The sequence below is a fragment of the Xylophilus ampelinus genome (assembly GCF_003217575.1).
GTDB classification, from domain to species: Bacteria; Pseudomonadota; Gammaproteobacteria; order Burkholderiales; family Burkholderiaceae_C; genus Xylophilus; species Xylophilus ampelinus.
Window position 1 is genome coordinate 85,715 of the sequence record NZ_QJTC01000002.1, and the last position, 55,639, is coordinate 141,353.

A 55,639-nucleotide genomic window follows, 5' to 3' on the forward strand; every position below is an offset into this window, starting at 1 on the left:
CCTCCCGGCGCACGAAGCCTTCCCCCACCTTCAGGTGCAGGCGGTGGCCGCGCGTGGTGCAGGCCAGCAGCTGGCGCTGCAACTCGGCCAGCTGGGTGGCGCTGGGGACCGCGCCGTGCGCGGTGCGCAGCCAGTGGCGCAGCACCAGAGCGCGCCGGCCGGCCGTCAGGCCCTGCAGCAGCGCGATCGCCGGCGGATCGCCGACGGCCGCCAGGTCGGCCGCCGCCACCTCGGCCAGCACCGACTGCGCCTCGGCCGCATGGGCCGCGCTCCGGGCGAACGTGTCGCGGAACTGCGGAAAGGCGGCGTCGAGCGCCGGCAGCAGCCGGGCACGGATGCGGTTGCGGGTGAAGTGCTCGTCGGCATTGGTCGGGTCTTCCACCCAGGCGAGCCCCCGGGCCGCCGCCCAGGCGCGCACCGCGGCCCCGGGCACGGTCAGCAGCGGCCGGTGGTAGTCGATGCCGTCGCGCCGCCAATGCTGCGGCATGCAGGCCAGGCCCGGCAGCCCGGCACCGCGGGAGAGGGCCAGCAGCAGTGTCTCGGCCTGGTCGTCGGCGTGCTGGGCGATTGCTACGCTTTTTATAGCTAGAAGTCGGCCATCCGCGCCGGCTTCGAGCCTGAAAGCCTCGTAACGGGCCTTTCGGGCGGCATTCTCGGGGCTGTCGCCCGGCGCGGCCCGCGCGTCGACCCGGCGGACCGACAGCGGCACGCCCAATTGTTCGCAGGTGCTGCGGCATTGCGCCTCGAAGCCGTCCGCCGCCGACTGCAGGCCGTGGTGCACGTGCAGGGCACGCACCTCACCCGGCCAGCGGTCTGCGCAGGCCGCCAGCAAGGCGGTGGAATCGGCCCCGCCACTGAACGCCACCAGCAGCGGCAGCGCCGGGCGAAACCGCTGCATCGCGGCGTCGAAGGCGGGACTGGCGGCGGCTGGGGGCATGGGGATGCGGTCCGGAAAAAAGCACACCCGCGGGCCGGTACGGCGCGCGGGTGCGGAGGGTCGCGAAAAAAGCATCGGCCAGCGCGCAGCGCCTGCCGGCAGCCCTTACTTGCTCTCGGCCTTCACGTCGTTGTAGCGGCCGTAGCTCTGCAGGCGTTCGTAGCGGCGGTCGAGCAGCTCCGAGGTCTTCAGGTCGTGCACCTGGCGGAAGGCGTCGTTGAGTGCGCGCTTCAAGAAAGCGGCCATCTGTTTCGGGTCGCGGTGGGCGCCGCCCACAGGCTCGTTGACGATCTTGTCGATCAGGCCCAGCGCCTTCAGGCGGTGGGCGGTGATGCCAAGCGCATCGGCGGCTTCCTGGGCCTTGTCGCTGGTCTTCCAGAGGATGGAGGCGCAGCCCTCGGGGCTGATGACCGAGTAGACCGAATACTGCAGCATCAGCACCTGGTCGCCTACCGAGATCGCCAGCGCACCGCCCGAGCCGCCCTCGCCGATGATGGTGGCGATGATCGGCACCTCCAGCTGGGCCATCTCGAAGATGTTGCGGCCGATGGCTTCGGACTGGCCACGCTCCTCGGCGTCGATGCCCGGGTAGGCGCCCGGCGTGTCGACGAATGTGAACACCGGCAGCTTGAACTTCTCGGCCGTCTTCATCAGGCGCAGCGCCTTGCGGTAGCCCTCGGGCTTGCTCATGCCGAAGTTGCGCAGGCCGCGCTCCTTGGTGTCGCGGCCCTTCTGGTGGCCCAGCACCATGCAGGCGTGGCCGTTGAAGCGGGCCAGGCCGCCGACGATGGAGAGATCGTCCGAAAAATGGCGGTCCCCGTGCAGCTCGATGAAATCGGTGAACACCTCGCGCACATAGTCGAGGGTGTAAGGACGCTCGGCATGGCGGGCGATCTTGGTGATCTGCCAGGGCGAGAGGTCGCTGTAGATGTCCTTGGTGAGCTGCAGGCTTTTCTTGCCGAGCTGGTCGATCTCTTCGGAAATATCGACGGCGGATTCGGTCTGCACGTAGCGCAGCTCTTCGATCTTGCTTTCGAGCTCCGCGATCGGCTGCTCGAAATCGAGGAAAGTTTTCTTGGCCAAGGCCTTGCTCCTAATGGGGGCCGGCGCCGCACGGGCGCCGGTGTGCCGACCGCGGCTCAGTATTCGACGGGGAGCGGGTCGAGCGACCGCCAAATATACCAAGTCGCCACGCTGCAGTAAGGCGCCCAGGCGGCGGCGACCTCCCGGGCGTCGCTGCGGCTGACCGGATCGCCGGAAAAGTAGTTCTCGCTGATGCCCTTGATCAGGCCCAGGTCGTCGAGCGGCAGCACGTTGGGTCGCATCAGGTAGAAGATCAGGAACATCTCGGCCGTCCACCGGCCGATGCCGCGGATGGCGACCAGCTCGGCGATGATGGCTTCGTCGTCCATCGACTCCCACGACTTGACGTGCACCGCGCCGCCGTCGAAGTGCAGCGCCAGGTCGCAGAGGTACTCCACCTTGCGCGCCGACAGGCCGGCCGCCCGCATGTCGTCCACCTTGAGCTTGAGCACGTGGGCGGGCGTCATCTTGCGCGGCAACTGCGCGAAACGGTCCCAGACGGCCTGGGCGGCCTTGACCGAGATCTGCTGGCCCACGATGCTGCGCGCCAGCGTGGTGAAGGCGTCGCCGCGGGTCTGCAGGCAGGCATCGCCGAACTGCGGGATCAGCCGCTTCATCACCCGGTCCTTGGCCACCAGATGGGCGCAGGCTTCCTGCCAATAGTCGGGCGTGAATACTTTTAGCGCCGGGGCGACCTTGGCCGCGCGGGCGCGCACCGCCTTGGCCGCGGCCGGTACGGCGCAGGCCCCGGCTTCGACGGCTGCGGCGGCCCGTGTGTCAGCGGACTTGGGCATGGTCGCCCTCGCGAGAAGGGGTGCGGCGGCTCATGCGCCCACCTCCCAGGTCGTGCCGGCAGCCGTGTCCTTCAGGACGATGCCCCGGGCCAGCAGGGCCTGGCGGATGCGGTCGGCTTCGGGGAAGTCGCGGGCCTGCTTGGCCTGCACGCGCAGCGCGATCTGCGCCTCGACGGCCGCCGCATCGACCGCGGCACCGGCGCGCAGGAACGCCCGCGGAGCGTCCTGCAGCAGGCCCAGCGTACCGCCGAGCGCCACCAGCAGGCCGGCCAGCGCGGGCGACCGGGTGCGGTTGACCTCGCTCGCCAGGTCGAACAGCGCGGCCATCGCCTCGGGCGTGCCGAAGTCCTCGTCCATCGCGGCCTTGAAGCGGGCGGCATGCGGCTCGGTCCAGTCGATCGCAGACGGTGTCTCGGGCATGACCCGGTCGAGCGCGGTGTAGAGGCGCTTCAGGCCGGTGCGTGCGTCGTCCAGGTGGGCGTCGCTGTAGTTCAACGGGCTGCGGTAGTGGGCGCGCAGGATGAAGTAGCGCACCGTCTCGGCGTCGTACTTCGCGAGCACCTCGCGGATGGTGAAGAAGTTGCCCAGGCTCTTGGACATCTTCTCGTTGTCGAGCCGCACGAAGCCGTTGTGCATCCAGAAGCGTGCCAGCGGCTGGCCGGTGGCGCCTTCGCTCTGGGCGATCTCGTTCTCGTGGTGCGGGAACTGCAGGTCGGCTCCGCCGCCGTGGATGTCGAAGCTCTCGCCCAGCAAGGCGCAGCCCATGGCCGAGCATTCGATGTGCCAGCCGGGCCGGCCGGTGCCGTAGCCGCTGGGCCACTTGGCGTCGTCGGGCTCGCTGTCCTTGGCGGATTTCCACAACACGAAGTCGAGCGGGTCTGCCTTGCCGCCCTGCACCGCGACGCGCTCCCCGGCGCGCAGCTCGTCCGGCGACTTGCCCGACAGCTTGCCGTAGCCCGGGAACCGGCGCACCGCGAAGTTCACGTCGCCGTCGGCGCTGCGGTAGGCCAGGCCCTTTTGCTCCAGCACGCCGATCAGGTCGAGCATCCGCGAAACGAAGTCCGTCGCGCGGGGCTCGTGCGTGGGGCGCTCGATGCCGAGCGCGTCGGCGTCCTGGTGCAGCGCGTCGACCATGCGGTCGGTGAGCGCGCGGATCGTCTCGCCGTTCTCGAGCGCGCGGCGGATGATCTTGTCGTCGATGTCGGTGACGTTGCGCACGTAGGTCACCCGCAGGCCCGAGGCGCGCAGCCAGCGCTGCACCACGTCGAAGGCGACCATCGACCGGGCATGGCCCAGGTGGCACAGGTCGTAGACGGTCATGCCGCAGACGTACATGCGGACATGGCCCGGCTCGATCGGGGAAAACTCCTCCAAGGCACGCGACAGCGTGTTGTAGATGCGCAGGCTCATGACATTAGGAAACCGGACGGCCGGCAGCATGCCGGTCGCATGCGCCTTCTTGCGGGAAATGGGGGGATCGGCACGGGCCTGGACGTCGCGGATACGCAGGCTGCTCCCGGCTACAATCCGCCGCAGTATAAGCTCCCGCGGCCCCGTCCGGCGGGCCGTGACGTCCCGCATTCCGACCCCCGAGGCTCTATGAAAAAAGGCGCCGCCGCCCTCCCGTTTTCTCTGCGTTCCCTGGCGCTGTGCGTTGCTCTCGTCTGCGGCGGCCTGTCGGTGTCCGCACCGGCCCTGGCCGACGACTACACCGATGTCAACCAGTTGATCCGCACCGGCAAGTTCGCCGATGCGCAACTCAAAGCCGACCGCTATCTGGCCAACAACCCCCGCGATCCGCAAATGCGCTTTCTGAAGGGCGTGATCCAGACAGAATCCGGCAAGCAGAACGACGCGATCGCGACCTTCACCGCGCTGACCCAGGAGTTTCCCGAACTGCCCGAGCCGTACAACAACCTGGCCGTGCTCTACGCCAACCAGAAGCAGTACGACAAGGCCCGCGCCGCGCTCGACATGGCGATCCGCACCAACCCGAGCTACGCCACCGCCCACGAGAACATGGGCGACGTGTACGCCAAGCTCGCCAGCCAGGCCTACAGCCGTGCGCTGCAGCTCGATGCCGCCAACCCGAACGTGCCGCCCAAGCTGGCCCTGATCCGCGACCTCTTCTCGCCCGCCGCCACCCGCTCCACCAAGGCCGCCGCCACGGCGCCGACGGTGGTGGCCGCGGCGCCCGCCGCACCGGCCAGGACACCTGCCGCCGCACCGTCACCGGCCGCGCCGCCGACGCCCGCACCCGTGCCGGCCGCGCCCGGCCCGGCGCCTGCCCCGGCACCCACCGCACCGGTGCCCGCGCCTGCTTCCTCACCTGCGCCGTCCGCTCCCGCCGTATCGGCACCCGCGGCACCTGCTGCGCCGGCCGCCTCCGACGTCGCCAAGGAGCGCGAAGAGGTCGAATCCGCCGTGCGTGCCTGGGCCGCCGCCTGGGCCGCGCAGGACATGAAGGGCTACCTGGCCGCCTACCACAAGTCGTTCCGCACCCCCGGCAAGCAGTCGCGTGCCGCCTGGGAAGCGGAGCGCAGGGCCCGCATCGTCGGCAAGTCGAGCATCAAGCTCAATCTGTCGAACCTGGTGGTGACGGTGCAGCCTGGCGGCGGCAAGGCCACTGCCCGGTTCCGCCAGGACTACAGCGCCGACGCGCTCAACGTCACCAGCCGCAAGACGCTCGAGATGGTGAAGTCGGGCAACACGTGGCAGATCGTGCAGGAATCCACCGGCTGATTCCCGCAGCCGTCCGGGGCCGCGGGTCCCGCCGTCTGGATATGCGCGCAGCGGCCATGACCGGCCGGGTGTGCACAGCGACATTGCGTCTCCTCTTGCCCTCTTCCGTTTCCCGTACCCGAAGCGCCCTGGCGCGGACCCTGCCGACCACCGTGGCCTGCCTGCTGCTGGCCGGCCTGCCGCCGCTGTCGCCGGCCTGGGCCGCCCGCGAGGACGCGCCGCGCCGCGGGCCGTCCGCCCGGGCCGCCGCGACGGCCGCGCCCGCCCCGGCCGCCGTCCGGGCGGCACCGCGCCCTCCGATCGTCGACGGCGACGCAGAGGCGCGCCTGATCGCCATCTACCGGCTGATCGGCGACGGCGAGAGCGCCCGTGCGCTGGCCGATGCCGAGAAGCTCACCGCCGACTATCCCAACTTCCAGCTGGGCCAGCTGGTCTACGGAGACCTGCTGGCGCAGCGGATCCGCATGGTCCGCGCGCTGGGCGACCTGCCCGACCACGACGCCGCGCAGGCCGCCACGCTGGCCGCCTTGCGCCACGAGTCCGACCTGCGGCTCAAGGCATTGCGCGAGCGGCCGCCGGCCGGCACGGTGCCGGCGCAGTTCGTGCAGCTCTCGGCCAGCAGCCGCCATGCGATCGCGATCGACACCTCGCGCGCCCGGCTCTATCTGTTCGAGAACACCGACAGCGGCCTGAAATTGCTGGCCGACTACTACATCTCGGTCGGCAAGTCGGGCGTCGAGAAGTCGGCCGAGGGCGACATGCGCACGCCGCTCGGCGTCTACTACATCACCAGCAAGCTCGACCCGCGCACGCTCAAACCTTTCTACGGCGCCGGCGCGCTGCCGATCAACTACCCCAATCCGTACGACATGCGCCAGGGCAAGACCGGCGGCGGCATCTGGCTGCACGGCACGCCGGCCGACCAGTTCTCGCGGGCGCCCCTGGCGACCGACGGCTGCGTGGTGATCGCCAACCCCGACCTGCGCCGCATCCTGGGCATGGTGGCCGTACGCTCCACGCCGGTGGTGATCGCCGAGCGGCTGCTCTGGGTGCCGCCGCAGGCCGCGCGGGCCGCCGGCAAGTCGTTCGAGGACGCTTTCGAGGGCTGGCGCGCGGCGAAATCGGCCGGCGACATGGCCGCGCTGATGCCGTTCTACGCACCCGATTTCAACAGTTACGGCAAGTCGCTGGAGGCCTGGCGCCCGGTGGTACAACAGGACATCGTCCGAGCACAGGGCCGCCCGGTGCGCGCCAAGGACCTGAGCATGCTGCGCTGGCAGCACGAGGCCACCGAGACGATGGTGGTCACCTTCGGCGAAGTGCCCGAAGGCATCCGAACCGGCCCGGTGCGCCGCCAGTATTGGATGCGCACCTCGCACGGCCCCTGGCAAATTTTTTTCGAAGGAACGATCGGCTGATGAACACTCCGCACACCTCCCCATTCGCCCGCCTGCTGAGCCGCCGCGCCGCCGGCATCGCCGCCACCGCGCTGCTGCTGGCCGGCACCGCCACGCAGGCGCTCGCCGCCGACCCGCGGGTCAAGCTCGCCACCACCGCCGGCGACATCGTGATCGAGCTCGATGCCGCCAAGGCGCCGAAGACGACCGAGAACTTCCTGCAGTACGTGCGCGAGAAGCACTACGACGGCACCGTGTTCCACCGGGTGATCGACGGCTTCATGATCCAGGGCGGCGGCTTCAACGCCGAGATGCAGCAAAAGCCCACCCGCGCGCCGCTGGCCTTCGAATCGACCGGCCTGAAGAACGACAAGTACACGGTGGCGATGGCCCGCACCAGCAACCCCAACTCGGCCACGTCGCAGTTCTTCATCAACGTGAAGGACAACGCGATGCTGAACCCGCCCGGCACCGACGGCTACGGCTACGCCGTCTTCGGCAAGGTCGTCGCGGGCACCGACGTGGTCGACAAGATCCGCGCCGTGGCCACCGGCAACAAGGGCCCTTACCAGAACGTGCCCACCACCCCCATCACCATCACTGCCGCAACGGTCGTGAACTGATCCCCTCTCTCTACAAAGGAAACCTTGCCATGAGCAATCCGCAAGTCGAACTGCATATCCAGAACCACGGTGTCATCACGATCGAACTCGATCCCGCCAAGGCACCCAAGACGGTCGAGAACTTCCTCGACTACGTCGCCAAGGGCCACTACGACAACACCATCTTCCACCGCGTGATCCCCGGCTTCATGGTCCAGGGCGGCGGCATGGGCCCCGGCATGAACGAGAAGGCCTCGGGCGCGCCGATCCAGAACGAGGCCAACAACGGCCTGAAGAACGACAACTACACCGTCGCCATGGCGCGCACCAACGCCCCGCACTCGGCCACCGCCCAGTTCTTCATCAACGTGGCCGACAACGGCTTCCTGAACCACAGCGCGCCGTCGGCCCAGGGCTGGGGCTACGCCGTCTTCGGCAAGGTCGTCTCGGGCACCGAGGTGGTCGACAAGATCAAGACCGTCAAGACCGGCCGCAAGGGCTTCCACGACGACGTGCCGCAGGAAGACGTCATCATCACCAAGGCCGTGGCACTCTAAAAGCCTCGCCTTGCCGGTCCCCGATCGCCGCTGCGCTGCCCGGACAATGCCGCCCGTGCCACCGCGCTGACACGACCATGGCCGCCCACCCGTCGACCGTGCCGCCGGTGGCGGAGCTGACCGCCCCGCCCACTTGGCGCACGGTGGATGTCGCATCCGATCTGCACCTGCACGCGGACGATACCGACACCTTCGACGCGTTCGCCCGCTACCTGCGCGCCACGCCGGCCGATGCGCTGCTGCTGCTGGGCGACGTGTTCGAGGTCTGGATCGGCGACGATGCCGCCACACCCGGCAGCTTCGAGGCCCGCTGCGCAGATCTTCTGCGCGCGGCTTCCGACCGGTACGCCGTCTACCTGCAGCACGGCAACCGCGATTTCCTGGTCGGCCCCGCGTTCCTGGCGCGCTGCGGTGCGACCGCGCTGGCCGACCCCACCGCGCTCGACCTGTTCGGCCGCCGCTGGCTGCTCTCGCACGGCGACGCGCTGTGCCTGGACGATACCGACTACCTGCGCTTCCGGTCCGAGGTGCGCGCCCCCGCCTGGCAGCAGGCTTTCCTGGCGCGTCCGCTGGCCGAGCGGCGGGCACTCGCGCGCGGCATGCGCAGCGAGAGCGAATCGCGCAAGCGCTCCGGCGCAGACTACCCCGATGCGGATGCCGGCGCGGTCGCCCGCTGGCTGACCGCCTCGGGCGCCGACACCCTGGTCCACGGCCACACCCACCGCCCCGCCGACCATGCCGTCGCCGGCGGCCGCCGCCGCACGGTGCTGTCCGACTGGGACCTGCGGGCGACCCCGCCCCGGGCCGAGGTGCTGCGCATCGCCGGCGGCGGCGCGGCCCGCGTCGTGCTGGTCTAGGTCGGCGCCCCACCCTTTCGCAACCGTACGACCCCCTCCCATGTGGCGCGCATTCCGGTCGTTCTTCGGCAAGCAGCCCGTCGGCGTGGAAATTCCCGATCCGCTGTGGGACGCCACCCTGGCGCACTTGCCGTTTCTCGCGGGTCTGTCGACCCATGAGCGTGCGGGGCTGCGCACGCTCTGCGGCCTGTTCCTGAGCCGCAAGGAATTCCACGGCGCCCACGGCATGGTCGTGACCGACGCGATGGCGCTCTCCATCGCCGCGCAGGCCTGCCTGCCGCTGCTGCACCTGGGGCCGCCCGCGCAGGTGCTGGGCTGGTACGACGACTTCGTGACCGTGGTGGTGCATGCCGCGGGCGTGGTGGCACCGCGCGAGGTGACCGACGAGGCCGGCATCGTGCACCGCTACGACGAGCCGCTGATCGGCGAGGCGATGGACCGCGGTCCGGTCACCCTCAGCTGGCAGGACGTGGCGGCGGCCGGCGACACCGCGGCCGAGGGCACCAATGTCGTGATCCACGAGTTCATCCATAAGATCGATATGCGCGGCGGCGGGCCTGACGGCTGCCCGCCCCTGCCGCCGGGCTTCCTCGGCGCGCGCGGCGCCCGGGCCGCGCGCGCGGCGTGGCTGGCGGTGCTGGAGCCGGCCTACCACGCGTTCCGCGAACAGGTGATCGTGGCCGAGCGCTTCGGCGGCGCCGAGCCGTGGCTCGACCCGTACGGCGCCGAGGCGCTGTCGGAGTTCTTCCCGGTGGCCTGCGAGGCCTACTTCGTCGCCCGGGTCCGGTTCGCGGACGAGTTTCCGGCGCTGGCGCCGCTCTTCGACGCCTTCTTTCGCCGGCAGTAGATTTGCTATTATATTGATAGCTATATGTCGCCATCGTACGCCGGCTACAGGCTTGTTCGGCTTAGAAAAAGCATGGCTCCGGACACAAGCCGACACGGTGCCCGCACCCGGCATTCGCCACACTGGCACGCTGCGGACGCCCTCTAAAGCCCGCACCGTCCCCTCTCCATCAAGGAAGCCCGCCATGCTCGAAAAGCTGCCCGACGCCCTGGGCCACGCACTGCGCAACCAACGCGCCGGACTCGACGAGATCGCCTTCAACCGGATCGACCTGCGCACCGGCACCGCAGCGATCACCGTATCCAGCCTCGCCTTCGCCGACCACGCGCCGATCCCGGCGCTCTACACCGCCGACGGCGAAGGTCGATCGCCCCCGCTGCAGTGGAGCGGCGTGCCGGCCGGTGCCGCGTCGGTGGTGCTGCTGGTCGAGGATGCCGATGCGCCGACGCCGCGTCCGCTGGTGCATGCGATCGTGGTCGACCTGCCCGCCGGCCCCGAAGGCACTCTGCCCGAATCGGCCCTGGCGAGCCCCGCGCAGGACGACAGCACCCTGCCCGCCGCCGGCCGCGTCGGGCGCAACTCCTACCTGCAGGCCGCGTGGCTGCCGCCCGATCCGCCCCCGGGGCACGGAGTGCATCGCTACGCGTTCCAGGTGTTCGCGCTGGCCGCCGCCGATCCGGAAGACGACACGGCGCTGCTCGACGAGACGCCCGGCCGCGAGGCGGTGCTCGACGCGATCGACGCCCGGGCGGTCGCCAGCGGCCTGCTGATCGGCACCTACACCCGTCCGGACGGCAGCATCCGGGCCGACCAGGAAGCGCCCGCGGTCGTGACGCGGACACCCGGATTGCTGGCGACCTGAGGCCGCGTCGGACGGGCGTAACGATGCGAATTCGAAAGAAGAATAGCCGGAGCCGGCGTAGCTCGCCGGCTATCAGCTATCAAATTTGTAGCAACGGCCTGATCGCTGCCGTGTCGGCCATGCGGGATTCGAAGCCCACCCCGGCGGGTCGGCCCGCGGCTCTGCGCCATCTGCGCGGGCAGGGTCAGGCGCCTTCCGGCTTTTCGGGCAGCAGGCCCTTCTCGCGCAGGATGGCGGTGAAGACGCCGAAGGCGTGGTTGGCGACCGGCACGCCGCAATAGATCGCGGCCTGCAGGATCACCTCCTTGATCTCGTCGGGCGCCAGCCGGGAATCGGGCGCGCCGTCGAGCGCGGCCCGGACATGCATCGCGAACTCGTCGTAGGCATGGATGCCCAGCATCATCGAGAGCACCATGAAGCGCCGTGTGCGATCGCCCAGCGCCGGACGGCCCCAGATGTCGTTCCAGGCATGGCGGGTGATCAGGTGCTGGAACTCGGCGTTGTAGGCGTGGACATTGGCGGCGGCCTTGTCGACCCAGGCGTCGCCGAGGACGCGGCGGCGGTTCAGTATGCCGCTGTCGTATTCCTGCTGCTGCGGATCGGGCGTGGTGGACGCGGGCATCGGAGGCTTTCGGAAAAAGGAGGGATGCGGGGGACGCGGCGGGTCAGCCGGCGAGCAGCGCCCGCAACCGGCCGGCCTGCTCGCGCGCCAGGCCGGCCGCATGGTCGGCCAGCGTGGGGGCGAACCATTCTTCGGCGGCCGCGGCCGGCAGCTCGGCCCGAAGGCGGTCGAGGTTGGCGCGCATCCGGTCGCCATGCACCCGCAGGCCGGGCACCGCCTGTGCCAGGGCACGCACCGCGCCGTGGGCCGACTGCAGCAGCACCGGCCATTCGGCCAGCTCGGCCTGCCAGGCGCCCAGGGCGCGCTCGTGCTCCTGCGGCATCGCGGCCAGCAGAGCGGCCACGCACTGCGGCGCGCGATGCGCCGCCGCCAGCGCCACCATCGAGGCGACCGGGTTGCGCTTGTGCGGCATCGCCGACGAGCCGCCCCGGCCGGGTTCGGACGGCTCGGCCACCTCGCCCACTTCGTACTGGCCCATCAGCGCCAAGTCGCGCGCCAGTTTGCCGACGCCGCCGACCAGCACGCCGAGCGCGCATCCCAGCGCCACCCACCGGTCGCGCTGCGTGTGCCACGGCGCATCGGGCGCGGCCAGTCCCAGGTCGACGGCCATCAGCGCCACCACCGCCGGCCCCCTGCCGGCCATCTGCGCCTGGGTACCGACCGCCCCGCCCAGCTGCACCGCCAGCGCTTCGGCAGCCGCCGCCCGCACCTGCCGCAGGCTGCGGGCGATCGGCGCGGCCCACTGGGCGCACTTCCATCCGAAACTGGTGACCGAGCCCGGCTGGCCCAGGGTGCGGGCCAGGACCGGCATGGCGGCATAGCGCTCGGCCAGGTCGATTAGCGCCGCGACCAGCTGCCGGCCGTCGGCGTCGATCCGGTCCAGCACCGGGCGGGTGACCAAGGCGGCCGCGGTATCGATCACGTCCTGGCTGGTGCTGCCGAAATGGGTGAAGGCGGTGGCAGCGGCATCGACCGCGCCCACCCGCTCCTTCAGCGCCTCGAGCAGCGCAATCGCGACACTGCCGGCCCGGCCGCTGTCGCGCACGAGCCGCGCGACGTCGAAGGATTCGACATGGCATTGGCCGGCGATCGCCTCGGCCGCAGCCGCCGGCACCAGGCCGACCCGGGCCTGCGCACGGGCCAGCGACGCCTCGAAGCGCAGCATCGCGCCGACGAAACACGGCGGGCTGAAGGCCCCCAGGGCTTCGTCGGTCGAGAGGAAAACGTCGAACAGACTGCTCATGGGATCGGTGTCGGTGGAAAGCGCAGCCTCAGGAGAAGCGCCGGCTGCGCAAAGCGCGATTTTGCCCGACCGACGAACGACATCCGCGACCGGAACGGCAACCGCATACCCGCCGGGAAAACGAAAAAGCCGTATCCCTCGCCAGAAGGGACACGGCTTGGACACCCTGCGGACCATCGCCGGCAAGGCGACGGCCCGGTGTACATCGCTCAGCGGCGCCAGTCACCGTAACCGCCGCCCCGCCAGTACGGCGGCGGGCCGTAGTAACCACGGTGAGGACCGTAGTACCCACTCGGCGGGGCGTAGTAGATCGGCTGCGGTGTCACGTAGACCGGTGGCGGGTTGTAGTACACCGGACGGGGCGGGATATAGACCGGCGGCGGGGCGACGTACACCGGCGGTGGGGGCACGTACACCGGCGGCGGGTTGTAATAGGTCGGGGCCGCCACACCGAACCCGAGGTCCGGTGTGCTGATGCCGAGCGACCACGACACACCACCGTGGGCGTGCGCGACGCCTGCGGTAGCCAATGCGCCGACAGCAACGGCGGCGCCGAGAGCCAAACGACGGTAGATGCTTGCGATCATGGAGGATCTCCTTGGAAGGGCGCTCCGGCAAATCCGGCGCCTCGTAATCAGTAACGCATGAAAGTCTGCGCCGGATGGCAGGGGAAGGTGAATTGTGGTTTCCATGGGTAACGCCGCCAGATCGCCAGCGCCGTACCGATCGCCGCGGTTCGACCGCGGATGAAAGGATGGACCGCCGACCGGGCACCCTGCCTCCGCGGCCGGGCCGTGCCATCGCGCCACCTAGAATCGGCGGATGACCTCCTCTTCCACCGGCACGCGGCCGAACCCCGCGGTGCCGACCGCTCCCGAGACGGCCCGCGACGCGGCGCGCCCCAGCAATTTCCTCCGCCAGATCATCGAGAACGATCTCGACAACGGCACCTATGCCGGGCGCCACTGGGGCGGTGGCCCCGGCGACGCGGCCCACCAGGCGGCCGGCCCTGCCGACCCTCAACGGGTGCGGATGCGCTTCCCGCCCGAGCCCAACGGCTACCTGCACATCGGCCACGCCAAGAGCATCTGCCTGAACTTCGGCCTGGCCCGGGAGTACGGCGGCGTCTGCCACCTGCGCTTCGACGACACCAATCCCGAGAAGGAAGAGCAGGAATACGTCGATGCGATCGTCGACGCGGTGCGCTGGCTGGGCTTCGACTGGCAGTCGAACGGCACCAGCCACCTCTACTACGCCAGCAACTACTTCGACTTCATGTACCGCGCGGCCGAGTATCTGATCGAAGCCGGCCATGCCTACGTGGACGAGCAGACGCCCGAGCAGATGCGCGCCAACCGCGGCGACTTCACCACGCCCGGCACCGACAGCCCGTTTCGCGGCCGCTCCCCGGCCGAGCACCTGGCCCGGTTCCGCGCGATGCGCGACGGCCAGCTGCCCGACGGCACCGCGGTGCTGCGCGCCAGGATCGACATGGCGTCGCCCAACATCAACCTGCGCGACCCGTCGCTCTACCGGATCCGCCGCGCCACGCACCACAACACCGGCGACACCTGGTGCATCTACCCGATGTACACCTTCGCGCACCCGATCGAGGACGCGCTGGAGAACATCACCCACAGCATCTGCACGCTGGAGTTCGAAGACCAGCGGCCTTTCTACGACTGGCTGCTCGAGCGGCTGATCGAGGGCGGCCTGCTGGCCGCGCCGGCGCCGCGCCAGTACGAGTTCGCCCGGCTCAACCTGACCTACGTGGTGACCAGCAAGCGCAAGCTGCGGCAGCTGGTCGACGAAGGCCGGGTCAGCGGCTGGGACGATCCGCGCATGCCCACCATCGCCGGCCTGCGCCGCCGCGGCTACACGCCCGAGGCGATCCGCCTCTTCTGCGAGCGCAGCGGCGCCAGCAAGTCCGGCGGCTGGATCGACTACAGCTCGCTCGAGATCGCACTGCGCGAAGACCTGGACGAGAAGGCCCCGCGCGCGATGGCGGTGCTGGACCCGGTGAAGCTGGTCATCACCAACTGGGACGAACTGATGGGGGCCGGCACGCTCGACGCCTGCAGCGCGCCGGTGCATCCGCACCACCCCGAGATGGGCCAGCGCAGCCTGCGCTTCGGCCGCGACCTGTGGATCGAACGCAGCGATTTCGAGGCGGTGCCGCCCAAGGGCTTCTTCCGTTTCTATCCGCCGCACACCGCGGCCGACGGCACGGCCAAGCCCGGCAACAAGGTGCGGATGAAGTACGGCCACGTCGTCGAATGCACCGGCGCCACGGTCGATGCCGACGGCCGGCTGCTGGAGGTGCAGGCCGTCCTGCTGCCCGACACCAAGAGCGGCACGCCCGGCGCGGATGCGGTCAAGGTCAAGGGCGTCATCACCTGGGTGGGCGACAGCGACGGCATCGAAGCGCCGGTGCACCTCTACGACCGGCTCTTCACCGACGCGCATCCCGACGCGGGCGACCGCGATTTCCTGAGCGTGCTCAACCCCGACAGCCTGAAGACCGTGACCGCCCGGCTGGAGCCGAGCCTGGCGAACGCCGCACCCGGCAGCCGCTGGCAGTTCGAACGGCACGGCTACTTCGCGGTGGACAACGGCGGCGACACGCCGGGCCCGGCCTTCAACCGCATCACCGGCCTGAAGGACAGCTGGGGGCGCTGAGGCGACCGCCAGCCGCTCCCCGCACTCCATGGCCCAGCCGCCCACCCCTTCGGGCCTGCCACCGGCGGCGGCCGGCGTCGCGCATCCCCACGCCCGAAGCGGCCCTGCGCCACCGCCGCGCGCTGCTGCGCTTCCTTCTGCCCTACCGCGGCCGCATCCTGCTGGCGCTGGTGCTGCTGGTCGGTGCCGCGGCCACCACGCTGGCCTTCCCGGTGGCGCTGCGCAGCCTGGTCGACGGCGGCCTGGCCGCGCAAGACCCGGGCGCGCGGCTGACGACGCTGCGCACCCACTTCGCCGCGCTGTTCGGCGTGGTGGTGACGCTGGGAACCTTCTCGGCCGGACGCTTCTACATGGTGAGCTGGCTGGGCGAGCGGATCACGGTCGACATCCGCAACGCGGTCTACGCCCATGTGCTGCGGCAGAGCCCCGAGTTCTTCGAGACCACCCAGACCGGCGAGGTGCTGTCGCGGCTGACCGCCGACACCACCCTGGTCCAGACCGTCGTCGGTTCCTCGCTCAGCATGGGGCTGCGCAACGCGGTGATGGGCCTGGGCGCCCTCGGCGTGCTGCTCTGGACGCACCCGACGCTGATGCTGGCGGTGCTGGCCGCGGTGGTGCTGGTGGTGGTGCCGAGCGCCTGGTTCGGCCGCCGGGTGCGTACCCTCTCGCGCGCCAGCCAGGACCGCATCGCCGATGCCAGCGCCATCGCGGCCGAGGTTCTGAACGCGGTGCCGCTGGTGCAGATCTACACCGCCGAGGCGCGCGAGTCGGCCCGCTTCGCCACGTCGAACGAGCAGGCCTTCGACACCGCCGTGCGCCGCAGCCGTGCCCGCTCGGTGCTGGTGGCCTTCGTGATCATCGCCACCAGCGCCGCCCTGCTCTGGGGGCTGTACGCAGGCACCCGGGCGGTACTCGACGGCACCATGAGCGCCGGCCAGCTGGGGCAGACCGTCGTCTACGTGCTGATCCTGGCCAGCGCCTCCGCCGTGCTGGGCGAGGTCTACGGCGACCTGCTGCGCGCAGCAGGCGCGGCCGAGCGGCTGATAGAGCTGCTGCACACCCGCTCGCCGATCCAGTCGCCCGCGGCGCCGCAGCAGCCTGCCCGTTGGTCGAAAGTGCCTGCAGCCGTCGAACAGCGCCGAGGTCTAGCTATCGATTTCATAGCAGTCGATTTCCGCTATCCGTCGCGGCCGGCGCACCTCACCCTGCGCGCCCTGACGCTGCAGTTCGCTCCGGGCGAGACCGTCGCCCTGGTCGGGCCCAGCGGCGCGGGCAAGACCACCGTGTTCCAGTTGCTACAGCGTTTCTACGACCCCGACCCGGGTGCCGGCCGCATCCTGATCGAAGGGCTGGATATCCGGCACTTCGACCTGTCCGCCCTCCGCGGCCGGATCGGCATCGTGCCGCAGGATGCGACGGTGTTCTCGGCCACCGCCCGCGAGAACATCCGCTACGGCCGGCCCCACGCGACCGACGCCGAGGTGGAGGCCGCCGCCCGGGCCGCCTTCGCCCACGATTTCCTGCAGGCGCTGCCGCAGGGCTACGACACCTTCCTGGGCGAACGCGGCGTGCGCATTTCGGGCGGCCAGCGGCAGCGCATCGCCATCGCCCGGGCCTTGCTGAAAGACCCGCCGCTGCTGCTGCTCGACGAAGCTACCAGCGCGCTGGATGCCGAGAGCGAACGCATGGTGCAGGCCGCCCTCGACGCCGCCCTGCAGCGCGGTGCCGGCCGCCGCACGACGCTCGTCATCGCCCACCGGCTGGCCACGGTGCAGAACGCCGACCGGATCGTGGTGCTGGAGCACGGACGGATCGTCGAGCAAGGCACGCACACCACGCTGATGGCGGCGGGCGGCACCTATGCGCGGCTGGCGTCGCTGCAGTTCGATGTGTGAGCCGGGGGGGGTGGCAGGAACAACGCCACGAGGCCGGCTGAAAGCCCGTTTTATGAGCCGAATGGGCCTCTGGCCGGTAAACAGCCACGGCTTTCAGCTACAAAATCGTGAGCGGACTCACGGGCGGCGCATCTGGCGACCCCTCACCCCGCCGCGCATCAACGCGCCGTGCACCCCGGGCGCTTGCGGTCCTCGGCGCGTCGCACCTGCCGGCTGGCGGCCGGCCGGGCGGCCAGGGCACGGGCCTGCTGGCGCCGGTCGGACCACCGCTTGATCAGCCGCACCACCACGGCGGCCACCACCAGCGCGAAAAAGCCCACCAGCGCGCCGGCCAGGTCGGGAATCATTGCAGCGTCTCCGTCAGCGCGGCCGGCAGCGGCAATACGCCGATGCCCTCTTCGCGCAGTGCGTGGGCCTCGTCGGGCGTGGCCTGGCCGCGGATGCTGCGCTCGGCCGCCTCGCCGTGGTGGATGCGGCGGGCCTCGTCGGCGAAGCGCGACCCCACGTTCTCTGCCTGGCCGACCAAGGCACGGGCAGCGCGCCACCGGGCGGCTTGCTCTGCGGTCGATTCCGGCGCGACGGCGGACGATCGGCTGGCCGGCTCGTTCGCCACCGCGACTGCGGTACCGGCCTGCGCTTCCGGGGCACGATCGCCGCGTGCGCTGCCCAGGTTGAGACGCGGCGCGCTCGGCAGCTTGGCGACTTCGGCGATGCGACAGACAGGGCAGGTCACCAGGCCGCGCGCGCGCTGGCCCCGGTAGTCGTCCTCCGAGCCGAACCAGCCCTCGAAGCCATGGCCCTGCCCGCACCGCAGGTCGAGCACCTTCATGCGGCACCGGCCGGCGGCGCCGCGTCGGCGGCGTGCCATTCCAAGGCCCACCCGCCCGACACCATGTTCTGCAGGTGCACCACGCAGGCCAGGGTCTTGGCGTCGGTCACCGTGCCGGCGCGGCACCACGCCAGCAGTTCGTCCAGCGAGGCCGCGAAAACGTCGACGAACTCGCCCGGGTCGAGCGACGGCGTGCCCGCGACCAGGCCGCGCGCGAAATAGATGTAAATGACCTCGGTGGAATAGCCGACCGCCAGATGCATCGATCCGGCGCGCGCCCATTCGCGGGCGGTGAAGCCGGTTTCCTCGCACAGCTCACGCTGGCCGCAGTGCAGCGGCGTCTCGCCCGGATCGAGTTTGCCGGCCGGAAACTCCACGATCACCCGGCCCACCGGATAGCGGTACTGCCGCTCCAGCACCACCCGGCCGTCGTCCAGCAGCGGCACCACCACCACCGCGCCGGGGTGGACGATGTACTCGCGGGTGGACGTGCCGCCGTCCGGCAATCGCACCCGGTCGCGCCGGGCCTTGAGGAAGCGGCCTTCGAGAATCGATTCGCCGGCGATGCGCACTTCCTGCAGGTGAGCGTCGGTGCCGTCGAGGTCGGTCAAAACAGGGAGCGGAGGGATATCAGGCATCTCGGTTGCGGCCGCGCAGCAGGTAGCGGTAGACGAACCCGGGGAAGGCGAGCGTCAGGAAGACCGCGGCCGTCACCGCGTAGAACTCCCAGCCCTGCGGTGCGATCCGGCCCGCGCGCTTCTCCAGCAGCAGGCCGATGCCGAGGACCACGAAGTAGAGCACCACCAGTTCCGCCAACCGCAGCGGCAGGGGTTTGGGCGCACGCATCGGAACGGCGCCGAACAGGCGCTGGCTGGCGAACGGCAGGTTGGCCAGCGCCAGCCCTGCCAATCCGACCAGCCAGACCGCGAACGTATTGGACATGCCGCCGTGGATCGGTCCGCGGCTGGCGCGTCAGGTGCCGAGCGTCTTGACGACGGCCTGCGCGCAGAGCGTCATCAGGCCGCCGGGCACGACGCCCAACACCAGCACCAAGGCGCCGTTGAGGGTCAGCATCCAGCGCGCATCGGCACCGGCCACGACCGGCGTGGTGTCGCTCGGAGCGTCGAAGTACATGACCTTGACCACGCGGATGTAGTAGAAAGCGCCGATCAGCGACATCACCACCGCCACCACCGCCACACCTATGTAGAGCGGCAGGCCGGAACTGATCAGCGCCTGCAGCACCGCGAGCTTGGCGTAGAAGCCCACCAGCGGCGGCAGGCCGGCCATCGAGAACATGCACAGCGCCAGCACCCCGGCATAGAGCGGGCTGCGCTGGTTCAGGCCGGCGAAGTCGGCGATCTCGTCGTGCTCGAAGCCGTCGCGGGCCAGCAGCATGATCACGCCGAAGGCGGCGAGCGTGGTCATCACGTAGGTGACGATGTAGAACATCGACGAGCTGTAGGCGTTGTACGCCGCGGAAACGTCGCCGCGGATCACGCCCGACATCATGCCTATCAGCACGAAACCCATCTGCGAGATGGTCGAGTAGGCCAGCATGCGCTTGAGGTTCTTCTGCGCGATGGCCGCCAGATTGCCGATCACCAGCGAGCAGACCGCGAGCACCGCCAGCATCTGCTGCCAGTCGATCGCCAACGGCAGCAGGCCCTCGACCAGCAGGCGCATGGTCATCGCGAAGGCGGCCAGCTTGGTGGCGCCGCCGATGATCAGGGTCACCGCCGTCGGCGCGCCCTGGTAGACGTCGGGCACCCACATGTGGAACGGTGCCACGCCCAGCTTGAAGGCTATGCCGGCGACGATGAAGACCACGCCGAAGACCAGCACCTGGTGGCGGATCTGTCCGGTGCTCACCGCCTTCAGCACCTGGCCGATGTCGAGCGAACCGGTCGCACCGTAGAGCATCGACAGGCCGTAGAGCAGGAAGCCGCTGGCCATCGCGCCCAGCACGAAGTACTTCATCGCCGCTTCGGTGGCGTTGGTGTCGTCGCGGCGCAGGGCGACCAGGGCGTAGCTGGAGAGCGTCAGCAGTTCCAGGCCCAGGTAGATCACCAGGAAGTTGTTGCCGCCGATCATGATCAGCATGCCCAGCAGGGCGAACATGCCGAGCGTGAACAGCTCGCCGCCACGCGTCATGTCGCGGCTGGCCGCGTACGGCCGGCCGTAGACGATGGTGACGAACATCGCGACGGCGGCGAAACACTTCAGCCAGTTGCCCATCGGGTCGCTGACGACCATGTTGGAGAAGCCGTACGAGGTGCCGCCGGTATGCGCCTGCCAGCCGGCCAGCAGCGCGGTGGCCGCCAGCGTCGCCAGCGTCAGCACGTAGGTCAGGACGCGACGGGTGTCGGTCGTCCGCAGATCCAACAGCGCGATCACGCAGGCCGCCACGAGCAGCAAAATCTCCGGGTACAGGGTGGCCCAGCCGAATGTGTCCATATCTCTTCTACTTCAGTTCAGTGGGTCAGCGCAGCTTCGAGGTGGCGACGTGGCGCAGCAGATCGGCGACCGATGCGTCCATCACGTCGGTGAACGGCTTCGGGTACAGGCCCATGGCGAGCACGGCGATCGCCAGCAGCGACATGATCAGGAACTCGCGGCCGTCGATATCCTTCAGGTGTCGGACATGGTCGTTGGCCACCGGGCCCAGGTAGACCCGCTTGAACATCCACAGGGTGTAGCCCGCGCCGAAGATCAGTGCCGTGGCGGCGAGCAAGCCGACCCAGAAGTTCGCCTTCACCGCCGCCAGGATCACCATCCATTCGCCGACGAAGCCGGCCGTGCCCGGCAGGCCGCAGTTGGCCATCGCGAACAGCAGCGCGAACGCGGTGAAGCGGGGCATCGTGTTGACCACGCCGCCGTACGCTGCGATCTCACGCGAGTGGACCCGGTCGTACAGCACGCCGATCGACAGGAACATCGCGCCCGACACGAAGCCGTGGGCGATCATCTGCACGATGCCGCCGGACACGCCCAGGTCGTTGAACAGGAAGAAGCCCAGCGTCACGAAGCCCATGTGCGCGACCGACGAATAGGCGACCAGCTTCTTCATGTCCTTCTGGACCATCGCGACCAAGCCGACGTAGACCACCGCGACCAGAGACAGCGCGACCATCAGCCATGCCCATTCGCGCGAGGCATCGGGGGCGATCGGCATCGAGAACCGCAGGAAGCCGTAGGCGCCCAGCTTCAGCATGATCGCGGCCAGCACGGCAGAGCCGCCGGTCGGCGCCTCGACGTGCACGTCGGGCAGCCAGGTGTGCACCGGCCACATCGGCACCTTCACCGCGAAGGCCGCGAAGAAGGCGAAGAAGATCAACGTCTGCGCGGTCGACGACAGCGGCAGCCGGTGCCAGGTCGCGATGTCGAAGCTGCCGCCCGACTGTGTGTACAGGTAGATCAGCGCCACCAGCGTCAACAACGAACCGAGCAGCGTGTAGAGGAAGAACTTGAACGCCGCGTAAATCTTGTTGCCGCCGCCCCAGATGCCGATGATCAGGTACATCGGGATCAACGTGGCTTCGAAGAACATGTAGAACAGGATGCCGTCGAGCGCGCTGAACACGCCGATCAGCAGGCCCGACAGGATCAGAAACGCGCCCATGTACTGGTTGACGCGCTCGGTGATCACTTCCCATGCGGCGATCACCACGATGACCGTGATGAAGGCGGTCAGCGGCACGAACCAGAAGGAGATGCCGTCCACGCCCAGGTGGTAGTGTATGTTGAAACGCTCCACCCAGCTGTGGCACTCCACGAACTGCATCGCCGACGTACCGAGGCGGAAGCCCTGGTAGAGCGGAACCGTGACAAGCAGACCCAACAAGGACCCGGCGAGCGCCAGCCAGCGCACCAGGCCCGCCTGCTCCTTCTTGCCGAACGCCAGCAGTACGGCGCCGAACACGATCGGCGTCCAGATGGCGAGACTCAACCAGCCCATGTGTCGTTTTCCTTGTTGTTATTACTTGAAGAGCGCGAAGAACTGGTCATGCCACACGAAGTAGGTCAGCAGCACGAACACACCCACGATCATCACGAGCGCATAGTGGTAGATGTAGCCGCTCTGCAGATGGCGAACGGCGGCGGCGATGCGGCCGACGACCTTCCACGAGCCGTTGACCAGCGCGCCGTCGATGACGGCCTGGTCGCCGCCCTTCCAGAGGCCGGTCCCGAGCGCCCGCGCACCGCGCGCCAGGACGTTCTCGTTGAACCAGTCGAGGTAGTACTTGTTCTCGAACAGCGTGTAGATCGGCTGGAAGGTACGCTTGATCGTGGCCGGCACCTTCGGATTGACCATGTACATGTAGAAGGACGACACGACACCCGCCAGCGCCAGCCAGAAGGGCCAGGTGCTCAGGCCGTGGATGGCCATCTGCAGCGGGCCGTGGAAGGCCTCGGCCAGCTCGGCCATCGCATGGTGCTTGTCGCCGTCGACGAAGATCACGTTCTTGAAGAAGTCGCCGAAGAGCATCGGCTCGATCGTGAAGAAGCCGATCAGCACCGACGGGATCGCCAGCAGCACCAGCGGCAGGGTGACGACCCAGGGCGACTCGTGCGGCTTACCGCCGTGTGCGTCGTGCCCATGGTGGTCGTCGTGCGCCGTCGCATGCGGGTCGGCATGGTGGTCGTCGTGGTGCGCGTCCGGATTCTGGTCGTAGCGTTCCTTGCCGTGGAAGACCAGGAAGTACATGCGGAACGAGTAGAAGGCGGTGATGAACACGCCCGCCAGCACGGCGAAGGAGGCGAAGCCGGCGGCCGGAAGGTGGCTCTCGTGCACCGCTTCGATGATGCTGTCCTTGGAGTAGAAGCCCGAGAAAAGCGGCGTGCCGATCAAAGCCAGCGAGCCCAGCAGCGAGGTGATCCAGGTGATCGGCATGTACTTGCGCACGCCGCCCATCCAGCGGATGTCCTGGTTGTGGTGCATGCCCATGATGACCGAGCCGGCGCCGAGGAACAGCAGCGCCTTGAAAAACGCGTGCGTCATCAGGTGGAACACCGCGACCGAGTAGGCCGATGCACCGAGGGCGACCGTCATGTAGCCGAGCTGCGACAGCGTGGAGTACGCCACCACCCGCTTGATGTCGTTCTGGATGATGCCCAGGAAGCCCATGAACAGCGCGGTGATCGCCCCGATCACGAGGATGAAGTTGAGCGCGGTGTCGGACAGCTCGAACAGCGGCGACATGCGCGACACCATGAAGATGCCGGCGGTCACCATCGTCGCCGCATGGATCAGGGCCGAGATGGGCGTCGGGCCTTCCATCGAGTCGGGCAGCCACACGTGCAAGGGGAACTGGGCCGACTTGCCCATCGCACCGATGAACAGGCAGATGCAGATCACGGTGACCAACATCCAGTCGGTGCCGGGGAAGCCGAGCGCGGCCAGTTCACCCTTCTTCGCGAAGATCTCGGCGTAGTTCAGCGTGCCGGTATAGGCCGCGATCAGGCCGATGCCCAGGATGAAGCCGAAGTCGCCGACCCGGTTCACCAGGAACGCCTTCATGTTGGCGAAGATGGCGGTCGGCTTGTTGAACCAGAAGCCGATCAGCAGGTACGACACCAGGCCCACCGCTTCCCAGCCGAAGAACAGCTGCAGCAGGTTGTTGCTCATCACCAGCATCAGCATCGAGAAGGTGAACAGCGAGATGTAGGCGAAGAAACGGTCGTATCCGTCGTCCTCGGCCATGTAGCCGACGGTGTAGATGTGCACCATCAGCGACACGAAGGTCACGACGCACATCATCATGGCGGTGATGCTGTCGATGAGGAAGCCGACCTCCATCTTCAGCGATCCGACCGTCATCCAGGTGTAGAGGGTTTGGTCGAAGCGGGCGCCGTCCTGCACCACGCTCCAGAGCGTCATCGCGGACAGCACGAAGGCGACGAACACGCCCAGGATGGTGAGGGTGTGGCTGGCCTTGCGGCCCAGCACGTTGCCGCCTAACAGGGTGCCCGGGATGCCGGCCAGCAATGCGCCGGCGAGCGGCGCCAGCGGGATGGCCAGCAGGGTCGAGGCGGAAAGGGTTGCGCTCATCGTTCTCGTGTCTTTCTTCTTCTCGGCCGCAGCCTCAGCCCTTGAGCGTATCGAGATCCTCGACGCTGATGCTCGACTTGTTGCGGAACAGCAGCACCAGGATGGCCAGCCCGATCGCGGATTCGGCGGCGGCGACCGTCAGGATGAAGAACACGAACACCTGTCCGTGCATGTCACCCAGGTAGTGCGAGAACGCGACGAAATTCATGTTCACCGCGAGCAGCATCAACTCGATCGCCATCAGCAGCACGATCAGGTTCTTGCGGTTCAGGAAGATGCCGATGACCGACAGCGCGAACAGCATCGCGCCGAGCGACAGGAAATGTCCGAGCGTCAGCGTCATGCCTTCTTCTCCACCGCAGGTGCGGCCACGGGTTCAACGGGTGCCGGCGGGCGCGTCGCATCGAGCTTGACCAGGGCCACACGGTCCTGGGCCCGGACGCGCACCTGGTCGGCCACGTCGACGAACTTGCTGTCCTTGCGGCGGCGCAGCGTCAGTGCGATGGCGGCGACGATCGCGACCAGCAGGATCACGGCCGCGATTTCCAGCGGATAGAGGTATCGGGTGTAGAGCAGCATGCCGAGCGCATGGGTGTTCGACACCTCGGACGCGGCGCCGCCCATCGTCACCATCGGACGCGGCCCGCCGCTCTCGCGGAACCCGCCCATCAGCACGTAGGCCATCTCGAGCGCGATCACCACGCCGATCACGGCCGCCAGCGGGAAGTGCTTCCAGAAGCCCTGGCGCAGGCCGTCCATGTTGATGTTGATCATCATCACGACGAACAGGAAGAGCACCATCACCGCGCCCAGGTACACCAGCACCAGGGTGATGGCCAGGAACTCGGCCTGCAGCAACAGCCAGATCGCCGATGCCTGCGAGAAGGCAAGCATCAGGTACAGCACGGCATGCACGGGGTTGCGTGCCGTGATCACCCGGAACGCGGCGAACAGCAGCGCGAACGAGAACAGAAAGAAGAAACCGGTCTTGACGTCCATGGGGGCTCTCGGGGGACCGCTTCAGCGGTACTTGGCGTCGGCCGCCTTGGCCGCGGAGATTTCTTTTTCGTAGCGATCGCCCACCGCCAGCAGCATGTCCTTGGTGAAATACAGGTCGCCCCGCTTTTCGCCGTGGTACTCGAGGATGTGGGTTTCCACGATCGAGTCGACCGGGCAGCTCTCTTCGCAGAAGCCGCAGAAGATGCACTTGGTCAGGTCGATGTCGTAGCGGGTGGTACGGCGGCTGCCGTCGTCGCGCACTTCGGACTCGATCGTGATCGCCACGGCGGGGCAGACGGCTTCGCACAGCTTGCAGGCGATGCAGCGCTCTTCGCCGTTGTCGTAGCGGCGCAGCGCGTGCAGGCCCCGGAAGCGCGGCGAGAGCGGCGTTTTTTCTTCGGGGAACTGGACGGTCACCTTGCGCTTGAACGCGTAGCGGCCGGTGAGGGCCATGCCCTTGACCAGCTCCACGAGCATGAAGCTCTTGAAGAAGTCCTTGATTGAAAAAGCGGATACAGCAGCGGCTGACATCGTCGAATCTCCGTTTACTTCCAGATGTTCCACGAGGTCTGCATCCAGCCGCCCACGACGAGCAGCCAGACCAGGGTCACCGGAATGAAGATCTTCCAGCCGAGGCGCATGATCTGGTCATAGCGGAAGCGGGGGAATGTTCCGCGCACCCAGATGAACAGCGACACCACGAAGAAAGTCTTGATGCCCAGCCAGATCCAGCCGGGAATGAAATCGAGGAATGCGACCGGCGACAGCCAGCCCCCCAGGAACATGAGAGCGGCCAGGATCGCGACCAGCCACATGCTGGCGTACTCGGCCAGGAAGAAGATGGCGAAACCCATGCCCGAGTACTCGACCATGTGACCGGCCACGATCTCGGCCTCGCCTTCGACCACGTCGAACGGATGGCGGTTGGTTTCGGCCACACCCGAGATCACGTAGACCACGAAGATCGGCAGCAGAGGGAGCCAGTTCCACGACAGGAAGCCCAGGCCCCGGTCGGCGAACATGCCCTTGCCCTGCCCTGCCACCACGTCGCCCAGGTGCAGGCTGCCGGTGACCATGATCACCACCACCAGGCAGAAGCCCATGGCGATCTCGTAGCTCACCATCTGTGCCGACGCCCGGAGCGCACCGAGAAACGCGTACTTCGAGTTGGACGCCCAGCCCGCGATGATCACGCCGTAGACCTCGACCGAGGTGATGGCCATGATCAGCAGCAGGCCAGCGTTGACGTTGGCCAGGACGACGTCGGGGCCGAACGGAATCGCGACCCAAGCGGCCAGCGCCGGCATGATGGCCATGATCGGGCCCAGCCGGAACAGGCCGCCGGCGGCGGCCGACGGGCTGATGATTTCCTTGGTCAGCAGTTTGACCGCATCGGCGATCGGCTGCAGCAGGCCCATCGGACCGACGCGGTTGGGTCCGTGGCGCACCTGGATCCAGCCGAGCAGCTTGCGCTCCCACAGGGTCAGGTAGGCGACCGCGCCCATCAGCGGTGCCAGCATGCAGACGATCTTGAGCAGGTTCCAGATGACCGGCCAGGCACCGCCCGCCCACCAACCCGCACCGACCAGGTTCTGGCCGAATCCGTAGAAGCTGTCGATCATGCTGCGACTCCTGCGCGCCGGGCAGCGGCATGTCCCGCCCGGCCGTCGGCCGTCAGTTGCAGCGATTCGGCGCGGCGAACGAGGCCGTCGAGTTCGTAGATGGCGGCGACCGCCGGCTCGGCCGCATCCGGCGTCGCTGCGCGCACCGGGGCCTGCGTCCTGTTGGAAAGCCGCGCTTCCGGCAGGAAGCCGGCGTCTGCCGCCATCGCACCGCGCGCCTGGACCAGCACTTCCTGCGAGGACTCGAAGGCGAAGCCCGGCAGGCCGAGCAGGTTGCCCAGCACGCGGACGACCTTCCAGGCCGGCCGCGCATCGCCCCGCGGCTTGGTCACCGCATGGAAGCTCTGGAGCCGGCCCTCGGCATTGACGAAGCTGCCCGAGGTCTCCGTGAACGGCGCGACCGGCAACAGCACGTCGGCGATGTCGAGGTTGGCCTTGAAGGCGTTGAGCGAGACGACCATCGCCGCGCCACCCAGGGCCGCCGCGGCGGCAGCGCCACCGGCGGCGTCGAACGCCGGCTCGGTGTTGAGCAGCAGCGCCGCCTTCAGCTTGCCCTGCAGCATCTGGCCCGCATGCAGGCCGCCGTTCTGCGGGAAGGCGCCGACATACTGGGCACCGACGGTGTTGGCCGCTTCGGTGAGGTAGCCGACCGAAGCGCCGGTCTGCTGTCCGATCCACTGCGCGAGGCTCAGGATCAGCGACGCATCGGCATGGTGTGCCGCGCCGTTGCCCAGCAGTACGGCCTTGCGCTCGCCCGACAGCAAGCTGCGGGCGACCGCGGTGCCAGAGGCATCCGCTGCGGTGCCGACAGGCGATGCGACGCCCTGCTCCGCCGCGATGCCGCTGGCAATGTTTTCCAGTGCTGCGACCCACTGGGTGTGCGGCACGACGGCGGAGGAGGCGAGCGCCATCGCCCAATCGTCGTCGGCCGACCGGATCGCGTGCACCGCCGCACCCTTGCGGGCTGCCTGGCGAATGCGCTGGGCGAACAGCGGATGGTCCTTGCGCAGGTTCGAACCGACGACCAGCACGCTCTGCAGGCTGGAGAGCGATGCGATCGAGGTGCCGAGCCAGCGGACGGAATCGCCCTGCTCCACCGAGAAATCGGCCGTGCGAAGACGGTAGTCGATGTTGTCGCTGCCCAGGCCGCGCACCAGGGCGGCGGCCAGGTAGAGCTCTTCCAGCGTGCTGTGCGGGCTCACCAGCGCACCGATCGAGGCCGCGCCATGGTCGGCCTTGATCTGGCGCAGGCCGCTGGCGACGTACTCGAGCGCCGCCTGCCAGCTGACAGGCTGCCATTGGCCGCCCTGCTTCAGCATCGGCTGGGTCAGGCGGTCCTCGCTGCGCAGCGCCTCGTAGGAGAAGCGGTCGCGGTCGGCGATCCAGCACTCGTTGACGTCCTCGTTCTCGAGCGGCAGGACGCGCAGCACTTCGTTGTTCTTGACCTGGACGATCAGGTTGGCGCCGGTGGAGTCGTGCGGGCTGACCGACTTGCGGCGCGACAGCTCCCAGGTGCGGGCGCTGTAGCGGAACGGCTTGCTGGTGAGCGCGCCGACCGGGCAGATGTCGATCATGTTGCCGGACAGCTCCGAGTCGATCGTGTCGCCGACGACGGTGGTGATCTCCGAATGCTCGCCGCGGTGGATCATGCCCAGCTCCATCACGCCGGCGACTTCCTGGCCGAAACGGACGCAACGGGTGCAGTGGATGCAGCGACTCATTTCCTTCATGGAAATCAGCGGGCCGACATCTTTCGGGAACACGACACGCTTTTCTTCCGCATAGCGCGAACCGGAGCCTCCGTAGCCGACGGCGATGTCCTGCAGCTGGCACTCGCCGCCCTGGTCGCAGATGGGGCAATCCAGCGGATGGTTGATCAGGAGGAACTCCATGACCGACTGCTGCGCCTTGATCGCCTTGTCGCTCTTGGTGCGCACGATCATGCCCTGGGTCACCGGCGTGGCGCAGGCGGGCATGGGCTTGGGTGCCTTCTCCACGTCGACCAGGCACATGCGGCAGTTCGCCGCGATGCTCAGCTTCTTGTGGTAGCAAAAATGCGGGATGTAGGTGCCGGCTTTTTCGGACGCATGCATGACCATGCAGCCTTCGGCAACTTCGACCTTCTGGCCGTCGAGTTCTATTTCAACCATGTCGTGGGGTCCGCGGGGTCAGGCGTGAGCCGGATTCTGGGAGTTGCGGTTCTGCTGGATCAGCGCCTCGAACTCGGGACGGAAGTGCTTGATCATGGCGCGCACCGGCATCGCCGCCGCGTCGCCCAGGGCGCAGATGGTGCGCCCCTGGATGTTGTCGGCCACCGAATTCAGCAGGTCGAGGTCGGTGGCGCGGCCTTCCTCGTGCTGGATGCGGTCGATCACCCGCCACATCCAGCCGGTGCCTTCGCGGCACGGCGTGCACTGGCCGCACGACTCGTGGGCGTAGAAGTACGACAGCCGCAACAGCGACTCGACCATGCTGCGCGAATCGTCCATCACGATCACCGCGCCCGAGCCGAGCATCGATCCGGCCTTGGCGATGGAGTCGTAGTCCATCGTGCATTCCATCATGATGGCCGCCGGCAGCACAGGCGACGACGATCCACCGGGGATCACGGCCTTCAGCTGGCGCCCCTTGCGTACGCCGCCGGCCAGCTCCAGCAGCTTGGCGAACGGGGTGCCCATGGGCACTTCGTAGTTGCCGGGCTTCTCCACGTCTCCGGACACCGAGAATATCTTGGTGCCGCCGTTGTTGGGCTTGCCGCAGGCCAGGTAGGCAGCACCGCCATGCCGCACGATCCACGGCACCGCGGCGAAGGTCTCGGTGTTGTTGATGGTCGTCGGCTTGCCGTACAGGCCGAAGCTGGCAGGAAACGGCGGCTTGAAGCGGGGCTGGCCCTTCTTGCCTTCGAGCGATTCGAGCAAGGCCGTTTCTTCGCCGCAGATGTACGCGCCGAAGCCGTGGGCCGCATGCAGCTGGAAGCCGAACTTGCTGCCCAGGATCGCGTCGCCCAGATAACCGGCGGCACGCGCTTCTTCCAGCGCTTCCTCGAACCTGTCGTAGGTCTGGAAGATCTCGCCGTGGATGTAGTTGTAGCCGACGGTGATGCCCATCGCGTAGGCGGCGATGATCATGCCTTCGATCACGATGTGCGGGTTGAACATCATGATGTCCCGGTCCTTGCAGGTACCGGGCTCGCCCTCGTCCGAATTGCAGACGAGGTACTTTTGGCCCGGGAACTGCCGGGGCATGAAGCTCCATTTCAGGCCCGTCGGAAAGCCCGCACCACCGCGGCCGCGCAGGCCCGATTCCTTGACCGTGGCGATCACCTGGTCCTGCGTGAGGCCGGCGTTCGGATCGAGCGGCTTGCCTTCGGCATCGGTCTGCACCGGCGCATCGGCCGGCACTTCGAGCTTGCCGAGAATCTTGCGCAGCGCCTGGTAGCCGCCGCGTGCCTCGTAGTCCTTCAGGCGCCAGTTGGTGCCGTCGAGGCCTTCGTAGATCTGCGGATCGATATGGCGGTCGTGGAAGCAGGTCTGCACACCCGTCGCCTGGAACTGGGACAGCACTTGTTGGGCATTCATGTCAGGCTCCTTGCTTCGACGGCTGCTCGGCACGGCGCAGGCCGTCGATCAACTGGTCGAGCTTCTCGTCGCTCATGAAGCTGCACATGGTGCGGTCGTTGACCAGCATCACCGGCGAATCTGCGCAGGCGCCCAGGCATTCGCTCTGCTGCAGCGTGAAGAGGCCGTCCGAGGTGGTCTCGCCCATGGCGATGCCCAGCTTCTTCTCCAGATAGTGCAAGGCCTTCTGGCCATCGCGCAACTGGCAGGGAAGGTTGGTGCAGACGTTGAGCTTGAACCGGCCCGTCGGCTGCTGGTTGTACATGTTGTAGAACGTCGTGACTTCGTGCACGGCGATCTGCGGCATGCCGAGCAGCTCGGCGATGACGACTTCGCTCTCCAGGCTGACCCAGCCCTGCTCCTGCTGGACGATGGCCAGGCAGGCCATGACAGCGGACTGCTTCTGCTCGGCAGGGTACTTGGCGATCTCGCGCGCGAAGCGCGCGTGGGCCGCATCCGACAGCGGCAGGGTCGCGGTGTGGGTGGTGTCCGAGCTCATCGGTCGATCTCCCCGAAAACGATGTCCAGCGTGCCGATGACGGCCACCGCATCGGCGATCATGTGGCCACGGGCCATCTCGTCCATGGCGGCAAGGTGCGCGAAGCCCGGCGCGCGGATCTTCAGGCGGTACGGTTTGTTGGCACCGTCGCTGATCAGGTAGATGCCGAACTCGCCCTTCGGATGCTCGACGGCGGCGTACGCCTCGCCTTCGGGCACGTGGAAGCCTTCGCTGAAGAGCTTGAAATGGTGGATCAGCTCTTCCATGTTGGCCTTCATGGATTCGCGATCGGGTGCCGCCACCTTGTGGTTGTCGGTGATCACCGGCCCCGGGTTCACCCGCAGCCAGTCCACGCACTGCTTGATGATCCTGTTCGACTGGCGCATCTCTTCCATGCGTACCAGATAACGGTCGTAGCAGTCGCCGGTCTTGCCGATCGGGATGTCGAAGTCCATCTTGTCGTAGACGTCGTAGGGCTGCTTCTTGCGCAGGTCCCATGCCACGCCGGAACCGCGCAGCATCGGCCCGGTCAGGCCGAGGTTGAGCGCACGGTCGGCGTCCATCACGCCGATGCCCACCGTCCGCTGCTTCCAGATGCGGTTGTCGGTGAGCAGCGTGTGGTACTCGTCCATGTGGCCGTCGAACCGCTGGGTGAAGTCGTCGATGAAGTCGAGCACCGAACCCTGCCGGTTCTCGTTCATCCGGGCCAGGGCGCGGGCGTTCTTCAGCTTGCTGACGGTGTACTGCGGCATCGCGTCCGGCAGGTCGCGGTAGACGCCACCGGGACGAAAATAGGCCGCGTGCATGCGCGCGCCCGACACCGCTTCGTAAACGTCGAAGAGGTCTTCCCGCTCGCGGAACGCGTAGATCAGGATGGTGGAGCTGCCGCAATCGTTTCCGTGCGAGCCGAGCCACATCAGGTGGTTCAGCAGGCGGGTGATCTCGGAGAACATCACGCGGATGTACTGCGCGCGGATCGGCACTTCCAGGCCCAGCAGCTTCTCGATGGCCAGGCAGTAGGCGTGCTCGTTGCACATCATCGAGACGTAGTCCAGCCGGTCCATGTAGGGCAGAGACTGGATGAAGGTCTTGTGCTCGGCCAGCTTTTCGGTCGCGCGGTGCAGCAGGCCGATATGGGGATCGGCCCGCTGGACGACTTCGCCGTCGAGTTCGAGTACCAGGCGCAGCACGCCGTGCGCTGCAGGATGCTGCGGCCCGAAGTTCAGGGTGTAGTTCTTGATTTCAGCCATGAAATTATCGTCGCCGCGGCTGCTCAGTGCAGCAGGCCGCCGTAATTGTCTTCGCGGATGATGCGCGGCGTGACCACGCGCGGCTCGATCGAGACCGGCTGGTAGACCACGCGCTTCATGTCGGGGTCGTATTTCATCTCGACATGGCCCGACAGCGGGAAGTCCTTGCGGAAGGGATGACCGATGAAGCCGTAGTCGGTCAGGATGCGGCGCAGGTCTTCGTGGCCGTCGAACACGATGCCGAAGAGGTCGAAGGCCTCGCGCTCGAACCAGTTCGCAGCGCTCCAGAGCGGCGTGACCGACGGCACCATCGGCATGTCGTCGTCGGCGCAGAACACCTTCACCCGCACGCGCTGGTTGAGGCTGACCGACAGCAAATGGGTCACGGCCGCATAGCGCGCGCCTTCCCACAGGCCGTCGCGATACTCGGAATAGTCGACACCGCAGAGGTCGATCAGCTGCTCGAAACGGCAGCCCGGAGCGTCGCGCAGCGTCCGCATCGCCGCCAAGTAGTTATCGGCAGACACGATCACGGTCACCTCGCCCAGGCGCACGACGAAGCGCGTCGCCTTGTCGCCCAACGCGGCCGCCAGGACTTCCTGAAGCGCCTCGGGCGAAATCGCCAGCGCCGGGTTGGCGTCGGTCATGGAATGTGCGCTCATACGCGGGCAATCGTGTTGGTGCGGCGCACCTTTTGCTGCAACTGGATGATTCCGTAGATCAGGGCTTCTGCGGTGGGCGGGCAGCCGGGGACGTAGACGTCGACCGGCACGATGCGGTCGCAGCCGCGCACCACAGAATAGCTGTAGTGGTAGTAGCCGCCGCCGTTGGCGCAGGTGCCCATCGACAGCACCCAGCGCGGCTCGGCCATCTGGTCGTACACCTTGCGCAGCGCCGGCGCCATCTTGTTGCACAGCGTGCCGGCCACGATCATCAGGTCGGACTGGCGCGGGCTGGCGCGGAACACCTCAGCGCCGAAGCGGCCGATGTCGTAGCGGGCCGCGGCCGCATGCATCATCTCGACCGCACAGCAGGCCAGGCCGAACGTCATCGGCCACAACGAGCCTGTCTTGGCCCAGTTCACCACCGAGTCGTACGACGTGGTGATGAACCCTTCCTTGAAAACACCTTCGATAGCCATCGTGAACTCCTTGTGCTGGCCGGATCACTCCCAATCCAACGCGCCCTTTTTCCATTCGTAAGCGAAACCGACCACCAGGATGCCGAGGAAGATCACGGCGGCCCAGAACCCGGTCGCACCGATGTCCTTGAGCGCCACGGCCCAGGGAAACAGGAAAGCGATCTCGAGATCGAACAGGATGAAAAGGATGGCGACGAGGTAGTAGCGCACGTCGAACTGCATGCGCGCATCCTCGAACGCTTCGAAACCGCACTCGTAGGGAGAGTTCTTGGCTTCGTCCGGCCGGTTGGGGCCGAGGACGTATCCGAGCACCTGCGGCAGGATGCCGACACTGATGCCGACCAAAATGAACAAGAGGACAGGCAGGTACTGATCGAGGTTCATTTTGGGGATTTGCTTGCCGCTTGCACCTGCCTGGACGCGGGATCCAGGCAGGTTGTGTATGGTGCCGTCGGCGAGACTCGAACTCGCACAGCTTTCGCCACTACCCCCTCAAGATAGCGTGTCTACCAATTTCACCACGACGGCTCTTTCGCGATGTTCGGATGGCATGAGGACCTTGCGGTGGTTGGCTTTCCGAACAGACTGCGATTCTACTCTGTAATCACCCTTTTTTCGCGGGGCGCAGAGTTTTCCATCTGACTCAGGGCTTGGGCGTGGCCGGCGTCGACGGTGCAGGCACCGAGCTGTCGGCCGCCCCCGCTGCGGCCGGCTTGACGGGCGTGTTGCCCGGGATCTGGCCGGCGGGGCCGGTGTCGGCCGGCGGAACAACCACGGGCGACGCGACGCCCGCGCGGTCGAGCACGCTGCCCGAATCCGCCGGACGCAGGTTGCCGAAATAGGCCAGGGCCAGCGTGCAGACGAAGAAGACCGCCGCCAACACCGCGGTGGTGCGCGACAGGAAATTGGCACTGCCGCTGGCGCCGAACAGGCTGCCCGAGCCGCCGCTGCCGAAGGCGGCGCCCATGTCGGCGCCCTTGCCGTGCTGGATGAGGATCAGGCCGATCATGCCGAGGGCCGACAGGATCTGCACGACGAGGACGAGGTTGAAGACGATGTTCATAAAAGACTCCAAATACAGGGTGCGGGCCGCGAATCAGTGCGCGGCGTTGACGATCTTCAGGAAATCCGGGGACTTGAGCGACGCGCCGCCGATCAGGCCGCCGTCGATATCGGGCTGCGAGAGCAGCTCGGCCGCATTGGCGGCGTTCATGCTGCCGCCGTACAGTATCTTGATTCCGGTCGCATCGGCGCAAGCGTTGCGCAGCTGGCTGCGCAGGGCCGCATGCACGGCCTGCGCCTGCCCGGGCGAAGCGGTCTTGCCGGTGCCGATGGCCCAGACCGGTTCGTACGCCAGCACCATGCCGGCCGCGCGATCGCCCAGTGCGTCGAGTGCGGCGGCCAGCTGGCGTTCCACGACCTCGACCGTCCGGTCCGCTTCGCGCTCGGCCAGCGTTTCGCCGACGCAGACGATCGGGACGATGCCCGCATCCAGCGCGGCGACCGCCTTGGCAGCGACGACGGCATCGGTCTCGCCATGGTACTGGCGGCGCTCCGAATGCCCGACGATCGCGAAGCGGACGCCGAAATCGCGCAGCATGCCGGCCGACGTCTCGCCGGTGTAGGCGCCCTGCGCATGGGCCGACACGTCCTGGGAACCAAGGGCGACAGGTATTCCGGCGACCAGACCGCCCACCTGGGCCAGGTACGGCGCGGGCACGCAGACCGCCACGTCGCAGGCCGGCGAACCCAGGCCGGCGGTCAGGTCGGCCAGGAGACGGGCATTGGCCTCCAGGCCGCCGTTCATCTTCCAGTTGCCGACGATGAGCTTCTTTTTCTTTCCGTTCATGGTCTTGTCGGTGCTCACCAGGTGAGGACGATCTTGCCGATGTGCGTGCCGGACTCCATCAGGGTGTGGGCCTCGGCGGCGCGCGTGCCGTCGAAGGTGGCGTGGATCACCGGCTTCACCCGGCCCGATGCCAGCAGCGGCCAGACCCGCTCGCGCAGTTCGCGGGCGACCTCGGCCTTGAAAGAAACCGGCCGGGGCCGGAGCGTCGAGCCGGTGACCGTCAGCCGGCGGCGCAGCAGCAGGCCGGCGTTGAACTCGGCCTTGGTGCCGCCCTGCACCGCGATCACCACGATGCGGCCGTCCTCGGCCAGGCATTCGATCTCACGGGCCACGTAGCTGCCGGCCACCATGTCGAGCACCACGTCGACGCCCTTGCCGTCGGTCAGGCGCCTGGCCTCGGCCGCGAAGTCCTGAGTCTTGTAGTTGATCGCATGGTCGGCGCCCAGCTTCAGGCAGGCGGCGCACTTGGCGTCGTCGCCGGCGGTGACGACGACCGTCGCGCCCATCGCCTTGGCCAGCAGGATCGCGGTCACGCCGATGCCGCTCGTGCCGCCCTGCACCAGCAGGGTTTCGCCCTTCTGCAGGCGGCCGCGCATGAAGACGTTGCTCCATACGGTGAAGAAGGTTTCGGGCAGGGCCGCGGCCTCGACGTCGCTCAGGCCCGCGGGCACCGGCAGGCACTGCGCGACCGGTGCCACCGCGTGGTCGGCATAGCCGCCACCGGCGAGCAGTGCGCAGACGCGGTCGCCCACTATCAGGCCGGCCTCGGCCATCGCGGCGGCATCGCCGCTCTCGACGACGCCTGCCACTTCCAGGCCCGGGATGTCCGACGCGCCGGGCGGCACCGGGTAGTTGCCGGTCCGCTGCAGCACGTCCGGGCGGTTGATACCGCTGGCGGCGACCCGGATCAGCAGTTCGCCGGCGCCGGCCGTGGGCAGCGGCCGCTCGGCCAGCTGCAGCACGTCGGGCGCGCCAAAGGATGTGATCTCGACAACACGCATCGGAAACTCTCGCAAAGAAAATTCGGAGCCATTTCGAGCGCAAGCCGGCGCTGGACGCCGGCTGCACGCTACGAATTCAGGAGCAAAAGACGATCAACCGATCAGCCTTGCGAACCCGGGTTGGCATGGCCCTGCTGCTGTTGCTGCTGCTGGGAGGCGTCGCCGAAGGCACCGCCGTAGCCGCCGGCGGCCGGACGTTCCTGCAGCGCCTTCATCGACAGCTTCACCCGGCCCTTTTCGTCCGTCTCCAGGACCTTGACCTTGACGATCTGGCCTTCGGTGAGGAAGTCGGTGACCTTCTCGACGCGCTGGTGGGCGATCTGGCTGATGTGCAGCAGGCCGTCCTTGCCGGGCAGCAAATTGATCAGTGCGCCGAAGTCGAGGATCTTGACGACCGGGCCTTCGTAGACCCTGCCGATTTCGACTTCCGCGGTGATCTGCTCGATGCGGCGCTTGGCTTCGTCGGCCTTGGCGTTGTCGGTCGAGGCGATGGTGATGGTGCCGTCTTCGTCGATGCTGATCTGCGTGCCGGTTTCCTCGGTCAGCGCACGGATCACCGAGCCGCCCTTGCCGATCACGTCGCGGATCTTCTCCGGATTGATCTTCATGGTGAACAGCTTGGGTGCGAAGTCGGACACCACCGCCTTGGCTTCGCCCATGGCCTTCTGCATCTCGCCCAGGATGTGCAGGCGCGCTTCCTTGGCCTGCGCCAGCGCGACCTGCATGATTTCCTTGGTGATGCCCTGGATCTTGATGTCCATCTGCAGCGCGGTGATGCCGGTGGCCGAGCCCGCGACCTTGAAGTCCATGTCGCCCAGGTGGTCCTCGTCGCCCAGGATGTCGGTCAGCACCGCGAAGCGGCTGGCGTCCTTGATCAGGCCCATGGCGATGCCGGCCACGTGCGTCTTGATCGGCACGCCGGCGTCCATCATCGACAGGCAGCCGCCGCAGACCGACGCCATCGACGAGGAACCGTTCGACTCGGTGATTTCCGACACGACGCGGATCGTGTACGGGAATTCTTCCTTGTTCGGCAGCACCGCGATCAGCGCGCGCTTGGCCAGGCGGCCGTGGCCGACTTCGCGGCGCTTGGTCGATCCCATGCGGCCCACTTCGCCGGTGGCGAAGGGAGGCATGTTGTAGTGGAACAGGAAGCGGTCTTCGTATTCGCCGGCGAGCGCGTCGATGCGCTGCGCGTCGCGCTCGGTGCCCAGCGTGGTGATGACCAGCGCCTGGGTTTCGCCGCGGGTGAACAGGGCCGAGCCGTGGGTACGGGGCAGCACGCTGTTGCGGATCTCGATCGGGCGGACGGTGCGGGTGTCGCGGCCGTCGATGCGCGGCTCGCCGGCCAGGATCTGGCTGCGGACGATCTTGGCTTCGATGTCGAACAGCAGGCCTTCGACCTTGACGCTGTCGACCGACGAGCCGTCGGCCTTCAGGCCTTCGATGACCGATGCGGTGGCTTCGCGCAGGGCCTGGGTGCGGGCCTGCTTGTTGCGCAGCTGATAAGCGGCGCGCAGCTTTTCTTCGGCCAGGGCGGCGACCTTGGCGATCAGCGGCTCGTCCTCGGCGGGCGGCTGCCAGTCCCAGACCGGCTTGCCGGCGTCGCGAACCAGCTCGTGGATCGCGTTGATCGCGATGTTGCCCTGCTCGTGGCCGAAGACGACGGCGCCGAGCATGATCTCTTCGGACAGCTGCTGCGCTTCCGATTCGACCATCAGCACGGCGGCTTCGGTGCCGGCGACGATCAGGTCGAGCTGCGAGTTCTTGCGGGCGGTCTGGCCCGGGTTCAGCACGTATTCGTTGTTGACGTAACCCACGCGGGCCGCGCCGATCGGGCCGGCGAACGGGATGCCCGAGATGGCGAGCGCCGCGCTCACCGCGATCATGGCGGCGATGTCGGCATCGACTTCGGGGTTCAGCGACACGGTGTGGATCACCACGTGCACGTCGTTGAAGAAACCTTCGGGGAACAGCGGGCGGATAGGGCGGTCGATCAGGCGGCTGGTCAGGGTTTCGAGTTCGCTCGGCTTGGCTTCGCGCTTGAAGAAGCTGCCGGGGATCTTGCCGGCGGCGTACGTCTTCTCGATGTAGTCGACGGTCAGCGGGAAGAAGTCCTGGCCGCTCTTGGCGGTCTTGGAGGCGGCCACGGTGGCCAGCACGACGGTGTCGTCGATGTCCACCAGCACGGCGCCGGAGGCCTGGCGTGCGATTTCGCCGGTTTCCATGCGGACGGTGTGTTCGCCCCACTGGAAGGTCTTGGTGACTTTGTTGAAAATGCTCATGCGTATTCCTTTTTGCTCTTCAATCGATAGCAGCTCACGGAGGACCTGCACGGGCCGGAGTGCAATTCAGAACACGATGCCATTCCAGCGAGCCTCGGAGCCAAGGCCCGTTGGAATGACACAGCTTCGCTCTGTGTTGCGAACTCCGGAAGAAAAAAACGCCTGAGCTAGCGTGCTAACCCAGGCGTTTTTTCAATGGTGTGCGCTTACTTGCGCAGACCCAGCTTGGCGATCAGCGCGGTGTAGCGGTCTGCGTCCTTGGCCTTAAGGTAGTCGAGCAGCTTGCGGCGGCGGCTGACCATGCGCAAGAGACCGCGGCGGCCGTGGTGGTCCTTGGCGTGGGTCTTGAAATGGGGGGTGAGTTCGTTGATGCGGGCCGTCAGGATGGCGACTTGCACTTCGGGACTGCCGGTGTCGTTGGCGGCGCGGGCGTTGTCCTTGACGACTTCGGCCTTGATGGAGGATGCGATCATGTTGATTTCCGGTAGATGTTCGACTTGCGAGGTGCGCTGGAACTGCGCGCCACGTGCGCCTTGCCGAATGCAAAGCCGGTCGATTATAACGTGAGCCGCTTTCCGGCCCTTACCCACTCCTTTGCCCCTACCCACGACGATGTACGCCACCGCCCCTCGCCGCGCCTCGGTAACCGCCCTGTCACTCGCACCTACGCTGGCGGCAGCCGCCCTGCTGCTCGGCAGCCTGCTGGCCGCCGCGCCGGCCCACGCGGCCCGCGGACAGGATGCGCAGGCCGATGCGCCACAGCCTTATCGCACCGCCCGACACCGGGTATCGCGGCCGCGCCAGATGCAGGGCGGCTCGGGTGAAACGACGGCCGAGCGGGACCGTCGCCTGAACCGCGAGTGCCGCGGCCTGCCGAATGCCGGCGCCTGCCTGGGCTACGGCCGCTGATCCCCCCTCCCCCCCACGGCCGCGTGCGCCGCCGGGCGGTGCCACGCCGCCCCGCGCGTTGACCCGGTCGATCGCCCGGACCCGGTTGCGAAAAACCGCCGCACCGGTGTCGGCGAAGGCTCCCGACAGGCTCTCGATCATGGCGCTCCGGATGGGGTTGCCGGTGGCCGCCGGCGGTCAAGAGGCCACCCAGGCCTGTGCGGCCGTGCCAAAAAAACCGGGGCACATAACGCTGCGGCGCCTGTTTTCAAGACACCGGAGAGCATATTTTTAGAGCGCAGCTTTCTCTCTTGAAATGCCCCGGCGGGTGCGCAGATTGGCTGTATGCGGCGCTCATCCGTCCGAGGGCCGCGCAGCGTAACCAAGGAGTTTTCCATGTTCTTCGCACCCGTGATCCGCCGCGCTTCCTACGCCACCCCTCCCCGCGCCGTCGACCGCAGCTTCGAGCGCTTCGTCAACGAGGCGCTGCTGGCGCCGCGCCACCAGGCCCGCAACCCCGCCACGCTGGTCGGCCAGGACGATGCCGCATGGGACCTGCAGATCGACGTGCCCGGCCTGGCCCGCGAGCACCTGAGCATCGGCCTGGAAGGCGCCGTGCTGCGCATCGACAGCATCGAAGGCGCCCCGCGTGCCTTCAAGGCGGCCTACGAACTGCCGCAGGAGATCGACGCCGCCGCCAGCCGCGCCAAGCTCGAACACGGCGTGTTGAACCTGCACCTGGCCAAGAAGCAGCCGGTCAGCAACGTCGCCACGCTGGCCATCGACTGAGAAGGTGTGCGAGAACCTGCTGCGCAGTCCGATTGCGCGCCTGCGGTCCTCACCGAACCAAAGTGCGGCGCCGGTCCTCTACGCACGCTCGGGCTCGCTCGCTACGGTTCTTTCATACCTTCTGAGGCGCCGCGCGGCGCCTGTCGTGCAGCAACACAAAAGCCACAGGTGCTTTGAGCAGCGAGGGCGGCTTTTTCTCAGGCCGGGAGCGCATCCGATGTGCGCCCACCCCTTGCGCCTTCTCAAGCGATGTCTATCTGGTCCAGTGGCCAGCGCGGCTTGACGTCGAAGCTGTAGGCGCGGTTGGCGTGCGCGGCGCCCGCCTGCAGCCGCATCGCGGCGGCCATCGCGATCATCGCGCCGTTGTCGGTGCACAGGTGAAGCTCGGGATAGTGCACCCGGATGCCGCGGGCCGCGCACCGGTCGTCCAGCTCGGTCCGGAGCCGGGCGTTGGCACCCACGCCGCCGGCGACCACCACCCGGTCCAGACCGGCCTGCCGCAGCGCCGTCATCGTCTTGCGTACCAGCACGTCGACGATGGCCGCCTGGGTCGATGCGGCCAGGTCGGCCTTGCGTGCCTCCAGGTCGTCGCCCAGCCGCTTGGCCTGGACCAGCACCGCGGTCTTGAGGCCGGCGAAGGAGAAGTCGAGGTCGCCGCTGTGCAGCAGCGGACGCGGCAGCGTGAAGGCTTCCGGATCGCCCTGGGCCGCGAGCCGCGACAGGGCGGGGCCGCCGGGGTAGCCCAGGCCCATCAGCTTGGCGCTCTTGTCGAAGGCCTCGCCGGCGGCGTCGTCGATCGTCTCGCCCAGCATCGCGTAGCGTCCGATGCCGTCGACCCGCATCAGCTGCGTGTGGCCGCCCGACACCAGCAGCGCCACGAAGGGGAACGCGGGCGGGTCGGCGCTCAGGAAGGGCGACAGCAGGTGGCCTTCCAGGTGGTGCACGCCCAGCACTGGCCGGTCGAGCGCGGCGCCCAGCGCGCAGGCCACGCCCGCACCCACCAGCAGCGCGCCGGCCAGGCCGGGGCCGCGGGTGTAGGCCACCACGTCGACCGCGGCCAGGGTGCTGCCGGCCTCGGCCAGCACGGTTTCGGTGAGCGGCAGCACGCGGCGGATGTGGTCGCGGCTGGCCAGCTCGGGCACCACGCCGCCGTAGGCCTGGTGCATCTCGATCTGGCTGTGCAGCGCATGCGCCCGCAGCCGCGGCGGCGCGGCGCCTTCGGTTTCCACCAGGGCCACGCCCGTCTCGTCGCAAGAAGATTCGATACCCAGTACCAGCATCCCAGGAGTGTAGGCGGCCGGCCCCGACCGCTCGGGCATGATGGCGCACCCACGACGCAGCGGCCGGCCCCCTGCCCCGCTGCGCAATCCAGGCACACGTTCCTCCATGACATCAGGCCTTGGTTTCTTGATCGCCGCCCGCCAATGCGAGATCCGCGAGCTGGAACAGCTGATGCTGACCAGCGAGCTGGTGCAGCGCACCGGCCAGTTCACCCATGCGCTGCAGCGGGAGCGCGGCATGAGCAACCTGGTGCTCAGCTCGGGCGGCAGGCGCTGGACGGCCGAGCGGACGCAGCAGATCGCCGAATGCCGCCGGCTCGAGGCCGAGGCGCGCGCCGCGTTCGACCGGCTCGACATCGACGGCGGGCGCATCGGCAACGGCGCCCGGCTCTTCAGCCGCATCGCCTACGTGCTGCATGGGCTGGAATCGCTGCCCGCGCTGCGCCAGCGGATCGACGCGCTCGACGGCATCACCGCGGCCGAGGCCACGCAGGCCTTCACCCGGCTGGTCTCGGGCCTGCTGGCGGTGGTGTTCGAGGCGGCCGACAGCGCGAGCGATCCGCAGGTCTCGCGCCTGCTGGTGGCGATGTTCAATTTCATGCAGGGCAAGGAGTTCGCCGGCCAAGAGCGCGCCACCGGCGCCGCCGCCTTCGCCAGCGGCCGCTCCGATGCCCGGCGCCAGCAGCAGTGGCTGCACCTGATCGATTCGCAGGAGCGCTGCTTCCAGGTGTTCGTCGATTTCGCCGAGGCCGGTCCGCTCGCGCTCTGGCAGGCCTGCAACGACGGCCGGCCGCTGGCCGAGCTGGAGCGGCTGCGCCGCATCGGCTGCACCGCGCCCGAGGACGGCCTGCTCGACCCCGAGGCCAGCCAGGGCTGGTTCGACAGCTGCAGCGCCCGCATCGACGCGATGCAGGCGGTCGAGGCGCGGCTGGCGACGGACCTGCTGGCGCGCTGCCGCAGCAAGATCGCCCAGGCACGGCAGGACCTGCGGTCGCAGCGGTCGCTGCTGGCGGCCCTGGCCGGCCCCGCGCCGGCGCCGGGCGGCTTCACGGCGGCTCCGCAGTCCTACGGCCCGCACCTGGAGCGCTCGGTACTGGAGATGATGCAGGAGCAATCGCGCCGCCTGCAGGCGATGAACGACGAGTTGACGACCGTGCGCGCCTCGCTCAACGAACGTAAGCTGGTCGAGCGCGCCAAGGGCCTGCTGATGGCGCACCGCCAGTTGAGCGAGGAAGAAGCCCACAAGATGCTGCGCCAGACCGCGATGAGCCAGAACCGCCGCCTGGTCGACGTGGCCGAGGCGGTGCTGGCGATGGCCGATCTGCTGCCCGGTGGTGCGCGCTGACGGGCGATCGCGCTGCCATCCTCCGCTCATGGTGCGCTGCGCCACGGCATGGCACCGCGCTGCGCACTACGCCCCGGCGATCTGCCTTGCGCGCACCGCGACGGACCGCTTTTGCCGCCGAAACCGCCGCCACGCACTGGCACGACTCCTGCTTTGTCCTGGTTCGTCACCCGGCCAACGGCGGTCGGGTCACAAGGTCACCCAGACACCCGGACAATGGCGTCCATCTCCCACCGGCGGCGTCAGCTCGCGGTCGAGAGATGGGCGCCGTTTTCATTTTCCGGGTCGGTTTTCCGACACATTCAGGAGTTGAAAAGATGGCAACGCAGTCCCCCGGTTCCGCCCCCGCAACCGCTACAGCCCCCGCCAGCGCAGGCCGCCGCGATTTCCTGTGCAAGGCCGGCGTCGTGGGCACCGGCGCGATCTTCTCCAGCCTGGGCCACGGCGGCGTCTGGGCCGCCGGCTCCGATGCACCGGAGAAGGCGGAGGTGAAGATCGGCTTCATCCCGCTGACCGACTGCGCCAGCGTGGTGATGGCCTCCGTCCTGGGCATCGACAAGAAATACGGCGTGAAGATCGTGCCCAGCAAGGAGGCCAGCTGGCCCGGCGTGCGCGACAAGCTGGTCAACGGCGAACTCGACTTCGCCCACGTGCTCTACGGTCTGGTCTACGGCGTGCACTTGGGGCTAGGCGGCGCCAAGAAAGACATGGCGGTGCTGATGAACCTGAACCACAACGGCCAGGCGATCACCCTCTCGAAGAAGCTGGCCGACAAGGGCGCGATCGACGGCCCGTCGCTCGCCAAGCTGATGGCCACCGACAAGCGCGAATCCACCTTCGCCCAGACCTTCCCCACCGGCACCCATGCGATGTGGCTGTACTACTGGATGGCGGCCTACGGCATTCATCCGCTCAAGGACAGCAAGGTCATCACCGTGCCGCCGCCGCAGATGGTGGCCAACATGCGCATCGGCAACATGGACGGCTTCTGCGTCGGCGAGCCGTGGAACCACCGCGCCATCATGGACGGCATCGGCATCACCGGCGTCACCACCCAGGACATCTGGCAGGACCACCCCGAGAAGGTGCTGGGCACCACCGGCGAGTACGTCAGGAAGTACCCCAACACCTGCCGCGCGGTGACCGCCGCCATCCTGGAGGCCGGCAAGTGGATCGACGCCGGCCTGCAGAACAAGATGAAGATGGCCGAGACGATCGCCGACAAGTCCTACGTCAACACCAGCGTCGACGCGATCAACCAGCGCATCCTGGGCCGCTACCAGAACGGCCTGGGCAAGACCTGGGACGACCCGAACTACATGAAGTTCTACGCCGACGGCAACGTCAACTTCCCGTACCTGTCGGACGGCATGTGGTTCCTGACCCAGCACAAGCGCTGGGGCCTGCTGAAGGAGCACCCGGACTACCTGGCCGTGGCCCAGCAGATCAACCAGATCGGCATCTACCAGGACGCCGCCGCCGCCAGCAAGACGCCGGTCCCCAAGGACACGATGCGCACCAGCAAGCTGATCGACGGCACCGTCTGGGACGGCAAGAACCCGAAGCAGTACGCCGATTCGTTCAAGGTCCACGCCTAGCACCACCAGGGTCGGCACCGTCTTCCACTCGGCCCTCGCCGCCCCGCCCACCGATCCGCCGGCCCCCGGCTGGCACCACCCGTTCGTCACTATGAATACCATAGCAGCAAGTCCAAGCGAATCGCCGGCTACAGGCCTGAAAGATGTCCAAAAACCGGCCCGCACGCCGCGCGACTGGCGGGTCTTCTGGCTGCGGGCACTGCCACCCGTCGTCGGCATCGCGCTGCTGGGCGTGGTGTGGCAGCTGGTCTCGGCCGTCACCGCCGGCGGCATCCCGACGCCGGCCGACACGCTGCAGCAGGCGATCGTCGTCTTCAGCGATCCGTTCTACAGCAAGGGCCCGAACGACCAGGGCGTGGGCTGGAACGTGCTGGCCTCGCTGCAGCGGGTGGCGCTGGGCTTCGGCCTGGCGGCGGTGGTGGGCATTCCGGTGGGCTTCGCGGTCGGCCGGTTCCGCTTTCTGTCGCGGATGTGCAATCCGCTGATCAGCCTGCTGCGGCCGGTCTCGCCGCTGGCCTGGCTGCCGATCGGGCTGCTGGTCTTCAAGGGCGCCAACCCGGCCGCCATCTGGACCATCTTCATCTGCTCGATCTGGCCGATGATCATCAACACCGCCGTGGGCGTGCAGCGGGTGCCGCAGGACTACATGAACGTCGCCCGGGTGTTGGACCTGAGCGAGTGGAAGATCCTCACCAGGATCCTGTTTCCCGCCGTGCTGCCCTACATGCTGACCGGCGTGCGCCTGGCCGTCGGCACCGCCTGGCTGGTGATCGTCGCGGCCGAAATGCTGACCGGCGGCGTCGGCATCGGCTTCTGGGTGTGGGACGAGTGGAACAACCTCAACGTCAAGAACATCATCATCGCGATCTTCGTGATCGGCATCGTCGGCCTGCTGCTCGAATATGCGCTGATCAAGCTGGCGACCGCGTTCACGTTCGAAGAGGTGAAGTCATGAGCAACGCATCACTCAGTACCAAATTCATCGAAGTCCAGAACGTCGCCCAGACCTTCAAGACCGCCAAGGGCGCGTTCCCGGCCCTGCGCGACATCGACCTGACCGTCGCCAAGGGCGAGTTCGTCGCGCTGATCGGCCATTCCGGCTGCGGCAAGTCCACGCTGCTGAACCTGATCGCGGGCCTCACCACCCCCACGCAGGGCACCCTGCTCTGCGCCAACAAGGAGATAACCGGCCCCGGCCCCGAACGGGCGGTGGTGTTCCAGAACCATTCGCTGCTGCCCTGGCTCACCTGCTACGAGAACATCTTCCTGGGCGTGGAGCGGGTCTTCTCCGCCACCGAATCCAAAGCCCAGCTACGCGACCGCACCCAGGCCGCGCTGGCGCTGGTCGGACTGGTGCCGGCGGCGCAGAAGCGGCCCGGCGAGATCTCCGGCGGCATGAAGCAGCGCGTGGGCATCGCCCGGGCCCTGGCGATGGAGCCGCAGGTGCTGCTGATGGACGAGCCCTTCGGCGCACTCGATGCGCTGACCCGCGCCAAGCTGCAGGACGAGCTGCTGGCCATCGTCGCAAAGACCCGGAGCACCGTGGTGATGGTGACCCACGACGTGGACGAGGCGGTGCTGCTGTCCGACAAGATCGTGATGCTGACCAACGGCCCGGCCGCCACCATCGGGGAGGTGCTGGCGGTCGACATTCCGCGGCCCCGCGACCGGGTGGCGTTGGCCGAGGACCCGCAGTACGCGCACTGCCGCAAGGCGGTGATCGATTTCCTCTACACCCGCCAGGCCCACGTGGAGAAGACCGCGGCATGACCGGACCCGGCGGGCAGTCGAGGTCGTGGCCCGCGGTCGAGAAGGTGTCGAGGGGCTGCGCATCGCATTCGCTGGCAGGCATTCGCCCGGCGCAGCTCCGGGCGAAAGAACCTGCGGCCTACTGACTCGCACTGAACGGCATATATCGGAGAAACATGGGAAATCTTTGTTCTGCGAACCTTGATCGCGTGGAAGCGCCCCGTACCTACTACGTGACCGATCAACAGACGCCCGAGCGGCCGCGACGGGCAAGTCCACTCCCGGGCAACTCGCCTCTGCTGGGGCGGGGCCGTGCATCACAGCGGCCCTCGCCCATGGGAACTCCGGCGAGGTCCCCGATGCCCGGGCAACCGAACAGCGTGGAGTTGAGGATGCTCGAAGAAATCAGGGGCATGGCCACACTGATCGATAACCTCCAGCAACGCGCCTACGGCATAGAAGGTCTGGAAGCCCAATACGCCGATGCCGTAGCGCTAGAGCTGCAGAGGCAGGCGCGTCTGAACGGTGACGTCAGAGCAGGGGGAGCGGACGACTTCAGACGGCGATCGGATCGCATCATGCGGCGAATCGACCGCCACTACCGGGACTACCCGGAGACCAGCGCACGGCTGCCGCGCGGCGGCGATGCCCAGGTTCCGAGCGACGTTCTGAAGACGGCCATGAACATGCTGTTCAAGGTCGAGACGATCGTCAGTCTGCCCGCTGATGTCAGCGAGGGAGATCAGCTCCAGATCGGCAAAATTCTTCTCGATCTTGCCAAGAACCTGCCGGTCCGCCCCGCCGTCATCGATGCGGCCAGGGCCGCGCAAAACGATCCCCAAAAGTTGATCGGCGAATTGCAGGCGCTGGTGCAACGTGACCGATCGGTCTGGACGCTGGGCAGGAATTGATACGTTGATACGCCTTCTCGCACCGCCTGGGGCGCACGCGCGCACCAATCCGAAGCAGCACTTGCTCGTCTTGTCCGCCCGGCATGCCGCACCGCGGCAAATCGCGCCGCGCAGCGGCGCTGCACGGTGCATTCCGACTGGCACACCTCTTGCATCGTTCCCGCCATAGGTCCTTCACGGCAACGGCGTCGCGGAGGGCCTGAGGACAAAGGCGTCCGCATGTCGTACCAGCTCCGCTGGCCACGGTCCTGCGGACGCCTTTTTCGTTTTCAGGATGGCCCCACGGAGAACTGCCATGGACATGCGCGTGAAGAAGCAGAAGCTGGTGTTGGTCGGCAACGGAATGGCCGGCGTGCGCACGCTAGAAGAGCTGCTGAAGATCGACCCCGACCTCTACGAGATCACCGTCTTCGGCGCCGAGCCGCATCCCAACTACAACCGCATCCTGCTCTCCCCGGTGCTGGCGGGCGAGCAGACGGTCGACGAGATCGTGCTCAACCCGTGGTCCTGGTACGAAGAGAACGGCATCACGGTGCATGCCGGCCGCAAGGTCACCGAGATCGACCGGGTCCGGCGGGTGGTGCGGGCCGACGACGGCACCGAGGCGGCGTACGACCGGCTGCTGCTGTGCACCGGCTCCAACCCCTTCATGCTGCCGGTGCCGGGCGCCCGGCTCGAAGGCGTGATCGCCTACCGCGACATGGCCGACACCCACACCATGATCGAGACCGCCAAGACGCACCGGCATGCGGTGGTGATCGGCGGCGGCCTGCTGGGGCTGGAGGCCGCCAACGGCCTGATGCTGCGCGGCATGAGCGTCACCGTGGTGCATGTGAACGCCTGGCTGATGGAGCGCCAGCTGGACGACGTGGCCGGCGGCATGCTGCGCAAGTCCCTGGAAGACCGCGGCCTGAAGTTCCGCCTCAATGCCCATACCCAGGAGTTGGTGGGTAACGACGCCGGCCGCGTCAGCGCGATCCGTTTCAAGGACGGCACCGAAGAGTCCGCCGACCTGGTCGTGATGGCCGTCGGCATCCGCCCCAACACCGCCCTGGCCGAGAAGAGCCGGCTGCACTGCGACCGCGGCATCGTCGTCACCGACACGCTGCAGACGGTGACCGACGCGCGCATCTACGCGGTCGGTGAATGCGCCGCCCACCGCGGCATCGCCTACGGCCTGGTGGCGCCGCTGTTCGAGCAGGCCAAGGTGGCGGCCAACCATCTGGCCGAGATGGGCATCGGCCGCTACCTGGGCTCGCTCACCTCCACCAAACTCAAGGTCACCGGCATCGACCTCTTCAGTGCCGGCGAGTTCATGGGCGGCGAAGGTACCGAGGAGATCGTGATGAGCGACCCCTTCGGCGGCGTCTACAAGAAGCTGGTGATCAAGGACGACAAGCTGGTCGGCGCCTGCCTCTACGGCGACACGGTCGACGGCAGCTACTACTTCAAGCTGCTGCGCGAAGGCCGCAGCGTGAGCGACATCCGCGACCGGCTGATGTTCGGCGAATCCAACCTGGGCGACAGCGGCCACCAGGGCCAGAACAAGGCGGCCGCGATGGCCGACGGCGACGAGGTCTGCGGCTGCAACGGCGTGACCAAGGGCGCCGTCTGCAAGGCGATCAAGGAGAAGGGCCTGTTCACCCTGGAAGACGTGCGCAGGCACACCAAGGCCAGCGCGTCCTGCGGCTCCTGCACCGGCCTGGTCGAGCAGATCATCATGTTCACCGCGGGCGGCGACTACTCGTCCACCCCCGAGAAGAAGGCCCTCTGCGGCTGCACCGACCACAGCCACCAGGAAGTGCGCGACGCGATCCGCAAGGAGCACCTGACCAGCATGGCCGAGGTGCAGCGCACCCTCGGCTGGAAGACGCCCAACGGCTGCGCCACCTGCCGCCCGGCGCTCAACTACTACCTGATCAGCACCTTCCCGAAGGAGGCGAAGGACGATCCGCAGAGCCGCTTCGTCAACGAGCGCAGCCACGCCAACATCCAGAAGGACGGCACCTATTCGGTCATTCCCCGCATGTGGGGCGGCACCACCACCGCGGCCGACCTGCGCCGCATCGCCGACGTGGCCGACAAGTACGCGATTCCCACCGTCAAGGTCACCGGCGGCCAGCGGATCGACCTGCTGGGCGTCAAGAAGGAAGACCTGCAGGGCGTCTGGGCCGACCTGGGCATGCCGAGCGGCCTGGCCTACGCCAAGGCCCTGCGCACGGTGAAGACCTGCGTCGGCAGCGAATGGTGCCGCTTCGGCACGCAGGACAGCACGCAACTGGGCAAGGACCTGGAGCGTGCGCTGTGGGCGATGTACGCGCCGCACAAGGTCAAGCTGGCCGTCTCCGGCTGCCCGCGCAACTGCGCCGAATCGGGAATCAAGGACGTCGGCATCATCGGCGTCGATTCGGGCTGGGAGATGTACGTCGGCGGCAACGGCGGCATCAAGACCGAGGTGGCCCACTTCTTCGTGAAGGTGAAGACCGCCGAGGAAGTGATGGAGCACGCCGGCGCCTTCCTGCAGCTCTACCGCGAAGAGGGCTGGTATCTGGAGCGCACGGTGCACTACATCGGCCGGGTGGGTCTGGACTACGTCAAGAAGAAGATCCTCGACGACGAGGCCGGCCGCAAGGCGCTGTGGGAGCGGCTGCAGTTCTCGCTCGACGGCGCGCCCGACCCGTGGCTCGAATCGGCCAAGGCATCGGTCGATACCCGCCAGTTCACGCCGGTCATCCCGATCGCCGTGGCCGTCTGAACGACGCACCGCACCACGAGGAAACCCCATGAGCGAATGGAAACCCATCTGCCGCGTCGAGGACATCCCGGTCCTCGGCTCCCGCCGTGTCGCCCGCCCGGTGGGCATCGACGTGGCGGTGTTCCGCAACGACCAGGACCGGGTCTTCGCCCTGCTCGACCGCTGCCCGCACAAGGGCGGCCCGCTCAGCCAGGGCATCGTCTTCGGCACCAGCGTGGCCTGCCCGCTGCACAACTGGACGATCGGCATGGACGACGGCTGCGCCAAGGCGCCCGACGAAGGCTGCACCCCGCGCTTCGCCGTCCGCGTCGATGCCGGCGTGGTGCACCTCGATGCCGGCGAGCTGGCCACCCACGCCACCGACCTGCCGCGCCCCGTGGCCGGACCGCGTGCGTCGGGCGCCCACGGCGCCAACGACACCGGCCATCCGCAAAACGACATGGCCGGCACCGCCGCCTGAGCGCCCCGCCCCGCCGCCTGCCTCCTCCCACCACGAGCGAAACCGCCCATGCAGGAAACCAAGTCCACCTGCCCGTACTGCGGCGTCGGCTGCGGCGTGGTGATCGAGTCGCACGACGGCCAGATCACCGGCGTGCGCGGCGACCCGGAGCATCCGGCCAATTTCGGCCGGCTCTGCACCAAGGGCTCGACCCTGGCCCGCACCGCCACCGCCCAGGTCACGCTGCAGACGCGGCTGCTGCAGCCTATGCTGCGCGCCCGGCGCGGCGCCGCACCGCAAGCAATGCCCTGGGACACGGCGCTCGACCTGGCGGCCGACCGCTTCGCCGACACGATCCGCAGCCACGGCCCGGACGCGGTGGGTTTCTACCTGTCGGGCCAATTGCTCACCGAGGACTATTACGTCTTCAACAAGCTGGCCAAGGGCCTGATCGGCACCAACAACGTCGACACCAACTCGCGCCTGTGCATGAGCAGCGCGGTGGCCGGCTACAAGCAGACCCTCGGCGCCGATACGCCGCCGGTCTGCTACGACGACGTCAACCATGCCGACTGCCTGTTCATCACCGGCAGCAACACCGCCTGGGCGCACCCGATCCTCTACCGCCGGATCGAGGACGCGCGCGCCGCCAAGCCCGCGATGAAGACCGTGGTGGTCGACCCGCGCCGCACCGACACCGCCGCCGCCGCCGACCTGCACTTGGCGATCCAGCCCGGCACCGACGTGATGCTCTACCACGGCATGCTGCACATCATGCTGTGGGAGGGCTGGACCGATGCGGCCTACATCGCCGCGCACACCACCGGCTTCGATGCGTTGAAGGCCCTGGTGCGCGACTGCACGCCCGACAACGTGGCCTTCCTCTGCGGCATCAAGAAGGAATACCTGTTCCAGGCCGCGCGCCTCTTCGCCACCTCGGCCGCGACGCTCAGCCTCTACTGCATGGGCCATAACCAGTCGACCAGCGGCACCGCCAAGAACACCGCGCTGATCGGTCTGCACCTGGCCACCGCCCAGATCGGCCGTCCCGGCGCCGGCCCGTTCTCGCTCACCGGGCAACCCAATGCGATGGGCGGGCGCGAGGTGGGCGGCCTGTCGAACCTGCTCTCGGCCCACCGCGACATGGCCGACCCGCGGCACCGGGCCGAAGTGGCGGCGCTGTGGGGCGTGTCCGACGTGCCCGCCGCCCCGGGCAAGAGCGCGATCGACATGTTCCAGGCCGCGGCCGACGGCGAAATCCGCGCACTGTGGATCTCCTGCACAAACCCGGCGCAGTCGATGCCCGACCAGGCGATGGTGCGCCGCGCACTCGAGCGTTGCGAGTTCGTCGTGGTGCAGGAGGCTTTCGCCACCACCGCCACATGTGCCTTCGCCGACCTGCTGCTGCCCGCCACCACCTGGGGCGAAAAGGTGGGCACCATGACCAACAGCGAGCGCCGCATCAGCCGGGTGCGCCCCGCCGTGCCGGCCCCCGGCGTCGCCCGCCACGACTGGGCCGCCGCCACCGATTTCGCGCAGCGGCTGGCCGTGCGGCTGCCGGGCCTGCCGCAGCACCTGTTCCCGTATTCGCTCGACCCGCTCGCCGCAACCGCGTCGGCCGAAGCCATCTGGAACGAGCACCGCGAGACCACCCGCGGCCGCGACCTCGACATCACCGGCCTGTCGTGGGCGATGCTCGATGCCCAGGGCCCGCAGCAGTGGCCGCTGCCCGAGGGCGGCACCTCCACCGCGCGGCTCTACGAAGACGGCCGCTTCGCCACCCCCGACGGCCGCGCCCGCTTCGTCGCCGTGCCCTACAAGGCGGTGGCCGAGCCGCGCGACGCGCGCTACCCGTTCTCGCTCACCACCGGCCGGCTGCGCGACCAGTGGCACGGCATGAGCCGCACCGGTACGCTGGGCCGGCTGTTCGGCCACGTGGCCGAGCCGGCGGTGCAGCTGCACCCGTCCGACATGGCGCGCCGCAAGCTCGCGGCCGGCGACCTGGTGCAGCTCAGCTCGCGCCGCGGCTCGATCGTGGTGCCGGTGCAGCCGTCCGAAGACGTGGGCATGACCCAGGCCTTCATGGCGATGCACTGGGGCGAAGAATTTTTGTCGGGCCAGTCCTCCATCGGCCAGCGGCTGGCCGGTGTCAACGCGCTCACCCTGCCCGCCTACTGTCCCGATTCCAAGCAGCCCGAGCTGAAGCACACCGCGGTGAAGGTGCTGAAGGCCGAATTGCCCTGGACGCTGCTCGGCATGGCCTGGCTGCCCGAGGGCGAGGCGCTCGCCGCCCGCGACGCGCTGCGCACGCTGATGGCGCAGTTCCCCTTCGCGACCTGCGTGCCCTTCTCCAACAACGCTCCGCTGGCCGCGCCCGAGCAGGAGCGGTTCGGCGTGCTGTTCCGCGCCGCGGCCCACGAGGCGCAGCCCGAGGCCCTGGTCGCGCAGGTCGAACAGCTGCTGGGCCTGGCCGCGCCGGACGCACTGCGCTACGCCGACCGCCGCCGCGGCCAGCGCCGGGCGATCCGCCTGCGCCGCGACGGTGCCGACGCCTTCATCGACGGCTTCGTCCTGGCGGGCGACACCCGCGCCGAATCCTGGCTGCGCACCCTGCTGCAGGACGAGCTGCCGGCCCAGGCCTACGGCCGGCTCCTGCTGGTGCCGGGCGCCACCGCGCCGGTGGCGGTGGAATCGCGCGGCCGGCAGGTGTGCACCTGCTTCGACGTCACCGAGCCGGCGATCGCAGGTTTCCTGGGCGGCTGCGCCGGCAGCGAGGACGCCCGGCTGGCGACGCTGCAGGGCGCGCTGCGATGCGGCACCAACTGCGGATCGTGCATACCCGAGCTGCGGCGCATCGTGCGGGCCACGCCCGCCGCCGCGGCGGAGCCGGCCGCCGCGGCGGAGCCGGCCGCCACCGTGGGCGCATGACGACCCTGGCGTCATTCGGCATATAGCCGAAAGTGGGAACCGATCTTCGACAATCGAAGGTCCCGCATTTCCCCCGAACGAGACATACGATCCCGCATGGGCATCAGCCACTACATCAAGGAAATCGGCCGCGGCGCCCGCGGCGCCCGGCCGCTCGACCGCGCCCAGGCGGCGGACCTGTTCGGCCAGGTACTCGACGGCAGCGTGACCGACCTGGAGATCGGCGCCTTCTGCCTCGCGATGCGGATCAAGGGCGAGACGCCCGAGGAGATGGCCGGCTTCCTCGACGCCACCGTCTCCCGCACCGCCCGCGTGCCCGCCTCGCAGCGGCCGGTGGTCGTGCTGCCCAGCTACAACGGCGCACGCCGCCTGCCCGTGCTGACGCCGCTGCTTGCCCTGCTCGTGGCCCGCGAAGGCCTGCCGGTGCTGGTGCACGGCGCAGCGACCGAATCGGGCCGGGTTTTGGCATCGGATGTGCTCGAAGCCCTCGATATACATCGACTACACGCTATCAATATCATAGCAAACGGCACGGTGGCCTTCGCGCCGACCGAGTTGCTCTGCGTCGGCCTGAAGCGCCTGCTGGACGTGCGCCGGGTGGTCGGCCTGCGCAACCCGGCGCACAGCGTCGTGAAGCTGACGAACCCGTGCGACGGCCCGGCCGTGCTGGTGGCCAGCTACACCCACCTGCCGTACGCCGAATCGATGGGCGCGGTGTTCGAACTGACCGGCGCCACCGCGATGCTGTCGCGCGGCATGGAGGGCGAGGTGGTGGCCGACCCGCGCCGTACGCCCGAGATGACCGGCTTCGTACACGGCACCCGCATGCAACTGCAGGCCCAGCAGCCGGGCACGCTGCCCACGGTGCCCGGCCTGCCCACCGAGATCGACGTGCGGACCACCGCCGACTACACCCGCGCGGTGCTCGGCGGAGCGCTGCCGGTACCGGGTCCCATCGCCCGCCAGGTGGAATACATCTTGCGTATCGCCGCCCAGGAGACAGCGACGCGCCAGGCCCTCGCCCCGGCCGCACGACAACCGAATCAGGAGCCACGACCATGACGATGCACGATCCCCTCGCCCCCCTGCCCCACGGCAGCTGCACCCTGGTGGGCGCCGGCCCGGGCGATCCGGACCTGCTGACGGTCAAGGCGGTCAAGGCGATCCGCGCGGCCACCGTGCTGCTGGTCGACGACCTGGTGGCGGACGCGATCGTGGCGCTGGCCTCGCCCACCGCCCGCGTCGTCTACGTCGGCAAGCGCGGCGGCTGCAAGAGCACGCCGCAGGCCTTCATCGACAAGCTGATGCTGATGGCGGTGCGCGACGGCGAGAGGGTCGTGCGGCTCAAAGGCGGCGACCCGTTCATCTTCGGCCGCGGCGGCGAAGAGGTGGAGCACCTGCGCGCCGCCGGATTGCAGGTCGAGGTGGTCAACGGCATCACCTCGGGCCTGGCCGCGATGACCGCGATCGGCGTGCCGCTGACCCACCGCGAGCATGCCCACGGCGTGGTCTTCGTCACCGGCCATGCCAAGCCCGGCGACTCCGGCACCGACTGGCGGGCGCTGGCCGCCACCGCGCATGCGGCACGGCTTACCCTGGTGATCTACATGGGCGTGTCGGGCGCGGCCCGCATCCAGGACGAGCTGCTATCGGGCCTGCCGGCCGGCACGCCGGTGGCCGTCATCCAGAACGCGACGCTGCCGACGCAGCGGCATGCGGTCACGACGCTCGGCGCGCTGCAGTCGACGATCGTGGCGCAGGGGCTGGGCAGCCCGTCGGTGATCGTGGTCGGCGATGTGCTGACCGGCTTGGCTGCGGCCCGAACCCGACCGGCGCTGGGAGGCCTGCGCGCCGCCTGAGGCCCGGCCCGGCACCGGCCGCCTCGGCCGGTGCGGGGATCAGCCGCGGTGGCCGCGGCCCACCGCACGCGAGATGTGCTGCGCCGCCTTCTCCATCGCCTGCAACTGCCGGTCGCCCAGGGACTCGTTCGCGGCGAAGCTGTAGGTGCACAGGGTGCCGTAGTTCTTATGGTCGTCCAGCACGATCGGTGTGGTGATGAACGAGCCGATCCTCGCCGGCGGCGGTGGCGCATCGCGCAGCGCCGGCTCGGTGCGGGTGTCGGGCACCAGGCGCGGCAGCCGGCCTTCGACGACATGGTGGCACCAGGTTCGCTCCAGCTCCCGCACCTCGCCCGGTACGTGGGCCTGCTCCTGCGCGGGGTTCGCCACCTGGCGGATGACATGTTTGTCGCCGTCGAACTCCGCGACGAAGACCACGTCCATGCCCAGCCGCTCGCGCAGCACCTGCAGCACCTGGGTGACCGACGCGTCGACCATCGCGTCGGACTGCTCGGCGGTCGCCAGCAGCATTTCGCTGACGGTCACGTCGAGCTGCTCCAGGTCGTCGGATTCGAATACGTTGCGGTTCATGTCGAATGCCTCCGGACGGCATGGTAACGCCGGGCGACCGGATACCGCCGTGCCACGGGTGCAGTCGGGCATCACCCGCGGGTCGATGGATTTTCGCCGAGTGCGGCCATGGCTATCCGCGACCGGCCGCCCGGTTCCATCCGATGCGGGCACGGCCCGCCGGTCTACAGCTTGCGCAGGAAGGCCTGCGTGCTCCGGTGCGCCCGCCGCTTTTCCACCGTGCGACGTCCCGCACGGGTCAGCGAGTCCACCCGGGCCGACATCGCG

The 55,639-nt window shown here is 68.3% G+C and carries 54 protein-coding genes and 1 tRNA gene (2 of these 55 cut by a window edge); 21 read left to right on the top strand and 34 right to left on the bottom strand.

The window, feature by feature from the left end; translation table 11 throughout:
- The 4 genes from tilS to cysS form a co-directional block, all read right to left on the bottom strand.
- Positions 1-937, bottom strand: the 5' portion of a protein-coding gene (gene tilS / locus DFQ15_RS01880; RefSeq protein ID WP_110464338.1) for a tRNA lysidine(34) synthetase TilS. The gene continues 95 nt to the left of window position 1, outside the view; the window shows 937 of its 1,032 coding nt (coding positions 1-937); the start codon lies at positions 935-937; its stop codon lies beyond the left edge, outside the window.
- A 105-nt stretch (positions 938-1,042) separates the two neighbouring features.
- A complete protein-coding gene (locus tag DFQ15_RS01885; RefSeq protein WP_055833119.1) occupies positions 1,043-2,020 on the bottom strand; it encodes an acetyl-CoA carboxylase carboxyltransferase subunit alpha in 978 nt (325 codons plus the stop codon).
- Between the two features lie 56 nt (positions 2,021-2,076).
- On the bottom strand, positions 2,077-2,814 hold the full coding sequence (locus DFQ15_RS01890; protein WP_110464339.1) for a DNA-3-methyladenine glycosylase family protein: 738 nt from the start codon (positions 2,812-2,814) through the stop codon (positions 2,077-2,079).
- A 30-nt stretch (positions 2,815-2,844) separates the two neighbouring features.
- Positions 2,845-4,224, bottom strand: coding sequence for a cysteine--tRNA ligase (gene cysS, locus DFQ15_RS01895; RefSeq protein WP_110464340.1), 1,380 nt, complete (start codon positions 4,222-4,224; stop codon positions 2,845-2,847).
- Positions 4,225-4,413: 189 nt separating this feature from the next.
- Here cysS and DFQ15_RS01900 point away from each other — a divergent pair, with 189 nt between their 5' ends.
- From DFQ15_RS01900 to DFQ15_RS01930, 7 genes are all read left to right on the top strand, one after another.
- A complete protein-coding gene (locus tag DFQ15_RS01900; RefSeq protein WP_110464341.1) occupies positions 4,414-5,556 on the top strand; it encodes a nuclear transport factor 2 family protein in 1,143 nt (380 codons plus the stop codon).
- 95 nt (positions 5,557-5,651) lie between these two features.
- Complete coding sequence (locus DFQ15_RS01905; RefSeq protein WP_233504229.1) at positions 5,652-6,974, top strand: L,D-transpeptidase family protein; 1,323 nt, start codon at positions 5,652-5,654, stop codon at positions 6,972-6,974.
- The gene (locus DFQ15_RS01910) at positions 6,974-7,576 is read left to right on the top strand and encodes a peptidylprolyl isomerase (RefSeq protein WP_110464342.1); all 603 of its coding nucleotides are present in this window, start codon (positions 6,974-6,976) and stop codon (positions 7,574-7,576) included. The genes DFQ15_RS01905 and DFQ15_RS01910 overlap by 1 nt, the downstream gene beginning before the upstream one ends.
- Positions 7,577-7,605: 29 nt before the next feature.
- Complete coding sequence (locus DFQ15_RS01915; RefSeq protein WP_110464343.1) at positions 7,606-8,112, top strand: peptidylprolyl isomerase; 507 nt, start codon at positions 7,606-7,608, stop codon at positions 8,110-8,112.
- A gap of 77 nt (positions 8,113-8,189) precedes the next feature.
- Entirely contained in the window at positions 8,190-8,969 is a 780-nt protein-coding gene (locus DFQ15_RS01920; protein ID WP_110464344.1) for a UDP-2,3-diacylglucosamine diphosphatase, read from the top strand.
- Positions 8,970-9,009: 40 nt separating this feature from the next.
- A complete protein-coding gene (locus tag DFQ15_RS01925) occupies positions 9,010-9,816 on the top strand; it encodes a M90 family metallopeptidase (RefSeq protein ID WP_110464345.1) in 807 nt (268 codons plus the stop codon).
- 184 nt (positions 9,817-10,000) lie between these two features.
- Entirely contained in the window at positions 10,001-10,678 is a 678-nt protein-coding gene (locus DFQ15_RS01930) for a YbhB/YbcL family Raf kinase inhibitor-like protein (RefSeq protein ID WP_110464346.1), read from the top strand.
- Positions 10,679-10,862: 184 nt separating this feature from the next.
- Here DFQ15_RS01930 and DFQ15_RS01935 read toward each other — a convergent pair whose 3' ends face one another.
- The 3 genes from DFQ15_RS01935 to DFQ15_RS01945 all read right to left on the bottom strand — a co-directional run bounded on the left by DFQ15_RS01935 (position 10,863) and on the right by DFQ15_RS01945 (position 13,130).
- The gene (locus tag DFQ15_RS01935; RefSeq protein WP_110464347.1) at positions 10,863-11,300 is read right to left on the bottom strand and encodes a carboxymuconolactone decarboxylase family protein; all 438 of its coding nucleotides are present in this window, start codon (positions 11,298-11,300) and stop codon (positions 10,863-10,865) included.
- A gap of 43 nt (positions 11,301-11,343) precedes the next feature.
- Complete coding sequence (locus DFQ15_RS01940) at positions 11,344-12,543, bottom strand: lyase family protein (RefSeq protein ID WP_110464348.1); 1,200 nt, start codon at positions 12,541-12,543, stop codon at positions 11,344-11,346.
- A gap of 209 nt (positions 12,544-12,752) precedes the next feature.
- Positions 12,753-13,130 (bottom strand): hypothetical protein, encoded by a 378-nt coding sequence (locus tag DFQ15_RS01945; RefSeq protein WP_110464349.1) that lies wholly within the window; start codon positions 13,128-13,130, stop codon positions 12,753-12,755.
- A gap of 235 nt (positions 13,131-13,365) precedes the next feature.
- Between DFQ15_RS01945 and DFQ15_RS01950 the strand changes: the two genes are divergently transcribed.
- Positions 13,366-15,222, top strand: a complete 1,857-nt coding sequence (locus DFQ15_RS01950) for a glutamine--tRNA ligase/YqeY domain fusion protein (protein ID WP_110464350.1) — start codon at positions 13,366-13,368, stop codon at positions 15,220-15,222.
- Between the two features lie 83 nt (positions 15,223-15,305).
- Positions 15,306-17,117 (top strand): ABC transporter transmembrane domain-containing protein, encoded by a 1,812-nt coding sequence (locus tag DFQ15_RS01955; RefSeq protein WP_199399799.1) that lies wholly within the window; start codon positions 15,306-15,308, stop codon positions 17,115-17,117.
- 158 nt (positions 17,118-17,275) lie between these two features.
- Here the strand turns inward: DFQ15_RS01955 and DFQ15_RS01960 are convergent, their stop codons facing one another.
- The 24 genes from DFQ15_RS01960 to rpsO all read right to left on the bottom strand — a co-directional run bounded on the left by DFQ15_RS01960 (position 17,276) and on the right by rpsO (position 38,734).
- Complete coding sequence (locus DFQ15_RS01960) at positions 17,276-17,464, bottom strand: hypothetical protein (protein WP_110464351.1); 189 nt, start codon at positions 17,462-17,464, stop codon at positions 17,276-17,278.
- Complete coding sequence (locus DFQ15_RS01965; protein ID WP_110464526.1) at positions 17,461-17,946, bottom strand: DUF1178 family protein; 486 nt, start codon at positions 17,944-17,946, stop codon at positions 17,461-17,463. The genes DFQ15_RS01960 and DFQ15_RS01965 overlap by 4 nt, the downstream gene beginning before the upstream one ends.
- The gene (locus DFQ15_RS01970; protein ID WP_110464352.1) at positions 17,943-18,584 is read right to left on the bottom strand and encodes an NUDIX domain-containing protein; all 642 of its coding nucleotides are present in this window, start codon (positions 18,582-18,584) and stop codon (positions 17,943-17,945) included. Before DFQ15_RS01970 ends, DFQ15_RS01965 begins: the two co-directional genes overlap by 4 nt.
- Complete coding sequence (locus DFQ15_RS01975) at positions 18,577-18,888, bottom strand: DUF2818 family protein (RefSeq protein WP_110464353.1); 312 nt, start codon at positions 18,886-18,888, stop codon at positions 18,577-18,579. Before DFQ15_RS01975 ends, DFQ15_RS01970 begins: the two co-directional genes overlap by 8 nt.
- Positions 18,889-18,918: 30 nt before the next feature.
- On the bottom strand, positions 18,919-20,403 hold the full coding sequence (nuoN, locus tag DFQ15_RS01980; RefSeq protein WP_110464354.1) for an NADH-quinone oxidoreductase subunit NuoN: 1,485 nt from the start codon (positions 20,401-20,403) through the stop codon (positions 18,919-18,921).
- A gap of 25 nt (positions 20,404-20,428) precedes the next feature.
- Positions 20,429-21,904, bottom strand: coding sequence for an NADH-quinone oxidoreductase subunit M (locus DFQ15_RS01985; RefSeq protein ID WP_110464355.1), 1,476 nt, complete (start codon positions 21,902-21,904; stop codon positions 20,429-20,431).
- A gap of 21 nt (positions 21,905-21,925) precedes the next feature.
- Positions 21,926-23,998, bottom strand: a complete 2,073-nt coding sequence (gene nuoL, locus DFQ15_RS01990; protein ID WP_110464356.1) for an NADH-quinone oxidoreductase subunit L — start codon at positions 23,996-23,998, stop codon at positions 21,926-21,928.
- Positions 23,999-24,032: 34 nt separating this feature from the next.
- A complete protein-coding gene (nuoK, locus tag DFQ15_RS01995) occupies positions 24,033-24,341 on the bottom strand; it encodes an NADH-quinone oxidoreductase subunit NuoK (RefSeq protein WP_055833175.1) in 309 nt (102 codons plus the stop codon).
- The gene (locus tag DFQ15_RS02000; protein WP_110464357.1) at positions 24,338-24,997 is read right to left on the bottom strand and encodes an NADH-quinone oxidoreductase subunit J; all 660 of its coding nucleotides are present in this window, start codon (positions 24,995-24,997) and stop codon (positions 24,338-24,340) included. Before DFQ15_RS02000 ends, nuoK begins: the two co-directional genes overlap by 4 nt.
- Positions 24,998-25,018: 21 nt before the next feature.
- Positions 25,019-25,528: an NADH-quinone oxidoreductase subunit NuoI gene (gene nuoI / locus DFQ15_RS02005; protein WP_055833180.1), complete on the bottom strand. Its 510-nt coding sequence runs from the start codon at positions 25,526-25,528 to the stop codon at positions 25,019-25,021.
- A gap of 14 nt (positions 25,529-25,542) precedes the next feature.
- Positions 25,543-26,619 (bottom strand): NADH-quinone oxidoreductase subunit NuoH, encoded by a 1,077-nt coding sequence (gene nuoH, locus DFQ15_RS02010; RefSeq protein WP_110464358.1) that lies wholly within the window; start codon positions 26,617-26,619, stop codon positions 25,543-25,545.
- Positions 26,616-28,769 (bottom strand): NADH-quinone oxidoreductase subunit NuoG, encoded by a 2,154-nt coding sequence (gene nuoG / locus DFQ15_RS02015; protein WP_110464359.1) that lies wholly within the window; start codon positions 28,767-28,769, stop codon positions 26,616-26,618. The genes nuoH and nuoG overlap by 4 nt, the downstream gene beginning before the upstream one ends.
- Before the next feature lie 18 nt (positions 28,770-28,787).
- Positions 28,788-30,197, bottom strand: coding sequence for an NADH-quinone oxidoreductase subunit NuoF (nuoF, locus tag DFQ15_RS02020; RefSeq protein ID WP_110464360.1), 1,410 nt, complete (start codon positions 30,195-30,197; stop codon positions 28,788-28,790).
- A gap of 1 nt (position 30,198) precedes the next feature.
- Positions 30,199-30,735 (bottom strand): NADH-quinone oxidoreductase subunit NuoE, encoded by a 537-nt coding sequence (gene nuoE, locus DFQ15_RS02025; protein ID WP_110464361.1) that lies wholly within the window; start codon positions 30,733-30,735, stop codon positions 30,199-30,201.
- On the bottom strand, positions 30,732-31,985 hold the full coding sequence (locus DFQ15_RS02030) for an NADH-quinone oxidoreductase subunit D (RefSeq protein ID WP_110464362.1): 1,254 nt from the start codon (positions 31,983-31,985) through the stop codon (positions 30,732-30,734). The genes nuoE and DFQ15_RS02030 overlap by 4 nt, the downstream gene beginning before the upstream one ends.
- Positions 31,986-32,008: 23 nt before the next feature.
- Positions 32,009-32,632 (bottom strand): NADH-quinone oxidoreductase subunit C, encoded by a 624-nt coding sequence (locus tag DFQ15_RS02035; protein WP_110464363.1) that lies wholly within the window; start codon positions 32,630-32,632, stop codon positions 32,009-32,011.
- An 11-nt stretch (positions 32,633-32,643) separates the two neighbouring features.
- The gene (locus DFQ15_RS02040) at positions 32,644-33,126 is read right to left on the bottom strand and encodes a NuoB/complex I 20 kDa subunit family protein (RefSeq protein ID WP_055833201.1); all 483 of its coding nucleotides are present in this window, start codon (positions 33,124-33,126) and stop codon (positions 32,644-32,646) included.
- Between the two features lie 24 nt (positions 33,127-33,150).
- Entirely contained in the window at positions 33,151-33,510 is a 360-nt protein-coding gene (locus tag DFQ15_RS02045; protein ID WP_110464364.1) for an NADH-quinone oxidoreductase subunit A, read from the bottom strand.
- Positions 33,511-33,569: 59 nt separating this feature from the next.
- A tRNA-Leu gene (locus DFQ15_RS02050) sits at positions 33,570-33,654 on the bottom strand.
- Between the two features lie 115 nt (positions 33,655-33,769).
- Entirely contained in the window at positions 33,770-34,189 is a 420-nt protein-coding gene (gene secG, locus DFQ15_RS02055) for a preprotein translocase subunit SecG (protein ID WP_110464365.1), read from the bottom strand.
- Positions 34,190-34,222: 33 nt separating this feature from the next.
- Entirely contained in the window at positions 34,223-34,975 is a 753-nt protein-coding gene (gene tpiA / locus DFQ15_RS02060; protein ID WP_110464527.1) for a triose-phosphate isomerase, read from the bottom strand.
- Positions 34,976-34,989: 14 nt separating this feature from the next.
- On the bottom strand, positions 34,990-35,976 hold the full coding sequence (locus tag DFQ15_RS02065; RefSeq protein WP_110464366.1) for an NAD(P)H-quinone oxidoreductase: 987 nt from the start codon (positions 35,974-35,976) through the stop codon (positions 34,990-34,992).
- A 101-nt stretch (positions 35,977-36,077) separates the two neighbouring features.
- On the bottom strand, positions 36,078-38,261 hold the full coding sequence (gene pnp, locus DFQ15_RS02070) for a polyribonucleotide nucleotidyltransferase (RefSeq protein WP_110464367.1): 2,184 nt from the start codon (positions 38,259-38,261) through the stop codon (positions 36,078-36,080).
- Positions 38,262-38,467: 206 nt separating this feature from the next.
- Positions 38,468-38,734 (bottom strand): 30S ribosomal protein S15, encoded by a 267-nt coding sequence (gene rpsO / locus DFQ15_RS02075; RefSeq protein WP_055833217.1) that lies wholly within the window; start codon positions 38,732-38,734, stop codon positions 38,468-38,470.
- A 139-nt stretch (positions 38,735-38,873) separates the two neighbouring features.
- Here rpsO and DFQ15_RS02080 point away from each other — a divergent pair, with 139 nt between their 5' ends.
- On the top strand, positions 38,874-39,170 hold the full coding sequence (locus DFQ15_RS02080) for a hypothetical protein (RefSeq protein ID WP_199399796.1): 297 nt from the start codon (positions 38,874-38,876) through the stop codon (positions 39,168-39,170).
- A 375-nt stretch (positions 39,171-39,545) separates the two neighbouring features.
- Positions 39,546-39,938, top strand: a complete 393-nt coding sequence (locus tag DFQ15_RS02085; RefSeq protein WP_110464368.1) for an Hsp20/alpha crystallin family protein — start codon at positions 39,546-39,548, stop codon at positions 39,936-39,938.
- 242 nt (positions 39,939-40,180) lie between these two features.
- On the opposite strand, the gene tsaD is transcribed toward DFQ15_RS02085, so the two are convergent.
- Entirely contained in the window at positions 40,181-41,218 is a 1,038-nt protein-coding gene (gene tsaD / locus DFQ15_RS02090) for a tRNA (adenosine(37)-N6)-threonylcarbamoyltransferase complex transferase subunit TsaD (RefSeq protein WP_110464369.1), read from the bottom strand.
- A gap of 106 nt (positions 41,219-41,324) precedes the next feature.
- Here tsaD and DFQ15_RS02095 point away from each other — a divergent pair, with 106 nt between their 5' ends.
- The 10 genes from DFQ15_RS02095 to cobA all read left to right on the top strand — a co-directional run bounded on the left by DFQ15_RS02095 (position 41,325) and on the right by cobA (position 54,802).
- On the top strand, positions 41,325-42,563 hold the full coding sequence (locus DFQ15_RS02095) for a nitrate regulatory protein (protein ID WP_110464370.1): 1,239 nt from the start codon (positions 41,325-41,327) through the stop codon (positions 42,561-42,563).
- 317 nt (positions 42,564-42,880) lie between these two features.
- On the top strand, positions 42,881-44,161 hold the full coding sequence (locus DFQ15_RS02100) for a CmpA/NrtA family ABC transporter substrate-binding protein (protein WP_110464371.1): 1,281 nt from the start codon (positions 42,881-42,883) through the stop codon (positions 44,159-44,161).
- A gap of 91 nt (positions 44,162-44,252) precedes the next feature.
- Positions 44,253-45,116 carry a nitrate ABC transporter permease gene (gene ntrB, locus DFQ15_RS02105; RefSeq protein WP_110464372.1) on the top strand — a complete coding sequence of 288 codons (864 nt, stop codon included), beginning with the start codon at positions 44,253-44,255 and terminating at the stop codon, positions 45,114-45,116.
- On the top strand, positions 45,113-45,931 hold the full coding sequence (locus tag DFQ15_RS02110) for an ABC transporter ATP-binding protein (protein WP_110464373.1): 819 nt from the start codon (positions 45,113-45,115) through the stop codon (positions 45,929-45,931). The genes ntrB and DFQ15_RS02110 overlap by 4 nt, the downstream gene beginning before the upstream one ends.
- Before the next feature lie 392 nt (positions 45,932-46,323).
- Positions 46,324-46,821, top strand: a complete 498-nt coding sequence (locus DFQ15_RS02115) for a hypothetical protein (RefSeq protein WP_146228619.1) — start codon at positions 46,324-46,326, stop codon at positions 46,819-46,821.
- 295 nt (positions 46,822-47,116) lie between these two features.
- Positions 47,117-49,576, top strand: coding sequence for a nitrite reductase large subunit NirB (nirB, locus tag DFQ15_RS02120; RefSeq protein ID WP_199399797.1), 2,460 nt, complete (start codon positions 47,117-47,119; stop codon positions 49,574-49,576).
- A 28-nt stretch (positions 49,577-49,604) separates the two neighbouring features.
- On the top strand, positions 49,605-50,036 hold the full coding sequence (gene nirD / locus DFQ15_RS02125) for a nitrite reductase small subunit NirD (RefSeq protein WP_110464375.1): 432 nt from the start codon (positions 49,605-49,607) through the stop codon (positions 50,034-50,036).
- 48 nt (positions 50,037-50,084) lie between these two features.
- A complete protein-coding gene (locus DFQ15_RS02130) occupies positions 50,085-52,943 on the top strand; it encodes a nitrate reductase (RefSeq protein ID WP_110464376.1) in 2,859 nt (952 codons plus the stop codon).
- A gap of 96 nt (positions 52,944-53,039) precedes the next feature.
- Positions 53,040-54,005 (top strand): DNA-binding protein YbiB, encoded by a 966-nt coding sequence (ybiB, locus tag DFQ15_RS02135; RefSeq protein ID WP_110464377.1) that lies wholly within the window; start codon positions 53,040-53,042, stop codon positions 54,003-54,005.
- Positions 54,002-54,802 carry a uroporphyrinogen-III C-methyltransferase gene (gene cobA, locus DFQ15_RS02140; RefSeq protein ID WP_233504230.1) on the top strand — a complete coding sequence of 267 codons (801 nt, stop codon included), beginning with the start codon at positions 54,002-54,004 and terminating at the stop codon, positions 54,800-54,802. Before ybiB ends, cobA begins: the two co-directional genes overlap by 4 nt.
- Before the next feature lie 39 nt (positions 54,803-54,841).
- Here cobA and DFQ15_RS02145 read toward each other — a convergent pair whose 3' ends face one another.
- Both DFQ15_RS02145 and DFQ15_RS02150 read right to left on the bottom strand, forming a co-directional pair.
- Positions 54,842-55,372, bottom strand: coding sequence for a GAF domain-containing protein (locus DFQ15_RS02145; RefSeq protein WP_158528993.1), 531 nt, complete (start codon positions 55,370-55,372; stop codon positions 54,842-54,844).
- Positions 55,373-55,536: 164 nt separating this feature from the next.
- Positions 55,537-55,639, bottom strand: partial view of a hypothetical protein gene (locus DFQ15_RS02150; protein ID WP_110464380.1) — the end only. The gene runs 152 nt beyond the window's last position; the window shows 103 of its 255 coding nt (coding positions 153-255); its start codon lies off the right edge, out of view — the gene reads right to left on this strand; the stop codon is at positions 55,537-55,539.

What these genes read in the sequence shown, in the direction of transcription:
- nirD (WP_110464375.1), top strand. Translation starts at nt 49,605, where the DNA reads ATGAGCGAATGGAAACCCATCTGCCGCGTCGAGGACATCCCGGTCCTC.
- DFQ15_RS01920 (WP_110464344.1), top strand. Translation starts at nt 8,190, where the DNA reads ATGGCCGCCCACCCGTCGACCGTGCCGCCGGTGGCGGAGCTGACCGCC.
- cobA (WP_233504230.1), top strand. Translation starts at nt 54,002, where the DNA reads ATGACGATGCACGATCCCCTCGCCCCCCTGCCCCACGGCAGCTGCACC.
- DFQ15_RS02045 (WP_110464364.1), bottom strand. Translation starts at nt 33,510, where the DNA reads ATGAACCTCGATCAGTACCTGCCTGTCCTCTTGTTCATTTTGGTCGGC.
- DFQ15_RS02040 (WP_055833201.1), bottom strand. Translation starts at nt 33,126, where the DNA reads ATGGCTATCGAAGGTGTTTTCAAGGAAGGGTTCATCACCACGTCGTAC.
- DFQ15_RS01960 (WP_110464351.1), bottom strand. Translation starts at nt 17,464, where the DNA reads ATGATTCCCGACCTGGCCGGCGCGCTGGTGGGCTTTTTCGCGCTGGTG.
- DFQ15_RS02100 (WP_110464371.1), top strand. Translation starts at nt 42,881, where the DNA reads ATGGCAACGCAGTCCCCCGGTTCCGCCCCCGCAACCGCTACAGCCCCC.
- DFQ15_RS01975 (WP_110464353.1), bottom strand. Translation starts at nt 18,888, where the DNA reads ATGTCCAATACGTTCGCGGTCTGGCTGGTCGGATTGGCAGGGCTGGCG.
- DFQ15_RS02080 (WP_199399796.1), top strand. Translation starts at nt 38,874, where the DNA reads ATGTACGCCACCGCCCCTCGCCGCGCCTCGGTAACCGCCCTGTCACTC.
- DFQ15_RS02145 (WP_158528993.1), bottom strand. Translation starts at nt 55,372, where the DNA reads ATGAACCGCAACGTATTCGAATCCGACGACCTGGAGCAGCTCGACGTG.
- DFQ15_RS02000 (WP_110464357.1), bottom strand. Translation starts at nt 24,997, where the DNA reads ATGGACGTCAAGACCGGTTTCTTCTTTCTGTTCTCGTTCGCGCTGCTG.
- ybiB (WP_110464377.1), top strand. Translation starts at nt 53,040, where the DNA reads ATGGGCATCAGCCACTACATCAAGGAAATCGGCCGCGGCGCCCGCGGC.
- rpsO (WP_055833217.1), bottom strand. Translation starts at nt 38,734, where the DNA reads ATGATCGCATCCTCCATCAAGGCCGAAGTCGTCAAGGACAACGCCCGC.
- DFQ15_RS02085 (WP_110464368.1), top strand. Translation starts at nt 39,546, where the DNA reads ATGTTCTTCGCACCCGTGATCCGCCGCGCTTCCTACGCCACCCCTCCC.
- DFQ15_RS01950 (WP_110464350.1), top strand. Translation starts at nt 13,366, where the DNA reads ATGACCTCCTCTTCCACCGGCACGCGGCCGAACCCCGCGGTGCCGACC.
- nuoN (WP_110464354.1), bottom strand. Translation starts at nt 20,403, where the DNA reads ATGGACACATTCGGCTGGGCCACCCTGTACCCGGAGATTTTGCTGCTC.
- nuoE (WP_110464361.1), bottom strand. Translation starts at nt 30,735, where the DNA reads ATGAGCTCGGACACCACCCACACCGCGACCCTGCCGCTGTCGGATGCG.
- DFQ15_RS02110 (WP_110464373.1), top strand. Translation starts at nt 45,113, where the DNA reads ATGAGCAACGCATCACTCAGTACCAAATTCATCGAAGTCCAGAACGTC.
- DFQ15_RS01970 (WP_110464352.1), bottom strand. Translation starts at nt 18,584, where the DNA reads ATGCCTGATATCCCTCCGCTCCCTGTTTTGACCGACCTCGACGGCACC.
- nuoL (WP_110464356.1), bottom strand. Translation starts at nt 23,998, where the DNA reads ATGAGCGCAACCCTTTCCGCCTCGACCCTGCTGGCCATCCCGCTGGCG.
- nuoG (WP_110464359.1), bottom strand. Translation starts at nt 28,769, where the DNA reads ATGGTTGAAATAGAACTCGACGGCCAGAAGGTCGAAGTTGCCGAAGGC.
- DFQ15_RS01945 (WP_110464349.1), bottom strand. Translation starts at nt 13,130, where the DNA reads ATGATCGCAAGCATCTACCGTCGTTTGGCTCTCGGCGCCGCCGTTGCT.
- cysS (WP_110464340.1), bottom strand. Translation starts at nt 4,224, where the DNA reads ATGAGCCTGCGCATCTACAACACGCTGTCGCGTGCCTTGGAGGAGTTT.
- nuoF (WP_110464360.1), bottom strand. Translation starts at nt 30,197, where the DNA reads ATGAATGCCCAACAAGTGCTGTCCCAGTTCCAGGCGACGGGTGTGCAG.
- DFQ15_RS01910 (WP_110464342.1), top strand. Translation starts at nt 6,974, where the DNA reads ATGAACACTCCGCACACCTCCCCATTCGCCCGCCTGCTGAGCCGCCGC.
- DFQ15_RS02130 (WP_110464376.1), top strand. Translation starts at nt 50,085, where the DNA reads ATGCAGGAAACCAAGTCCACCTGCCCGTACTGCGGCGTCGGCTGCGGC.
- DFQ15_RS01985 (WP_110464355.1), bottom strand. Translation starts at nt 21,904, where the DNA reads ATGGGCTGGTTGAGTCTCGCCATCTGGACGCCGATCGTGTTCGGCGCC.
- DFQ15_RS01925 (WP_110464345.1), top strand. Translation starts at nt 9,010, where the DNA reads ATGTGGCGCGCATTCCGGTCGTTCTTCGGCAAGCAGCCCGTCGGCGTG.
- ntrB (WP_110464372.1), top strand. Translation starts at nt 44,253, where the DNA reads ATGAATACCATAGCAGCAAGTCCAAGCGAATCGCCGGCTACAGGCCTG.
- DFQ15_RS02115 (WP_146228619.1), top strand. Translation starts at nt 46,324, where the DNA reads ATGGCCACACTGATCGATAACCTCCAGCAACGCGCCTACGGCATAGAA.
- DFQ15_RS01935 (WP_110464347.1), bottom strand. Translation starts at nt 11,300, where the DNA reads ATGCCCGCGTCCACCACGCCCGATCCGCAGCAGCAGGAATACGACAGC.
- DFQ15_RS01940 (WP_110464348.1), bottom strand. Translation starts at nt 12,543, where the DNA reads ATGAGCAGTCTGTTCGACGTTTTCCTCTCGACCGACGAAGCCCTGGGG.
- DFQ15_RS02030 (WP_110464362.1), bottom strand. Translation starts at nt 31,985, where the DNA reads ATGGCTGAAATCAAGAACTACACCCTGAACTTCGGGCCGCAGCATCCT.
- DFQ15_RS02035 (WP_110464363.1), bottom strand. Translation starts at nt 32,632, where the DNA reads ATGACCGACGCCAACCCGGCGCTGGCGATTTCGCCCGAGGCGCTTCAG.
- DFQ15_RS01915 (WP_110464343.1), top strand. Translation starts at nt 7,606, where the DNA reads ATGAGCAATCCGCAAGTCGAACTGCATATCCAGAACCACGGTGTCATC.
- DFQ15_RS02095 (WP_110464370.1), top strand. Translation starts at nt 41,325, where the DNA reads ATGACATCAGGCCTTGGTTTCTTGATCGCCGCCCGCCAATGCGAGATC.
- nuoH (WP_110464358.1), bottom strand. Translation starts at nt 26,619, where the DNA reads ATGATCGACAGCTTCTACGGATTCGGCCAGAACCTGGTCGGTGCGGGT.
- DFQ15_RS01930 (WP_110464346.1), top strand. Translation starts at nt 10,001, where the DNA reads ATGCTCGAAAAGCTGCCCGACGCCCTGGGCCACGCACTGCGCAACCAA.
- nuoI (WP_055833180.1), bottom strand. Translation starts at nt 25,528, where the DNA reads ATGTCAGCCGCTGCTGTATCCGCTTTTTCAATCAAGGACTTCTTCAAG.
- DFQ15_RS01900 (WP_110464341.1), top strand. Translation starts at nt 4,414, where the DNA reads ATGAAAAAAGGCGCCGCCGCCCTCCCGTTTTCTCTGCGTTCCCTGGCG.
- tsaD (WP_110464369.1), bottom strand. Translation starts at nt 41,218, where the DNA reads ATGCTGGTACTGGGTATCGAATCTTCTTGCGACGAGACGGGCGTGGCC.
- nirB (WP_199399797.1), top strand. Translation starts at nt 47,117, where the DNA reads ATGGACATGCGCGTGAAGAAGCAGAAGCTGGTGTTGGTCGGCAACGGA.
- pnp (WP_110464367.1), bottom strand. Translation starts at nt 38,261, where the DNA reads ATGAGCATTTTCAACAAAGTCACCAAGACCTTCCAGTGGGGCGAACAC.
- tpiA (WP_110464527.1), bottom strand. Translation starts at nt 34,975, where the DNA reads ATGAACGGAAAGAAAAAGAAGCTCATCGTCGGCAACTGGAAGATGAAC.
- DFQ15_RS01890 (WP_110464339.1), bottom strand. Translation starts at nt 2,814, where the DNA reads ATGCCCAAGTCCGCTGACACACGGGCCGCCGCAGCCGTCGAAGCCGGG.
- DFQ15_RS02065 (WP_110464366.1), bottom strand. Translation starts at nt 35,976, where the DNA reads ATGCGTGTTGTCGAGATCACATCCTTTGGCGCGCCCGACGTGCTGCAG.
- DFQ15_RS01965 (WP_110464526.1), bottom strand. Translation starts at nt 17,946, where the DNA reads ATGAAGGTGCTCGACCTGCGGTGCGGGCAGGGCCATGGCTTCGAGGGC.
- nuoK (WP_055833175.1), bottom strand. Translation starts at nt 24,341, where the DNA reads ATGACGCTGACGCTCGGACATTTCCTGTCGCTCGGCGCGATGCTGTTC.
- secG (WP_110464365.1), bottom strand. Translation starts at nt 34,189, where the DNA reads ATGAACATCGTCTTCAACCTCGTCCTCGTCGTGCAGATCCTGTCGGCC.